Origin of the sequence: uncultured Flavobacterium sp. (assembly GCF_951805225.1) — a bacterium.
Taxonomy (GTDB): Bacteria; Bacteroidota; Bacteroidia; order Flavobacteriales; family Flavobacteriaceae; genus Flavobacterium.
Genome location: NZ_OX638201.1, coordinates 5,248,099 through 5,305,769 on the forward strand (window position 1 = coordinate 5,248,099; position 57,671 = coordinate 5,305,769).

46 protein-coding genes and 1 riboswitch (1 of these 47 running past the window's edge) are annotated in these 57,671 nt (G+C 32.7%); of the genes, 30 read left to right on the forward strand and 16 right to left on the reverse strand.

What is annotated here, in order from left to right; all coding sequences use genetic code 11:
* Positions 1–47 precede the first annotated feature (47 nt).
* Positions 48–1,115, reverse strand: coding sequence for a class II fructose-bisphosphate aldolase (fbaA, locus tag WN975_RS21920; RefSeq protein WP_099710570.1), 1,068 nt, complete (start codon positions 1,113–1,115; stop codon positions 48–50).
* A 60-nt stretch (positions 1,116–1,175) separates the two neighbouring features.
* Positions 1,176–3,749: a BamA/TamA family outer membrane protein gene (locus tag WN975_RS21925; RefSeq protein ID WP_337968349.1), complete on the reverse strand. Its 2,574-nt coding sequence runs from the start codon at positions 3,747–3,749 to the stop codon at positions 1,176–1,178.
* 37 nt (positions 3,750–3,786) lie between these two features.
* Here WN975_RS21925 and WN975_RS21930 point away from each other — a divergent pair, with 37 nt between their 5' ends.
* A complete protein-coding gene (locus tag WN975_RS21930; RefSeq protein ID WP_337968350.1) occupies positions 3,787–4,515 on the forward strand; it encodes an RNA methyltransferase in 729 nt (242 codons plus the stop codon).
* A 9-nt stretch (positions 4,516–4,524) separates the two neighbouring features.
* Here WN975_RS21930 and WN975_RS21935 read toward each other — a convergent pair whose 3' ends face one another.
* The 4 genes from WN975_RS21935 to WN975_RS21950 form a co-directional block, all read right to left on the reverse strand.
* Entirely contained in the window at positions 4,525–5,247 is a 723-nt protein-coding gene (locus WN975_RS21935; protein WP_337968351.1) for a porin family protein, read from the reverse strand.
* Between the two features lies 1 nt (position 5,248).
* Positions 5,249–5,980: a bifunctional demethylmenaquinone methyltransferase/2-methoxy-6-polyprenyl-1,4-benzoquinol methylase UbiE gene (ubiE, locus tag WN975_RS21940; RefSeq protein WP_337968352.1), complete on the reverse strand. Its 732-nt coding sequence runs from the start codon at positions 5,978–5,980 to the stop codon at positions 5,249–5,251.
* Between the two features lie 588 nt (positions 5,981–6,568).
* A complete protein-coding gene (locus WN975_RS21945; RefSeq protein ID WP_099710575.1) occupies positions 6,569–7,051 on the reverse strand; it encodes a dihydrofolate reductase in 483 nt (160 codons plus the stop codon).
* Positions 7,052–7,070: 19 nt separating this feature from the next.
* Positions 7,071–7,409 carry a 2TM domain-containing protein gene (locus WN975_RS21950; protein WP_337968353.1) on the reverse strand — a complete coding sequence of 113 codons (339 nt, stop codon included), beginning with the start codon at positions 7,407–7,409 and terminating at the stop codon, positions 7,071–7,073.
* A gap of 236 nt (positions 7,410–7,645) precedes the next feature.
* On the opposite strand from WN975_RS21950, the gene WN975_RS21955 reads away from it, so the two are divergent.
* Positions 7,646–7,942 carry an isoamylase early set domain-containing protein gene (locus WN975_RS21955; protein WP_099710577.1) on the forward strand — a complete coding sequence of 99 codons (297 nt, stop codon included), beginning with the start codon at positions 7,646–7,648 and terminating at the stop codon, positions 7,940–7,942.
* 38 nt (positions 7,943–7,980) lie between these two features.
* Here the strand turns inward: WN975_RS21955 and WN975_RS21960 are convergent, their stop codons facing one another.
* From WN975_RS21960 to WN975_RS21975, 4 genes are all read right to left on the reverse strand, one after another.
* The gene (locus tag WN975_RS21960) at positions 7,981–8,832 is read right to left on the reverse strand and encodes a thymidylate synthase (protein ID WP_099710578.1); all 852 of its coding nucleotides are present in this window, start codon (positions 8,830–8,832) and stop codon (positions 7,981–7,983) included.
* A gap of 76 nt (positions 8,833–8,908) precedes the next feature.
* Complete coding sequence (locus tag WN975_RS21965; protein ID WP_099710579.1) at positions 8,909–9,532, reverse strand: bifunctional nuclease family protein; 624 nt, start codon at positions 9,530–9,532, stop codon at positions 8,909–8,911.
* Between the two features lie 164 nt (positions 9,533–9,696).
* Positions 9,697–10,665, reverse strand: a complete 969-nt coding sequence (locus tag WN975_RS21970; RefSeq protein WP_337968354.1) for an electron transfer flavoprotein subunit alpha/FixB family protein — start codon at positions 10,663–10,665, stop codon at positions 9,697–9,699.
* A 71-nt stretch (positions 10,666–10,736) separates the two neighbouring features.
* Positions 10,737–11,483, reverse strand: a complete 747-nt coding sequence (locus tag WN975_RS21975) for an electron transfer flavoprotein subunit beta/FixA family protein (RefSeq protein ID WP_041516527.1) — start codon at positions 11,481–11,483, stop codon at positions 10,737–10,739.
* A gap of 492 nt (positions 11,484–11,975) precedes the next feature.
* On the opposite strand from WN975_RS21975, the gene WN975_RS21980 reads away from it, so the two are divergent.
* The 6 genes from WN975_RS21980 (at position 11,976) to WN975_RS22005 (ending at position 20,773) form a co-directional block, all read left to right on the forward strand.
* Complete coding sequence (locus tag WN975_RS21980; protein WP_099710581.1) at positions 11,976–12,953, forward strand: pyruvate dehydrogenase complex E1 component subunit beta; 978 nt, start codon at positions 11,976–11,978, stop codon at positions 12,951–12,953.
* A 67-nt stretch (positions 12,954–13,020) separates the two neighbouring features.
* Complete coding sequence (locus tag WN975_RS21985; protein WP_337969013.1) at positions 13,021–15,522, forward strand: DUF5686 family protein; 2,502 nt, start codon at positions 13,021–13,023, stop codon at positions 15,520–15,522.
* Positions 15,523–15,573: 51 nt separating this feature from the next.
* Positions 15,574–16,626, forward strand: coding sequence for an acyltransferase family protein (locus WN975_RS21990; RefSeq protein WP_337968355.1), 1,053 nt, complete (start codon positions 15,574–15,576; stop codon positions 16,624–16,626).
* Positions 16,627–16,840: 214 nt separating this feature from the next.
* The gene (locus WN975_RS21995; protein WP_337968356.1) at positions 16,841–17,440 is read left to right on the forward strand and encodes a DNA-3-methyladenine glycosylase 2 family protein; all 600 of its coding nucleotides are present in this window, start codon (positions 16,841–16,843) and stop codon (positions 17,438–17,440) included.
* A 132-nt stretch (positions 17,441–17,572) separates the two neighbouring features.
* Entirely contained in the window at positions 17,573–18,103 is a 531-nt protein-coding gene (locus WN975_RS22000) for an inorganic diphosphatase (RefSeq protein ID WP_121327173.1), read from the forward strand.
* Positions 18,104–18,217: 114 nt separating this feature from the next.
* A complete protein-coding gene (locus tag WN975_RS22005; RefSeq protein ID WP_337968357.1) occupies positions 18,218–20,773 on the forward strand; it encodes a sodium-translocating pyrophosphatase in 2,556 nt (851 codons plus the stop codon).
* Between the two features lie 91 nt (positions 20,774–20,864).
* On the opposite strand, the gene WN975_RS22010 is transcribed toward WN975_RS22005, so the two are convergent.
* The 3 genes from WN975_RS22010 to WN975_RS22020 all read right to left on the reverse strand — a co-directional run bounded on the left by WN975_RS22010 (position 20,865) and on the right by WN975_RS22020 (position 22,636).
* Positions 20,865–21,050: a hypothetical protein gene (locus tag WN975_RS22010; protein ID WP_337968358.1), complete on the reverse strand. Its 186-nt coding sequence runs from the start codon at positions 21,048–21,050 to the stop codon at positions 20,865–20,867.
* Positions 21,051–21,206: 156 nt separating this feature from the next.
* Positions 21,207–21,821, reverse strand: a complete 615-nt coding sequence (locus tag WN975_RS22015; protein WP_041516522.1) for a deoxynucleoside kinase — start codon at positions 21,819–21,821, stop codon at positions 21,207–21,209.
* Positions 21,821–22,636 carry a hypothetical protein gene (locus tag WN975_RS22020; RefSeq protein WP_337968359.1) on the reverse strand — a complete coding sequence of 272 codons (816 nt, stop codon included), beginning with the start codon at positions 22,634–22,636 and terminating at the stop codon, positions 21,821–21,823. The genes WN975_RS22015 and WN975_RS22020 overlap by 1 nt, the downstream gene beginning before the upstream one ends.
* A gap of 205 nt (positions 22,637–22,841) precedes the next feature.
* Between WN975_RS22020 and WN975_RS22025 the strand changes: the two genes are divergently transcribed.
* The 3 genes from WN975_RS22025 to WN975_RS22035 all read left to right on the forward strand — a co-directional run bounded on the left by WN975_RS22025 (position 22,842) and on the right by WN975_RS22035 (position 28,774).
* Positions 22,842–23,744, forward strand: coding sequence for a GLPGLI family protein (locus WN975_RS22025; protein ID WP_337968360.1), 903 nt, complete (start codon positions 22,842–22,844; stop codon positions 23,742–23,744).
* 34 nt (positions 23,745–23,778) lie between these two features.
* Positions 23,779–26,466, forward strand: a complete 2,688-nt coding sequence (locus WN975_RS22030; RefSeq protein ID WP_337968361.1) for a carboxypeptidase-like regulatory domain-containing protein — start codon at positions 23,779–23,781, stop codon at positions 26,464–26,466.
* An 88-nt stretch (positions 26,467–26,554) separates the two neighbouring features.
* Complete coding sequence (locus tag WN975_RS22035) at positions 26,555–28,774, forward strand: hypothetical protein (RefSeq protein WP_337968362.1); 2,220 nt, start codon at positions 26,555–26,557, stop codon at positions 28,772–28,774.
* Between the two features lie 61 nt (positions 28,775–28,835).
* Here the strand turns inward: WN975_RS22035 and WN975_RS22040 are convergent, their stop codons facing one another.
* A complete protein-coding gene (locus WN975_RS22040) occupies positions 28,836–30,611 on the reverse strand; it encodes a DUF4153 domain-containing protein (RefSeq protein WP_337968363.1) in 1,776 nt (591 codons plus the stop codon).
* Between the two features lie 176 nt (positions 30,612–30,787).
* Between WN975_RS22040 and WN975_RS22045 the strand changes: the two genes are divergently transcribed.
* Positions 30,788–32,254, forward strand: coding sequence for a M28 family peptidase (locus tag WN975_RS22045; RefSeq protein ID WP_337968364.1), 1,467 nt, complete (start codon positions 30,788–30,790; stop codon positions 32,252–32,254).
* 274 nt (positions 32,255–32,528) lie between these two features.
* On the opposite strand, the gene metK is transcribed toward WN975_RS22045, so the two are convergent.
* Positions 32,529–33,779 (reverse strand): methionine adenosyltransferase, encoded by a 1,251-nt coding sequence (metK, locus tag WN975_RS22050; RefSeq protein ID WP_337968365.1) that lies wholly within the window; start codon positions 33,777–33,779, stop codon positions 32,529–32,531.
* A 534-nt stretch (positions 33,780–34,313) separates the two neighbouring features.
* Between metK and WN975_RS22055 the strand changes: the two genes are divergently transcribed.
* From WN975_RS22055 to WN975_RS22115, 13 genes are all read left to right on the forward strand, one after another.
* Entirely contained in the window at positions 34,314–37,160 is a 2,847-nt protein-coding gene (locus WN975_RS22055; RefSeq protein ID WP_337968366.1) for a TonB-dependent receptor, read from the forward strand.
* A gap of 511 nt (positions 37,161–37,671) precedes the next feature.
* Entirely contained in the window at positions 37,672–37,863 is a 192-nt protein-coding gene (locus WN975_RS22060) for a hypothetical protein (protein ID WP_121327144.1), read from the forward strand.
* Positions 37,864–37,932: 69 nt separating this feature from the next.
* The gene (locus WN975_RS22065; protein WP_337968367.1) at positions 37,933–39,237 is read left to right on the forward strand and encodes an O-acetylhomoserine aminocarboxypropyltransferase/cysteine synthase; all 1,305 of its coding nucleotides are present in this window, start codon (positions 37,933–37,935) and stop codon (positions 39,235–39,237) included.
* A 221-nt stretch (positions 39,238–39,458) separates the two neighbouring features.
* Positions 39,459–40,547, forward strand: coding sequence for an aspartate kinase (locus WN975_RS22070; RefSeq protein ID WP_337968368.1), 1,089 nt, complete (start codon positions 39,459–39,461; stop codon positions 40,545–40,547).
* Positions 40,548–41,160: 613 nt separating this feature from the next.
* Complete coding sequence (locus WN975_RS22075) at positions 41,161–41,352, forward strand: hypothetical protein (RefSeq protein WP_099710595.1); 192 nt, start codon at positions 41,161–41,163, stop codon at positions 41,350–41,352.
* Between the two features lie 189 nt (positions 41,353–41,541).
* Positions 41,542–41,650: riboswitch (SAM riboswitch) on the forward strand.
* 78 nt (positions 41,651–41,728) lie between these two features.
* Entirely contained in the window at positions 41,729–42,712 is a 984-nt protein-coding gene (locus tag WN975_RS22080; protein ID WP_337968369.1) for an alpha/beta fold hydrolase, read from the forward strand.
* A gap of 1 nt (position 42,713) precedes the next feature.
* A complete protein-coding gene (gene thrA / locus WN975_RS22085) occupies positions 42,714–45,128 on the forward strand; it encodes a bifunctional aspartate kinase/homoserine dehydrogenase I (RefSeq protein ID WP_099710597.1) in 2,415 nt (804 codons plus the stop codon).
* A gap of 80 nt (positions 45,129–45,208) precedes the next feature.
* On the forward strand, positions 45,209–46,555 hold the full coding sequence (locus WN975_RS22090; RefSeq protein ID WP_337968370.1) for an ankyrin repeat domain-containing protein: 1,347 nt from the start codon (positions 45,209–45,211) through the stop codon (positions 46,553–46,555).
* A 42-nt stretch (positions 46,556–46,597) separates the two neighbouring features.
* Complete coding sequence (locus WN975_RS22095; protein ID WP_099710598.1) at positions 46,598–47,023, forward strand: OsmC family protein; 426 nt, start codon at positions 46,598–46,600, stop codon at positions 47,021–47,023.
* A 138-nt stretch (positions 47,024–47,161) separates the two neighbouring features.
* Positions 47,162–48,334 carry an aminotransferase class I/II-fold pyridoxal phosphate-dependent enzyme gene (locus WN975_RS22100; RefSeq protein WP_337968371.1) on the forward strand — a complete coding sequence of 391 codons (1,173 nt, stop codon included), beginning with the start codon at positions 47,162–47,164 and terminating at the stop codon, positions 48,332–48,334.
* A 94-nt stretch (positions 48,335–48,428) separates the two neighbouring features.
* A complete protein-coding gene (locus WN975_RS22105; protein WP_337968372.1) occupies positions 48,429–48,689 on the forward strand; it encodes a hypothetical protein in 261 nt (86 codons plus the stop codon).
* Positions 48,690–48,980: 291 nt separating this feature from the next.
* Positions 48,981–49,487 (forward strand): RDD family protein, encoded by a 507-nt coding sequence (locus tag WN975_RS22110; protein WP_337968373.1) that lies wholly within the window; start codon positions 48,981–48,983, stop codon positions 49,485–49,487.
* Between the two features lie 154 nt (positions 49,488–49,641).
* Positions 49,642–50,052 carry an Rrf2 family transcriptional regulator gene (locus tag WN975_RS22115; protein ID WP_099710601.1) on the forward strand — a complete coding sequence of 137 codons (411 nt, stop codon included), beginning with the start codon at positions 49,642–49,644 and terminating at the stop codon, positions 50,050–50,052.
* Positions 50,053–50,149: 97 nt separating this feature from the next.
* On the opposite strand, the gene WN975_RS22120 is transcribed toward WN975_RS22115, so the two are convergent.
* Positions 50,150–50,932: a sulfite exporter TauE/SafE family protein gene (locus WN975_RS22120; protein ID WP_099710602.1), complete on the reverse strand. Its 783-nt coding sequence runs from the start codon at positions 50,930–50,932 to the stop codon at positions 50,150–50,152.
* 314 nt (positions 50,933–51,246) lie between these two features.
* Here WN975_RS22120 and WN975_RS22125 point away from each other — a divergent pair, with 314 nt between their 5' ends.
* From WN975_RS22125 to WN975_RS22145, 5 genes are all read left to right on the forward strand, one after another.
* Complete coding sequence (locus tag WN975_RS22125) at positions 51,247–52,149, forward strand: sulfite exporter TauE/SafE family protein (protein ID WP_337968374.1); 903 nt, start codon at positions 51,247–51,249, stop codon at positions 52,147–52,149.
* 31 nt (positions 52,150–52,180) lie between these two features.
* Positions 52,181–52,891: a phosphoadenylyl-sulfate reductase gene (locus WN975_RS22130; RefSeq protein WP_337968375.1), complete on the forward strand. Its 711-nt coding sequence runs from the start codon at positions 52,181–52,183 to the stop codon at positions 52,889–52,891.
* 325 nt (positions 52,892–53,216) lie between these two features.
* Positions 53,217–54,122, forward strand: a complete 906-nt coding sequence (cysD, locus tag WN975_RS22135; protein ID WP_056244950.1) for a sulfate adenylyltransferase subunit CysD — start codon at positions 53,217–53,219, stop codon at positions 54,120–54,122.
* A gap of 149 nt (positions 54,123–54,271) precedes the next feature.
* A complete protein-coding gene (locus WN975_RS22140) occupies positions 54,272–55,516 on the forward strand; it encodes a GTP-binding protein (RefSeq protein WP_099710605.1) in 1,245 nt (414 codons plus the stop codon).
* A gap of 82 nt (positions 55,517–55,598) precedes the next feature.
* Positions 55,599–57,671, forward strand: partial view of a HEPN domain-containing protein gene (locus WN975_RS22145; RefSeq protein WP_337968376.1) — the 5' portion only. It continues 18 nt past the right edge of the window; the window shows 2,073 of its 2,091 coding nt (coding positions 1–2,073); its start codon is at positions 55,599–55,601; its stop codon lies off the right edge, out of view.

The window sequence follows — 57,671 nt, forward strand, 5'->3', positions numbered from 1 at the left end:
CAAGTTGGAAAACATGAAACTTGAAACCTGAAACTTTCAACTTTTTATTATAATGTATTTACGTTATTCAAGTCTGCAAAAGCTTGCTCAAGTCTTGTGTTGAATGTCACTTCGCTTTCACGTACCCATCTTCTTGGGTCATAATATTTTTTGTTAGGAACATCAGCACCTTCTGGGTTACCAATTTGAGATTTTAAATAGTCAATGTTTTTAACCATATAATCACGAATTCCTTCAGTATATGCAAATTGTAAATCTGTATCAATGTTCATTTTGATAACTCCGTAGCTAATACCTTCTCTGATTTCTTCAAGTGTAGAACCTGAACCTCCGTGGAAAACGAAATCTACCGGGTTATGTCCAGTGTTGAATTTGTTTTGTACGTAATCTTGAGAATTTTTTAAGATTTTTGGAGTTAATTTTACGTTTCCTGGTTTGTAAACACCGTGAACGTTTCCAAAAGCAGCTGCAATTGTAAATTTAGGGCTTATTTTAGATAATTCTTCATAAGCATAAGCTACTTCTTCTGGTTGAGTGTATAATTTTGAGCTATCAACATCAGAGTTGTCAACACCATCTTCTTCACCACCTGTAATACCAAGTTCGATTTCTAATGTCATTCCCATTTTGCTCATTCTAGCCAAATATTCTTTACAGATCTCGATGTTTTCTTCGATTGGCTCCTCAGATAAATCGATCATATGAGAACTGAATAATGGTTTTCCTGTTTCTGCAAAATGTTTTTCAGAAGCATCTAATAAACCATCAATCCAAGGTAATAATTTTTTTGCACAGTGGTCAGTGTGTAGAATTACAGTTGCACCGTAAGCTTCTGCCAAAGTATGAATGTGTTTTGCTCCAGCGATTCCACCAGCGATAGCTGATTTTTCACCTGCATTTGATAATCCTTTTCCAGCGTTAAATTGTGCTCCTCCGTTTGAAAATTGAATAATAACTGGCGCGTTTAGTTTTGCTGCAGTTTCAAGAACTCCATTGATTGTGCTTGACCCAGTAACGTTTACTGCTGGTAAAGCAAAACCTTTTTCTTTCGCATAATTAAAAATCTCCTGAACCTGATCTCCTGTAGCTACTCCTGGTTTAATATTGTGTGCCATTGTAATTTTTTTTATAGTTGTTTTTAGTTTTTAGGTTGCAAAAATAAGAATTAATTAGCATTAGAAAGGATAATTTATTCCAAAATTTAAAACAGAGTGCCCAAAATTGTATTCTTTAAACCAACGATCTCCCTCCGGATGTGCTGGATTATAGGTCTTAAAGCCCAAATCTAATCGAATTACAAAAAAGCTTAAATCGTATCGTAAACCGAATCCTGTTCCCAATGCAATTTCAGCTAAATCGTTTACGCTGTCGAATTTTGCCTTCTCATCAATCACATTATCGAGTACATTCCAGATATTTCCGGCATCTGCAAAGACAGCTCCTTTAACATCACCAAAAATTTTAAATCGAAGTTCAGCACTCATCGCAATTTTCATATTTGCCTCGTTAAAATCATTAACAGCATTCGTACTTCCAGGACCTAATGCATAAGGTTGCCATGCGCGGTTGTCATTTGAACCTCCGGAATAATAACTTCGTGAAAACGGAATATAATTTGAATTTCCAAAAGGAATAGCAATTCCAAAAAAGGTTCGAACCGCTAATACTTTTTCTTTACCAAAATCCCAGTGTTTGATATAATCAAATTCAGTTTTTATGTATTCTGAATATTCTAAGTTGAATATTTCGTAATTACCATTTGCATTTTTAGGCAAGTTTCCAATACTTGAAATAGCCGATAATAAAGTTCCTGCAGATTCTATTTTTGTTTTAAATTGATAGAAAGTATTATCAGCAAGATCTTTTTTGGTGGTTTTAGTAAACGTATAACTTGTTGCCAGAATAAAGTCATTTTCGGTCAAACGAATTCTTCTTTCTTCAATACTTTCAACATCTTTATATTGAGGATCTCCCGGTCTCAATGTGGTTTGATTGGTTAGTACTTCCTTAGTAAAACCAGTAGTTCCTTGAGGAATAGTAAGGTTTTTATTGTCTTGCTCTGCCGGATCTTGCCCCCAGTTTAAAGGATCGGTATTGTAATCTTTACCAATATTATTTAATTCATTATAGGAAGAAGTATAAACATTAAAATAATTACCCGGATTTAAGTTTCGTACAAATTGGGCGTTTAATAATTCCAGTTTTGCGGTATTGTTTCTTTTTGGAGACCAATTGTAGGCTATTCCGCCTGTGAAATTTTCTTTATCCAAACCAATATTTCTCTGTTTAGAAAAACCTGCAGAAACACTTGTGGAAGGAATCATCCTTTTCGGAATAATTTTCTCGGTTCCAAAAGGCATAAGTATTCTAGGGAAATTCAGTTTTAAATCAACACCATATTCCGAAACATTAAAAAAGTTATTATTCGGATTCGCCATATCCTTAGACGAACCGATGTTTAAACGTGTCGAAATTTCCAGTGTTTCAGCTCTGTTAAATACATTTCGAATAGTTTCAGAAATACTCGCTCCAATACCAAAATCCTGAATATTAGAATGTGTTACGTCAAAAGTAGCACCAAAACTATATTTTTTTCTTGGAGTCAAATAAACATTCGCAATTAAGGATTGTGCTGTTGAATCACGTTTGTCGACTTCATATTGAATCGAAGGATAATTAAAGATCTTTAAGTTGTTTAAATATCTTGACGAAAGAGTTGTTCTCGTGTCAGAGAAAGTGCTTCCTTTATTGATAAAAACAGCATCTGTAATAGCACGCGGTTTGTACTTTAATTTTTTATAACTGTATAAATTGAAATTATTATAAGTTGTACTATCTGTGATTTTGGTTTTTGCATTTGCAGGAGAATAATCAGTGTAAATATTGACGTCACTAATTTTGTACAACTTAAACGGTTCTGTTCTGCTTGAATCTCTTTCCTGAATATTGTTGTTGTTGACAATTAAAGTTACATCGGCTTTGTTCTTTTTACCAATAGTATCAATATCAAAAGTAACATAAGTAGGTTGGAAATAATAAGCACCGTGATTTCTAAAATAAGTAGTTATACGATTTTTTTCTTCCTCAAAATCAGAAGTTTTATATTGATTTCCGGATTTTAAGAATGATGGCTCATTGTTAGTTTTGTATAATGAGTCCAATGCAGGAGTCATTATATTAGTTTTGATAGTATCAAGAATGTACGCTGGACCTGTAGTGATATTGTAGTTTATTTTAGCCTTTTTTCGTGCAACACTATCTATAGTATAATCTGTAGCAACATTAAAAAAACCATTGTTGAAATAATAAAATTTCAAACGCAATAAAGACTTTTTTGTCTTTGCAGTATCAATAATAACTGGAGCTTCACCAGTACTTTTCAAGAATTCATGAATACCTTTGTAGAAAAAAGATTGTCCAAGGCGATCTACTTGTTTTGCAGATAATAATTTGGCTTGACGTTCGTAAAGACCCGGATTATTTTTGAATTTGGCTTTATAAGTAGAATCTGGATTTAAGTTGGCTAAATTGTATAAGTTAAGACGTAATTTAAAACCCAGCAAAGTACCATTTGGTTTTTGATACATTTGATTTGCGGCAGTTTCATCATTTGTAGACTTACCATTTACAAGAATATTATTTTTTACAAGAAGGTTTTTTCCATCGGGAACTCTTTTTACGGCATTACAAGCGCAAATAAATATTGCTATTAGGATAAATGCTATTATTTTTGTGGAATTCTTTTTCAAGTGTTCTTAAATATTTAATTCAAAAGTACATTATTTTATGGTTAGTAAAAACCAAATAAAACTTATCTCAAGTTTACATCAAAAAAAGCAACGTTTTGCAAATCAATTATTTTTCGCCGAAGGAGTAAAAGTAATTCAAGAATTGTTGCAATCCAATTTTGAATTAGAGCATTTATATACCACTCTAAACGATTTTGAAGCAGTTCAATCTTCAAAACGTACCCTTATAAATGAGCAAGAACTTAAAAAAATAAGCGCTCTAACAACTCCAAATTCTTGTTTAGCAGTCTTCAAAATTCCTGCCGAAAATAAAATAATTGATTCAGGTTTGATTATAGCTTTAGATGACATTCGTGATCCCGGAAATTTAGGAACGATTTTACGTCTTTGCGATTGGTTTGGGATTAAGCAGATTGTTTGTTCAAAAGAAACAGTTGATATCTATAATCCAAAAGTTGTACAAGCTACAATGGGTTCTATTGCCAGAGTAAACGTAAATTATGTTAATCTAGAAACTTTTATCAATCAGACAAATCTGCCGGTTTTTGGTACATTTATGGACGGAGATAATATTTATCAATCAAATTTACCTCAAAACGGAATTATTGTTATGGGTAATGAAGCCAACGGTATTTCGGCAGAGATTGAAAAAATAGTTACAAGCCGTCTCACAATTCCCAGATTTGGTGAGCTTCAAAAAACCGAAAGTTTAAATGTAGCAACCGCAACGGCAATTATCCTTAGTGAGTTTAAACGAAACAGTTAGGTTTTTGTTTTAGTGAAAAGTAAAATTAATTAAAATTGCTCGCGATTTCATAGAATCAATGTTGCCTGTCCAGCGACTTGGTCCATTTTCAGGATTATCGCGAATTAATTCGTCATTTATACCAAACATTCCTCTAATAGAAGGAGAGAAAATAAAATACTCAGAGAAAAAGTCAATTCCAAAACCAACTTCATAAGCAGAAGTCCATTGTTTAACTCTAAATTTCCCTTCGAAGTTATCGTCTTTTGATTTTGAGTTGCTCGACAAGTTTAATGTAGTCGATAATCCTCCAACTAAATAAGGGCGAATGTTTCCTGTTCTTAAAGAAGAGAATTTTAATAATAAAGGGAAATGTATGTAAGTACTGTTTACCTCTCTAAGATAAAAAGATTCTGTAGCTTCAGCAGTATGCGGATAATATAAATCACGTTTTGTATAATATAAACCTGGTTCAAATCGCAAATTAATATATTCCTGCAATCTTAAGTCGGCAACAACTCCAACATTAAATCCCGTTGTTTTTTTGACCTGAATATCATCCGGAACCGGATTTTTGTAGTCAATTTTAAAATCGAAACTGTTGAATCCTAAATAGTATCCAAAATACAGACGTTGTTTTTGCCAGTTTTCCAGATTAATAATAGGATCTTTGCTAAACATACTTTTAGCAAATTGCGAATATCCTTTTGAGGATAATAAGACTAATAAAATTAAGATTACAGTTTTTTTCATACTATTTTTTAGACGCAGAATAAATGGTTGCAACACCAAAAGTTTGAGGCAAAGCTACAACATCTATAAACCCAATTTTTCTCAAAATATTGTTTAACTTTTCTCCATAAGGAAAAGCAGCAGCAGATTCAGATAAATAACCGTAAGCAGAATTGTCTTTAGAAAACAATTTTCCTATGATTGGAAGTATGTTTTTACTGTAAAAATTATATCCTTGTTTGTATGGTGTTTTGTCCGGTACAGATGTTTCTAAGATTACAAAAACACCATTTGGTTTTAAAACTCTTAATATTTCAGAAAAACCTTTTTCCAGATTTTCAAAATTTCGAACTCCAAAACCAACAGTTATAGCGTCAAAATAATTGTCTTCGAAAGGGATGTTTTCAGAATCTCCCAAAACTAAATCAATAACACTAGAAAGTTTTTTTTCTTCTACCTTCTTTCTTCCAACTTCAAGCATTCCAGCTGAAATATCCAGTCCAATTATTTTTTCGGCATTAGTTTGTGCCATTAAAATAGCTAAGTCACCAGTTCCTGTAGCGATATCAAGAATGATTTTAGGTTTTGTATCCGAAACAATTTTCAATACTTTTTTGCGCCATTTAACATCGATTCCAAAAGAAATTACGCGATTTAAATTGTCGTAGTTCCCAGAAATGTTATCAAACATTTGGGCAACTTGCTCTTTCTTGCCTAAAGAAGAGTCTTTATATGGAGTTATTTTTTCAGACATTTTTTTTATTTAGGCAAATATAAACAATCTAGGTTAACTGTAATTGAGTTTTTTTATTTGTAAATCAAATGTTTTCAGAATGATTATTTGCTGTTAATTATAAGTGTGTTTTTGCATCACTAAAAGTGGGTATTTTGAAAAAATCACTAAAAGTGGGTATTGTGAGACATGTATTTAATGACCAATTTTGCTAAAGTAAAAATGATAAAATTTAATGATTGGTAGTTATAAATGACTCAAATCAAATGGGTACTTTTTTGCACTAGTAGTTCATTTGTTCTTGAAAGTAGTTTTGAAAGTATTGTTCTTGGGGTCAATACTCTTTTAAAAGTGCGAAATACGTTCTTAGGATTAAATTTGTTTTTGGAAATTTTAATTTCTTGCCTTTAATATCTTAGTGGTATTTGTTATTAAAGGCTCTTTTGAGACTTGTTCTCAATGTAACATTTATGTTATTCAGTTGTTTCAGATGTCTTTATGACATTTGTGATTTTTTTTCCAAAACTATTTCTCGAAAGAGGCAGATCTAAAAATCAATCGTTTTAAAAAACATCCTCCAAAAGAGGGTGTTTTTTTTATTTCTTTTTTTTATTTCTTAATATAAGTTTCATAAGTATAATCATAAAGATGTTTTTCATCTTTAAAATTTTCTTCCGTTTCTACAAGTTGCCATTCACTCTCGCTAATTTTAGGAAAAAAAGTATCAGCTTCAAAAGTATGATGCACTTTTGTTATTTCGATAATATCTGCATAAGGCAATCCCAGATTGTAAATTTCACCTCCGCCAATAATGTATGAATCTTCATTTTCAGGACATGCTGCAATTGCTTTTTCAATACTATCGACAACAATACAGCCTTCCGGATTATAATCTGTTTGGCGTGTAATTATTACGTGAACTCGGTTAGGTAATGGTTTTGGAAAACTCTCAAAAGTTTTTCTTCCCATAATAATATGATGATTGGTTGTAAGCGATTTGAATCTTTTAAAATCATTTGGCAAGTGCCAAACCAATTCATTATTTTTTCCAAGGGCATTATTTTCGGCAACAGCCGCTATCATTATAATCATGGTATGCTAAAACTAAATTTTATTTTTCTGTATCCTCATTTATTCTGGATTCTAATTGACTGATTCTTTTTTGCTGTAAAGCAACAAGTCTGTCAATTTGTTCTCTTTCCCATTTTTTATTCATGAAACGGTCCGTAATATAAACTTTTATAAAGTGTAAAATAAAGAGAAAGAACCATATTGTTATAGCCCAAATACACCAATTTTGGTTGGTAGAATCTCCAAAACCAAAAAATCTGTTAGCCACAAATAAAAATAATCCTCCTAGCAGAAAAAGCACAAAATGAAAATAAAGCACTTTTTTTTGCTTGAGTCTTCTCCTGGCATATTCGTATTGTTCGTGTACTTCTTTTTCCATGTGATGTAAATGAGATTATAAAGTTAAAATTTATTTTGAAAACACAATATTTTGAAGTCATAATATTTGTTTTAAAATGAGTTACGAATTCGGAATGCAAAATTTATCATGCCATAAATTATCGATATGATTTAAATAATAGTACGTTTTTGATATTATCGTAAATCGATTGTGTTGATATTAAAAGTTCATTTGATTTGTGTAATTTAGTGTATGAATCTAAAAACTAAATAGTTATGTCTTTGAAAAAACAATTTATCAAAACGAAGCCGGTAGTTAAAGTAACATTTTCTATTGATGCTAAAGATGCAAATTCGGCTGCGGTTGTAGGAGATTTCAACAACTGGAATATTGAAGAAGGAACTTTAAGTAAGTTAAAAAACGGAACTTTTAAAGCTACTTATGACTTAGTAAAAGATGCAATTTACGAGTTTAAGTATATAATTGACGGAAGTTATGTTAATGATCCTGAGGCAGATTCTTATAAATGGAATGATTTTGCGGGAAGCGAAAACAGCGTTTTAGTTGTATAAAAAAATCCGCTTAAATTTTAAGCGGATTTTTTTATAATTTATACAGCAACACTTCCTTTAATGCCGGCATGTGGCTCGTAATCTACAAGAGTGAAGTCATTATAATCAAAATCAAAAATGTTTTTAATCTCTGGGTTCAAAATCATTTTTGGTAATGGTTTTGGCTCACGAGTCAATTGCAATTCTAATTGTTCAAAATGATTGTTGTAAATGTGGGCGTCTCCAAAAGTGTGAATGAATTCTCCATATTCTAAATCGCAAACCTGAGCAATCATCATTGTCAATAAAGCGTAAGAAGCTATATTAAAAGGAACTCCTAAAAAGATATCAGCACTTCGTTGATACAATTGACAAGATAATTTTCCCTTAGTTTCTCCTTTTTCAGTATCAGGACTTGTTACATAAAACTGAAAAAACGCATGACAAGGAGGTAAAGCAGCTTTGTTATTGGCTACGTTTTCCTCAAATGACTTTTTGGTATCCGGCAAAACAGAAGGATTCCATGCTGAAACCAACATTCTGCGGCTGTTTGGATTTGTTTTTAGCTCTGTAATTAATTCAGATATCTGATCAATTTCTTCGCTATTCCAATTACGCCATTGATGTCCGTAAACAGGTCCTAAATCTCCGTTAGAATCTGCCCATGCATCCCAGATTTTCACTCCGTTTTCCTGAAGATATTTAATATTTGTATCGCCTTTTAAGAACCAAAGCAATTCGTAAATGATCGATTTTAAGTGTAATTTTTTGGTTGTAACCATTGGGAAACCTTCACTTAAATCAAAACGCATTTGGTAACCAAAAACACTTTTTGTTCCGGTTCCGGTTCGGTCTCCTTTTTGATTGCCGTTTTCTAAAACGTGTTTTACTAAATCTAAGTATTGCTTCATTTTTTGTTTATTCGGTTATTCGTCTAATTGTTTAATCGATTTAACGAATAAACAAATCAACGATTAAACAATAATTTTATCTTTTCGAGATTTCGTCTCTGATTTTTGCTGCTTTTTCATAATCTTCCTGAGAAACTGCCTGATCTAAAAGTTCATTTAGTTCCTGTAGACTATGTTTTGCATAAAGATCTCCAGATTGATTTGTTTCTTCTTCATGTCCAAAAGTTTCCGGATTAGAAAGTACATCATCAATTTCCTGAGAACCCTGATCTGTTTCGGCAGTATTTGATTTTAGATAAATCCCTGCTTTGTCCAGAATGTTTTTATAAGTGAAAATTGGAGCATTAAAACGTAATGCCAATGCAATTGCATCAGAAGTTCTCGCATCGATAATTTCTTCGATTTTATCTCTTTCGCAGATTAAACTCGAATAAAAAACACCATCAACAAGTTTGTGAATAATCACTTGTTTTACGACAATATCAAATCTTTCGGCGAAGTTTTTGAACAAATCGTGTGTTAACGGACGAGGAGGTTTTATTTCTTTTTCTAAAGCAATAGCGATTGACTGTGCTTCAAAAGCACCAATAACTATAGGTAATTTTCTTTCGCCATCGACTTCATTCAAAATTAAGGCATAAGCGCCATTTTGAGTTTGACTGTATGAAATTCCTTTTATGGATAATTTTACTAGACTCATATATGTGGGTAAAAAAGGGCAATTAATGCCTCATTTTAGTACTTTTTTTGATTGAAAAATAAAGGTGCAATTTTAATCAAAAAATATGGAACAAAAAAGCCACCTAAAACAAAGATACGATTATCTTGTTTTTAGGCAGCTATATTTTTATAGAGATTTTTAAATTAAGAATGTTGAGCTTTAAAAGCTTTTAATTTCTCAATTAACTTAGGTACAATTTCGAATGCATCTCCAACAACTCCATAATCAGCCACTTTAAAGAAAGGAGCTTCTGGGTCATTATTGATAACCACTTTTACTTTTGATGAGTTGATACCAGCAATATGTTGGATCGCTCCAGAGATTCCTATTGCAATATATAAGTTAGTTGCAACTGGTTTTCCTGTTTGTCCAACGTGCTCGCTGTGAGGTCTCCATCCTAAATCAGAAACCGGTTTAGAACATGCAGTTGCAGCACCAAGTACAGCAGCTAAATCTTCTACCAATCCCCAGTTTTCTGGACCTTTCAATCCACGTCCGCCAGAAACTACAACATCAGCATCAGCGATAGAAACTTTTCCTGTTACTTTTTCTACAGATTCTACTTTTACTCCAAAATCATTGTCTCCAATTGTTGGGTTAAAGTCTTCTTCAGTTGCAGATCCTGCACTTTCGAAAATTCCGTAAGAGTTTTTAGCTAAACCAAGAACTTTTACATCTGTACTGATTTCAGTAATGTTGAAAGCTTTGTTTGAGAAAGCATTTCTTTTTACCTGAAAAGGAGAAGTGCTTATTGGTAATCCAACAACGTTAGAAGCAAAACCAGCATTTAAAGCCACTGCAACTAATGATGAAAGATAAATACTGTCTGTAGTCGAAGAAAGTAAAACTACTTTTGTTCCTTCTTTTTCAGCAGCTTGTTTGATAACATCGGCGTAAGCCTTTGCTGTAAAACCTGCTAATTTATCGTTGTTTACTTTTAATACTTTATCAACTCCGTATTTAGATAACTCGCTTACATCACTAATGTTAACTGTTAAAGCGGTTACAGTTGTTCCTAAAGTTTCGGCTACTTTTTTAGCGTAAGAAGCTAATTCAAAAGCAACTTTTTTAAATTTTCCTTCTGCAGATTCTGCATATATTAATATTGACATAATAATTTTAGATTTTAGATTTTAGAATTCAGATTCTTTAAGACTGAACACTTAAAACTGATTACTGAATACTAGATTACTTTCGCTTCGTTGTGTAATAAATTGATTAACTCATCTAAATTATCAGGAGAAACTAATTTTACTGCTGATTTTGGAGCTGGTTTTTCAAATTTCACCGCTTTTGTATTTACTGGAGCGTCAACCGGCTCAAGAATAGTAAGAGCTTTTGTTCTTGCAGTCATAATTCCTCTCATGTTTGGAATACGAAGATCTTTTTCTTCAACAAGACCTTTTTGTCCACCAATAATTAATGGTAAAGTTGTGCTTACAGTTTCTTTTCCACCATCGATTTCACGAACTGCTTTTACATTATTTCCGTCAACAGTTAATGCTGTACAAGAATTTAAAAAGTTAGAACCTAAAATTCCTGCGATCATTCCAGGAACCATTCCACCATTATAGTCAAGAGATTCTTTTCCTGCAATTACAAGATCGTAACCTCCGTTTTTAATTACTTCGGCAAGTTGTTTTGCAACAAAAAAACCATCAGTTGGATTCGCGTTTACACGAATAGCTTCGTTTGCACCAATTGCCAATGCTTTACGCAAAGTTGGCTCAGTATCAGGACCTCCAACATTAACAACAGTTACAGTTGCACCTTGTTGTTCTTGAAACCAAATTGCACGTGTCAGACCAAACTCGTCATTAGGATTAATTACATATTGTACACCATTGGTATCGAATTCTGAATCACCATTGGAGAAGTTGATTTTTGAAGTAGTATCAGGCACGTGGCTGATGCAAACTAATATTTTCATAAGTATATATTTTATATTTATAATATTCTTTTACAAATTTAGAAATTAAAATCGGAATAATATACTATGCATGCATAATATTTTTTAAAAACTATTACGATTTCGCAGATTATGAAATTTTAGTGCAGTTTGGTCGCAATCGAAAAGAGATAATCCAGTCATTGCTATTGATTCTTAGGAATTTTGCAATGTATGAAGCTTTGACAACTGTTAAATTTGACGATAGAATATACTAGCTTTTGAATTATTACGTTTTAAAGGAAGAATTCTAAAAAAATAGAATCCAACAAAAAAAGTAGAGTTTGTCTGAAAACCGTTTTAGGAATGAAAGAGATGCTTTTACATCGATTTCGTAACTATCACAATAAATTTTAAAAAGTTAAAAAGCGAAAGGCGAGAGGAAGTTCGTGTGATTTTAAATCTAATTTATGCTTTTAAGTTATTTAAAATATTTATTTTTGCTCTTCAGAAAATTCAACATACAATATAAATATGAGAACAATACAATTTAGAGAGGCCATTTGTGAAGCGATGAGCGAAGAAATGCGTCACGATGAATCCATATATTTAATGGGCGAAGAAGTTGCAGAATATAATGGAGCTTACAAAGCTTCAAAAGGAATGCTTGCTGAGTTTGGCGAAAAAAGAGTAATCGATACTCCAATTGCTGAGCTTGGTTTTACAGGAATTGCAGTAGGATCAGCTATGAACGGTTGTCGTCCTATTGTTGAGTATATGACATTCAACTTCTGTTTAGTAGGTATTGATCAAATTATAAATAACGCTGCTAAAATGCGTCAAATGACAGGAGGACAATTTAATGTGCCTATCGTTTTTCGTGGACCAACTGCTTCTGCAGGACAATTAGGAGCTACTCACTCACAAGCTTTAGAGAACTGGTTTGCTAATACTCCTGGACTTAAAGTTGTTGTACCTTCAACTCCTTATGATGCAAAAGGACTTTTAAAATCTGCAATTCGTGATAATGATCCTGTAATTTTTATGGAATCTGAGCAAATGTATGGTGATAAAGGTGAAGTGCCAGACGGAGAATATACAATTCCGTTAGGAGTTGCTGATATTAAACGTGAAGGAAAAGATGTAACAATTGTTTCTTTTGGAAAAATCATTAAAGAAGCTTTTATCGCTGCTGATGAATTAGCAAAAGAAGGAATTTCATGTGAAATTATCGATTTAAGAACAGTTCGTCCAATGGATAAAGATACTATTCTTACATCTGTTAAAAAGACAAACCGTTTAGTGATATTAGAAGAAGCTTGGCCATTTGCAAGTGTTTCATCTGAAATTACATATATCGTTCAGGAACAAGCTTTTGATTTCCTTGACGCACCAATTCAACGTATTACTACTGCTGATACACCAGCACCTTACTCTCCTGTTTTACTAAAAGACTGGTTGCCAAACGCAGCTGATGTAGTAAAAGCAGTAAAGAAAGTAATGTACAAATAGTAAATTAAACAATACTCTTAAAACTTCATCAGTCATATTAATTGATGAAGTTTTTTTTTGCCAGATGATAAAAAAAATAATTTTACTCAGCCTATTTTTTGTATTCGCTTTTGTGAATATTGCTACTGCACAAACTAAAGTGAGTGGAATTGTTTTGGATAAAACAAATCAGCCTGTTCCATTTGCTAACGTTGTTTTTAAAGGTTCAAATATTGGAATAGTTTCTAATGAAGATGGTCGTTTTTATTTGGAATCACCAAATACATATACCGCTTTATTAATTACATCAGCAGGATTTTCAGATCGTGAAGTTCCTTTGGAAAAAGCCGTAAATTATGATTTTAAAATTGTTTTAAGCGAAGCCGAAGCATTGAATGAAGTTGTAATTTTTACAGGAAAAACATCCAAAAAGAATAATCCGGCATTGGATATTTTGAGAAAAATTTGGGAACGAAAACGTAAAAACGGTTTGTACCAATTCAATCAATATCAAATGCAAAAGTACGAGAAAGTTGAGTTTGATATGAACACAATTGACAGTGCTTTTATGAAGAATAAACTCTTTAAAGGAATGGAGTTTGTCTTTAATCACGTTGATACTTCGGATGTTACCGGAAAAACATACTTGCCTATTTTTATCAACGAATCAGTATATGATGTTTACGGAGATAATAAATTAAAGAAAACAAAAGAAAATATTACAGGAAGTAAAACCTCTGGATTTAACGGAAATCAACAAATTCTGGCATTTGTAAAAGACCTTTATTCAGATTATAATATTTACGACAATCACCTTAAATTTTTTGATAAAAGTTTTACAAGTCCGCTTTCAAGAACCGGAATCGACGTTTATAACTATGTATTAAAAGACAGTGCTTATATTGACAAAAAATGGTGTTATAATATCGTTTTTTATCCAAGACGAAAAAATGAATTGACCTTTAAAGGAGATTTCTGGGTAAACGATACCACTTTTGCTATCAAGAAAATTAATATGGGCGTGACCAAAAGTGCCAATATTAACTGGGTAAAAGATATTTATATCGAACAAGAGTTTGAAGTAGAAAACGATTCTGTTTTTCTATTAACGCGTGATTACATGATGTCTGATTTTGCTTTGAATAAAAAAGAAAAATCAAAAGGCGTTTACGGAAAACGAACGACTTTATATAGAAATCATAAATTTAATCTTCCTAAACCAGAGAAGTTTTATAAAGAAGAAGTCAATTATATAGACAATGCTGTTTATGATCGACCGCCCGAATTTTGGGATGAAAATCGTTTCGAAAAATTGAATAAAGACGAAGCAGGAATCTACAAAATGTTAGATACTTTGCAAACGGTCAAGAGATTCAAGCAACTTTATAGTTTAGTTTCTATTTTGGGAAGTGGTTATGTCGAGTTCAAAAACTTCGATTACGGACCCATTTTCTCTACATTTGGCTACAACGAAGTCGAAGGATTAAGAGTTAGAGTAGGAGGAAGAACATATTTTGGACCAAACGATCCTTGGCGTTTACAAGCTTACACCGCTTACGGTTTTGACGACAATAAATTCAAATACGGAGTTTCAGGTAAATGGATGGTTGATAAACAAAAACGTGTTATAATTTCTGGAGGAAATAGGCGAGACATCGAGCAAATTGGAGCTAGTTTAACCACTACAAATGATATTTTAGGGCGAAGTTTTGCTTCATCTGCATTATTTACAACTGGAAGTAACGGGAAATTAACCAATATTAATTTGAGCAATGTTTCTGTAGAAATGGAGCCAATTAAAAACTTTGTAGTTTCGGCTGGTGTATCTTATAGAACATTAGAATCAGCATCACCAACCTTTAGTTTAGATTATTACACCACTTTGCCAACGCCCGCAAATCCTGCCGGAGTTATACAAAGTGCAGTAAAACAGTTTGAGGCTAATGTTCAGTTCGAATTAATGCCAAAACGTAAAACGATTGGTTTTGGAGTAGAACGTGATCTTGTTGATAGTCCGTTTACTCATTTCTTTGTGAATTTTAGTTATGGCCTAAAAGGAGTGATGCAAAGTGATTTCGCTTACGAAAAAATACAATTATATTACAAACAGCCTATTATTATAGGGCCATTAGGAAGATCAAATATTATCCTTGAAACCGGAAAAACATTTGGTACAATTCCGTTAGGATTAATGAGTGTAATTCCGGGTAACCAGACTTATTTTACGATCGAAAATACGTTTAGTAACCTAAATTTCTACGAATTCATAACCGATCAGTATACCACTTTACAATGGAATCATGATTTTGGTGGAAGATTATTTGCCAGAATTCCATTTATGAGAAAATTGAATTGGAGAGAATTTGTTGGGGTAAAAGGAGTTTACGGAACTATTTCTAATGCCAATAGAGCAATAAATGCTTCGGACCAACCTTATAATGCACCAGAAAATGTGTATTGGGAATATAACGCCGGAATTGGAAATATCTTTAAAGTTTTCCGAATTGATTTCTCTTGGAGAGGAAGCTATTTAAACACACCAGATGCCAATAAATTTGCAGTAAAAGGATCTTTTGGATTTTATTTCTAACCAACATTTAGATTCTTCGCTTTCATAATTATAATTAACAAATAATATTTTATGAGTGAAAACCAAGTGGGTAATAAAATGAGCTGGACAACTAATCTAAGAGTTGTAGCAACGATTAGTGTAATTCTTGTACATGTAACAGCAGAGATTTTATATCAATATGGTTATGTCTCAAATTTTGTTTGGTGGACTGGAAATGTTTATGATAGTTTTGTGCGTTTTTGCGTGCCTGTTTTTGTGATGCTAACAGGAGTTTTGATGTTAAGCAGAACATACGAATTAGGCGAATTCCTTAAAAAAAGATTTTCCCGAATAGTTTTACCTTTCTTGTTTTGGAGTTTTGTTTATGCAATGTTTGCACTAAATGATAATATTTCGGCAGGTCATGAAATGTCTTTTTCGGAAATTATCGAATGGGTAATTCATCTATTACTAAATGGCAGCTCCTATCATCTCTGGTATATTTATATGATTATCGGAATATATCTATTCGTGCCAATCATAAGTAAATGGATTCAAAATGCTACTGAAAAAGAGATCTTGTATTTTATATTCATATGGATATTCACCCTATTTATTAATCAGCCAGCTTTATGTAGATTCCGAATTAATGTTGATTTAACTTATTTTTCAGGGTTTATAGGATATTTGGTTTTAGGATATTATTTGTCAATCAAATCTTTTTCGTTTCCCAAAAGAATAATTAATGCAGCTGCGCTATTTTTAGTATTTGTTGGAGTGAGTATTACAATATTTGGAACCTATTTTTTATCCCGCGATAACAATAGTTTTGAAGAGTATTTTTATAATTATAATACTCTAAATATTTTAATGGTTTCAGTTGGTCTTTTTCTTTTTTTTAAGAATCTGGAAATTACCAATTCTGTAGTATTAAAAATCAGTAATTTTATCAGTAAATACAGTTACGGAATTTACTTAATACACGTTTTAATTTTACGATTCTTGTGGACAATTAAAATAGATTATGATTTTATAAATCCGGTATTTGCTATTCCTTTAGTAACTTTAATGTGTCTCTTCATTTCTACTTTGATTATATATTCTATAAATAAATTGCCTTATGGTAAATATATATCGGGATAGAATAATTAAAAAATCTGCATGAAAGAAACTTTGCGGTTTCAGGTTTCTACGAGATTATTTTTTTTACTTATTTTTAGAAGCTATTCCCACTATCCGCTTGTATCTTTTCCTGGCTAAAGAAGCCAGAAAAAGGATACCGCTTCAAACGAAGTTCACTGAACTCCGATTAAAATGAAAGTTAAGTGAAGTAATCGGGGCTAAAAAACTCTTAGTTATGCAAGAAGCTATAGATTTTCTATCAACTAAAAATCCAATATTTCAAGAAATTATCGACAAATATGGATTGCCTCCAATCCCAAAACGTCCGCAAGGTTTTGAAACATTGGTTTTGTTAATTCTCGAACAACAAGTTTCTGTAGATTCGGCGAAAGCCACATTTTTAAAAATCAAAGCTTATACAACTTGCAATCCGGAAACGATGTCTATTTTATCAGACGAAGAATTTCGGAACCTTGGCGTAAGTCGGCAAAAAACAAAATATATCAAAATTTTAGCAGAAGCTGTTTTAAACAAAGAATTAGATATAGAAAGTCTCTCCACAAAATCTGCACAAGAAGTACGGGAAGAACTCATTAAACTAAAAGGAATCGGAAATTGGACAATTGATATCTACCTCATGTTTTGTTTGCAAGAACCTGATTTAATTCCGTTGGGAGATATTGCAGTCATAAATACCATCAAAGAATTACTTGATATTCACGACAAACAAGAAATGGAAATCCATGCAAAACAATGGAGTCCGTATCGTTCTTATGCGACATATTTGCTCTGGCATTATTACTTAAATAAGCGAAACAGGAAAATTACCTATTAACTGTCTGTTATATAAATGGAAAAGTATATTAATTAATGAATAAATACAGAGATTAATGTACTTTTTTCATTGTAAAAAAGGATTCTTTAGTTACTTTTGCAATCGAAATTATAGAAAAAATAAAAAACGAAAATGACCGCAGACAAACTAACGACTTTCGATGTATTAATCGAAATACCAAGAGGAAGCAGAAATAAATACGAGTACGATTTTGAAATCAAAAGAATGCGTTTCGACAGAATGTTATTCTCTTCAATGATGTACCCAGCTGATTACGGATTTATTCCAGAAACTTTAGCACTTGATGGAGATCCTCTTGATGTATTAGTTTTAATAAACGAGCCAACTTTTCCTGGTTGTGTTATAGAAGTAAAACCAATTGGTGTTTTCCATATGGCAGATGATAAAGGACCAGACGAAAAAATCATTTGTGTACCAGTTTCAGATCCAATCTGGAATTCATTAAATGACCTTTCAGATATTAACGCACACTTATTGAAAGAAATCGAGCATTTCTTCCAGGTTTACAAAGATCTTGAAAATAAACAAGTAGATGTAGAAGGCTGGGGAGACGTAAACGAAGCATTTGCAATTATTGCTGAATGTACTAAGCGTTTTGATGACATTGAAAATAAACCAGAGGGATTATTTAGTATTAAATAATTTTTTCCTTATTCTATTATAAAAAAAGCAATACTACCGTTAGGAGTATTGCTTTTTTGTTTAAATTCGTTTTACTTAGTTTATTGACTATTAACCAAAAACCATTACTATATTATGAATGCATTTATGATTTACTTGCCAATTGTCATGGCAATTTTAGGATTACTTTTCATGGGAATAAAAAGGACTTGGGTTTTAAAACAAGATGCCGGAGATGGAAAAATGAAAGAAATTTCAGATTACATCTACGAAGGAGCACTGGCCTTCCTGAAAGCAGAATATAAACTATTAACCATCTTTGTAATTATTGCAAGTATAGCCTTGGCAGGAATTACTTTTATTCCGGGTGTAAAAACGCATTTATTAATTGTAGTAGCATTCATCTTTGGAGCACTTTTTTCAGCTTATGCAGGTAATATAGGTATGAAAATAGCAACCAAAACAAACGTAAGAACAACTCAGGCCGCACGTACAAGTTTGCCACAAGCATTAAAAGTTTCTTTTGGCGGAGGAACCGTAATGGGTTTAGGCGTTGCAGGTTTAGCCGTTTTAGGTTTAACAGCTTTCTTTATAATTTTCTTTAATTTATTTTCTGGCGGAGTTTGGAAAGATACAGAAACAATGACCGTTGTTTTGGAGACATTAGCAGGGTTTTCACTTGGTGCAGAATCAATTGCTTTGTTTGCCAGAGTTGGTGGAGGAATCTACACTAAAGCTGCCGATGTAGGTGCAGATTTAGTAGGTAAAGTTGAAGCCGGAATTCCGGAAGATGATCCACGTAATCCTGCTACAATTGCAGATAACGTTGGAGATAATGTTGGAGACGTTGCCGGAATGGGAGCAGATTTATTTGGGTCGTATGTAGCAACCGTTTTAGCAGCAATGGTTCTTGGGAACTATGTTATAAAAGATATGGGCGGAAGCATTCAGGATGCTTTTGGCGGAATTGGACCAATTTTATTACCAATGTCAATTGCAGGTTTCGGAATTATATTTTCTATTATCGGTACATTATTAGTAAAGATTACTGACGATAATGCTAAAGAAGCACAAGTACAAAAAGCATTAAATATAGGAAACTGGGTTTCAATTGCTTTAACAGCAGTTGCTTGTTACTTTTTAGTACAGCACATGTTACCGGAAACAATGCAAATGACATTTTTTGGTGAAGGATCAAAAGCGATTTCATCTATGCGTGTTTTCTATGCCACTTTAGTTGGATTAGTAGTTGGTGGAGCTATTTCATCAGTAACAGAATATTATACAGGATTAGGTACAAAACCAGTTATGGCAATTGTACAAAAATCATCAACAGGAGCAGGAACAAACGTAATTGCAGGTTTGGCAACAGGAATGATTTCTACGTTTCCAACAGTATTATTGTTTGCAGCAGCAATCTGGATTTCATATGCATTAGCAGGTTTTTACGGAGTAGCTTTAGCGGCATCTGCAATGATGGCAACAACAGCTATGCAACTTGCAATTGATGCTTTTGGACCAATTTCAGACAATGCCGGAGGAATTGCCGAAATGAGTGAATTGCCAAAAGAAGTTCGTACAAGAACAGATATTTTGGATTCAGTTGGAAATACAACTGCAGCAACAGGAAAAGGTTTTGCGATTGCATCTGCAGCGTTAACTTCATTAGCATTATTTGCTGCCTATGTAACTTTTACAGGAATTGACGGAATCAATATTTTTAAAGCGCCAGTTTTAGCCATGTTATTTGTGGGTGGAATGATTCCGGTAGTTTTTTCGGCTTTAGCCATGAATTCTGTTGGAAAAGCTGCGATGGATATGGTTTACGAAGTACGTCGTCAGTTTAAGGAAATTCCGGGAATTATGGAAGGAACCGGAAAACCGGAATACGGAAAATGTGTTGAAATTTCGACAAAAGCTGCTTTACGCGAAATGATGTTGCCAGGAATCCTGACTATTGGTTTTCCAATTGCAATTGTATTATTAGGTAAATTAGTTTACGCAGATAACAATCAGTTAATTGCTGAAATGTTAGGTGGATATATGGCAGGAGTTACCGTATCTGGAGTTCTTTGGGCAGTTTTCCAAAACAATGCGGGAGGAGCTTGGGATAATGCAAAAAAATCTTTTGAAGCAGGAGTTATGATCAATGGCGAAATGACGTATAAAGGTTCTGATGCACACAAAGCTGCAGTAACTGGAGATACAGTTGGGGATCCGTTTAAAGATACATCTGGACCATCAATGAATATCCTGATTAAATTAACTTGTTTGATTGGTTTAGTAGTTGCGCCTATTTTAGGTGATGGACACTCGGCTTCAGGTATGGCAGAAAAAGGCTCATGTTGTGCAAAAACTGAAATGCATGCAGGCGGAGTTTCTAAATGCGGAGACTTGTCAGGTATGACTAAAGAAGAATGCATTAAAGCTTGTAAAGAAAAAGGTTGCACTGCCGAAGAAACAGCAAAATGTTTGGCTCATTATGATGCAAACGGAAAATATGTGAACAACCAGAGAACAGATTGTTTCGACACTACTAAATATAGTAAAAACAGACTTGAAGTTAATTTATCTACGGTTAATGGAGTTACAGTTGGAACAGTTACTAAAACAGTCAACGGTAAAACAACCACTGAAGTTTATGAAGGTACAGAAGCTGAAGTAAAAGCAAAAATTGAAGCAGCGAAATAAAGAATAACTTGATAACTTTGTCAAAGTTTTAAACTTTGACAAAGCTTTAGAAATAAAAAAATGCCTCTAAATTTTTAGAGGCATTTTTTATTTAGAGAGTTTCAATTGGATCAGGTTCTGGAATAGGATAATGTATTTGCTCATATTTTTCAATAAGTGTTACTAAAATATCTAATTCGTGAGCTTCAACTGTATTAGACTTGGCGTCAAAAAGAGTATTTACTCTTTCTAAAGCTAAGGCATAATCTTTTTCTGTTTTTATAGGCTTTATTTCCATATTGTAACCTTTTGCTAAATCTATATATGAATAGATTTAGTAAATATAGGAAATAATTTACAAGAATAAGATTTAGCAAAGCTTTAGAAATAAAAAAATGCCTCTAAATTTTTAGAGGCATTTTTTTATTCGTGTAAATCAATGAAATTCGTGTTTTTAAAACAATCCGTTCAATTCAGCATCAATTCTATTAATGATGTTTCCTAAATCTTCAGGATTATCAACGAAATTAATATTATCAACATCGATAATCAATAATTTTCCTTTAGTATAAGTTTGTACCCAAGCTTCGTATCTTTCGTTCAAACGGCTTAAATAATCGATCGAAATAGAGTTTTCGTAATCACGTCCGCGTTTGTGAATTTGACCCACTAAATTAGGAATAGAGCTTCTTAAGTAAATTAATAAATCAGGTGCTTTAACCAACGATTCCATTAATTCAAACAACGAAGTGTAATTTTCAAAATCACGACTTGTCATTAAACCCATCGAATATAAGTTGGGAGCAAAAATATAAGCATCCTCATAAATCGTTCTGTCCTGAATGATTTTCTTTCCGCTTTCGCGAATTTGCAACACCTGACGGAATCTACTATTCAAGAAGTAAATCTGCAAATTAAACGACCAACGCTCCATTTGGTGGTAGAAATCGTCTAAGTAAGGATTATCAACTACATCTTCATAATGAGGTTCCCATTTAAAGTGTTTCGCCAATAATTTGGTTAAAGTTGTTTTTCCTGCGCCTATATTTCCTGCTATTGCTATGTGCATTACGGTGTTACGATTTTATAATTTGTGATTTCTTTAGATGTAAAAATAGATAAAATTTGGTCTTTGTAACAGAATTTATCAAACGATTTTTCTAAAATTTCAATTTGGTAAACGGCATTCGAATTTGACTTGCTAATATCTTTAAAATACAACAAATTAGCTTTGCTGAAAACATATTGTTTAGAAGAAATAACTTCAAGTTTATCAAAATCAGGGACTTTTCCTAATGCACTAACTTTCCCGAAAATATCGCAGGAAAAAAAGTTGTTTTTTTTATCAATCCAGTAGAAAGTATTAAAATCGGTTTGGTAATATTTTATAGTTTCGGTAAATGGAGTAGAAACTGTTTTGTAATCATTATTTAGATAATCAAAAAGTCCAATCTGTTGATTTAAGACATTGTAAATCCATAACTGATTTTGTGTCGACATTCCAATCGCATTAACAACAATTGGAGTATTGTTTAATGTGAAGTTAATTTCAGTCATTTTATTCAGTTGATTGTCTAATAAAACAACAGTATTGAAATCTTCGTAAAACAGCACTATTTTTAGAGGATTTTGTAAATCGACTTTTGTAATTTCTCCCAAGGAAACATTCTTGTATTCAAAAATCTCTTTTCCTTTGATTTTACTGAATACATTATTTTTTATCTGATAATAATATCCAAAAGAATCATAACCTAAAAAAGCATCAGAATCATTGGTAAAATTTGAGATTAATGTAGCTTTTATAGTTTGATTTTGTGCAGAAACAGCAGAATAAAAACAGGCAGTAAAAAGGAGAAATAAAAAATTAAGTGCCGTTTTATTCATGAGAATTTGATTTATGAAAAGCCAAATTACAAAAAACTAAAGTAGATTTCTATATGAAACCTTTTTTAATTGTAATGGTCTAAAGAATAAGCAGTTTTGTCTATCTTCTGAGAGGATTGATATATTTAACTTTCAGTATTTTAAAATTAATAATACATTTGAAATGTAAGCTTTATCTGGTTTGCAAAATTTAAAATCAAATACAATGAAAAATATAATTTTATATATGTCTTTGATGCTTGTTTTTACACAAGTTCAGGCGCAGAAAGATTTTCAGGGAATGGCTGTTTACGAATCAAAAACACAAGCGCCTAAGTTCGAAGGCATGCGCGGAAATCGTGATATTACACCCGAAATGCAAAAGAATATGGAGGAACGAATGAAAAAAATGCTAGAAAAGACTTTTATTTTGAATTTCAATAAAACAGCTTCCATTTATAAAGAAGAAGAAAAACTGGAAGCTCCCGGACAACAAGGTGGCGGAATGCGTATCATGATGAATTCGTTTATGGGCGGTGGCGGAACTTTTTATAAAGATGTAAAAAGCAAATCATATACGGTCGATAAAGAATTTATGGGAAAAGAGTTTTTGGTCGTAGATTCTTTGCCTAAGCTAAACTGGAAACTAGAGCAGGAAACCAAACAAATTGGAGGATATACTTGTTATAAAGCGACGGCGGTAAAAGAGGCTAGCAAAACTGATTTTAGAAATTTTAGACCAAAGAATAACGACGATAAAAAACCCGAAGAAAAGAAAGACGTAGACAAGAAAACGTCTGGTGAAACTAAAACCAATTTCGAAGATAATTTTGAAATGCCAAAAGAAATTACTGTAACAGCTTGGTATTCGCCAGAAATTCCGATAAATCAAGGTCCTGAAAACTATTGGGGTTTGCCAGGTTTGATTTTAGAAGTCAATGACGGAAAAACAACTATTTTGTGTTCAAAAATTGTTTTGAATGCAAAAGATAAAGTCGCAATAAAACCTTCTAATAAAGGTAAAGTGATTTCGCAAAAAGATTACGATGAAACCGTAATTAAAAAAATGCAGGAATTTAGAGAAATGAACCGTGGACGTGTTGGTGGTCCGCCGCCAATGGGAAGATAAAACGTCTGTTTAATTTATTCTAAGCCTCCATTTAATGAACAAAATATATCTTTTCATCGCCTTTTTAATTACTTCTATCTCCTTTTCTCAAAGTGTTCGTTTTGATGGTTTTATTCAGGATGAACAAAAGAATCCGTTAGAAATGGCCAACATCATGGCTATAAATGTTGCTACAAAAGCAATGGATTCTTATGGAATTACAAATGATAAAGGAAGGTTTCAATTGACTTTGAAACCAAATACTTCTTATACGGTTAAGGTGAGTTACCTTGGAATGAAATCAAAAGAAATTGCTATTTCGACCAAGACCGAAAATATCATTCAAAACATTGTTATGGATGATACCGGAATTGAGCTTGAAGGCGTTGAAATTGTTCGCGAAATGCCTGTTTCGATAAGCGGTGATACAATTGTTTACAACGCAGATTCCTTTAAATCCGGAACGGAGAAAAAACTGGAAGACGTCTTAAAAAAGCTTCCTGGTGTTGAAGTAAATGCTGACGGAGAAATTGAAGTCGAAGGAAAAAAAGTCAGCAAATTAATGGTTGAAGGCAAAGATTTTTTTGATGGAGATACCAAGTTGGGCGTTAAAAATATTCCGGCAGATGCGATTGATAAAATTCAGGTTTTAAGAAATTATAACGAAGTTGGCGCTCTAAAAGGTTTGGAAAATGATCAGGATAATGTTGCAATGAATATTAAACTGAAAGAAGGGAAAAAGAATTTTTGGTTTGGAGATGTAACCGCTGGAATTGGCGTTGCAGAATTGGATAGTCGTTATATTATTAATCCGAAGTTGTTTTATTACAGTCCAAAATACAGCATTAATTTAATTACTAATTTTAATAATATTGGTGAATTGCCTTTGACGGCGCAGGATTATTTTAAGTTTACAGGCGGATTTAAAAATATGATGAAAAAGGGCGGAAGCAATTTTAATGTTTCTTCTAATGATTTAGGAATTTCGGTGTTGAGAAATAATCGTGCAAAAGAAATCGAGACTAAATTTGGAGCAACAAACTTCTCCTATTCGCCAACAAAAACTTGGAATATTAGTGGTTTTGGAATTCTGTCTACTTCAAAAACAGATCTTGAAACCAAATCGCAAACAACAATTTTAGATTCTGGAGATCAACAAAAACGTGATGAATTAACGCATCAAAAAAATAATTTGGGACTTTTTAAATTAAGTTCGACTTATAAACCCAACGATAAATTTCAGTTTGATTATGACATCTTAACCAAATTATCGAAACAAGATGAAGACACAGATTTGTTGCGTGAATCTATTGTGAATAGCGCTTCGACTTTGGAAACTATTTTGACGAGTAAAAAACAGGATCCAACTTCTATAAATCAAAATCTGAGTTTGTATTATACACAAAGTGACAAGAATATTTTTGCTTTTGAAATGCAGCATTTATATCAGGACGAAAATCCGTTTTATAATGCCAATTTAAGAACTCAGCCATTTAATTTATCCGGATATGTGCCAGGACAAAACAGAAATGATTTGAATCAGGATCGATTTGTCAAAACCAATAAATTAGATACTAAACTGGATTACTATTATATGGTAACGCCAAAAAGTAACATCAATATCACTTTAGGAAATACGTATTCATATCAGGATTTTAATTCTCATATTTTCCAAATGTTGGATAACGGAGATAAAAATGATCTGAATGATCCACAAAATAACAATCAGGTTAAGTATAATTTTGATGATGTTTTTCTTGGATTTCATTATAAGATATTAACCGGAAAATTTACATTGACGCCAGGAGTAAGTGTACATTCATACGGAATGAAAAACACACAATTAGGAACTGATTATTCTCAGAATTTTGTGAAAGTTCTGCCTGATTTCTTCGCTTTATATCAAATTAAAAAAGCAGAAACTTTGACGTATAATTTCTCCTTAACGAATGATTTTACAGATATTAATCAATTGGCTTCCGGTTATGTTTTGTCTGATTACAGTAGTTTATTTCGTGGAAATCGTACTTTAGAAAATGCAACGTCACAAGTACATTCCCTGCGTTATTTTAAATATAATATGTTCAATTTTGAGAACATTTTTGCGAACGCAACTTATACTAAGAAAGTAGATGCTATAAAAACTGCAGCAGATTTTACGGGAATAAACCAATCATCAGTACCTTATAATTCTAATTTGGCTGATGAAACCTTTTCAGGAATGGGAAATTATGGGCGTTCTTTCCTTAAGAATTACAAAGCTTCTGTTAATGCAACTCTTAACTGGTCGAAATTTAATAATATTCAGAATAATGTTTTGGCAACTACAGAGAGTTTTAGTCAAAGTTATACCGTAAAAGCTTCAACAAACTATAAAAACCTTCCTAATATTGAGTTTGGATACAACGCTTTGATCAACAAATACAGCGGTTCGACGTATTATACAGACAAACCTTTTGCGAGATTAGATTATTATTTTCTGGATAGTTTTTCGTTTGTTTCTGAATATGAGTTTTACCATTATTACAACGGAAATAAAACAGTTGATAATGAATATGACTTCTTAAATACAAGTTTGGTATACCAAAAAAAGGACAGTAAATGGGAGTATAAAGTTGCAGCAACCAATTTGCTAAATACAAAATATCTCAATGATGACAGCTTCTCGCAGTTTTCTACAAGAGTTTCACAATATACAGTTCAGCCTCGTTATATCATCTTTTCGATGAAATATAATTTATAGTATTTTCGTACAAACTTTACGTTTTAATGGTTGTTTTAGTAAAGAAAGAAATATCTTTGTTTTACTATTAACAAACAAAATCCTAAGCATGCGTAATTTTTTATGGAGTTTCCTGATGTTCTTTTGTTTAATATCTGTTTCATTTTCTCAAACAAAAGGCATTGAAAAAGGATCTTATCTTTCTACAAACAAAGGTCAAAAAATCAGATTAAATCTATTAGACGATAATAAATATGAATTAGTTTTTTATTCAGGCGATTATAAAATAAAAGGCGATTCATTAGTATTTACTCAAACTGCAAAATCCGGAGCTGCATTTGATGTTGCTTTTAAGAATGATAAAAATGCAAAAAAGGTTAAAATTACATTTTTAGAACCTTCTTATTATACCTTTTATATTGGTACACAAAATGGAACTGAGCCAGTTCAATATCAAAAAATAACAGACATTAGAAGTAAAGTAGATCCTGATTGGGTAAAAACTGATTTAGAGTTTGAAATCGATCATGTTGATTATTTGTATTTGGTTTATGAAGATTATCAAGGCGAAAGTAAAATCTCAAAATATGCTTTGCCAAAAGACGCTTCCGAAGCTACAATTAAGTACGAATTGGACGCTTTGGGAGATTTAAATATTTCAGGTTATTTTGATAAAAAGACAAATGAACTGATGATTTCTGAGCAAAGCGGAAAAAATCCAATCGCGTTTGTAAATGCTAAAGATGCTCAACCTGATAAAGTTTCAAAAGTAATTCCTCTCGAAAATAAAACGGTTTCTAGTTTTACATATCCGGGAAAAGATGCGCTTGCAGATAATGGTTTTAGTACAGAAGTATCCGTTGATAGCGCTTACGCTGATGCAGTTGCTACTCCTAAAATTGATTTTAAATTTAAAGTAGAAAATGATTTAAAGAAAGCTATTGCCGCAACTGCAGCATCAAAAAGTAAATTTCTGGTAGTTGCTGTTGATGGTAAAAATCCTTCGGCGAAAGCTGAATTTGATACTTTTATAAAAGATCAGGAAACACAAGTTGGGTACAATATGTATGAAGTTTATGATCCGCAATATGATTTGTTCAATTATTATTTGGCTACAGCCAATGATAAAAAATGGCTCAAAACGAACAAAATTCAGGATAATCCAAGTCTTGCTGTATTAAATGGTGATGGCGTAATTTTGGCGACTTCAAAATCTAAATTGACTGAAAAACAATATCAGTTTAATTATTATGACGGTTTCAGTAAAAAATTAAAAAGAGTAAACGCATTTTATGATTTCAATAAAGTGCTTAATAATAAAAAAGCAACAGATGCTAGTTTGATTTTGGCACTTAATAAGATTGCAAGTCTGGAAATTCCTTATGAGTACGAAACAACTGAAAATGATACTGTTGATTTTAAGTTAACAAAAGTCGTGATAGATCAAAAAACAGTTGACCAAACCTGGAAAAAATTAATTGAAGGACATCAAAAAGATACAAAACCAAATATGTATTTGGTAGAAACAATTTTGAAAGAGATTAAAAATCAAGGGTTTTCAAAACAGTTTCTTAGTGAGGACAGAGTTTTGAATGATACCGATTTTCTGGCTATAGATTATTTGATAAAACAATATGATGCTATTGAAAATGAGCGATTAGCATTTAATAGTATAGAAGGAGAAGTGCATGCGATTGGTAGTTTGAACACAGAAATAACAACTACTTTGCAACAAAATAAATATATTGCCGAAGAAAAAGGTTCAGCTGATGGAAATCAAAGTAAGATAATTTCAGTTTATAAAAAGCTAATCGCCGCGAATAAAGCAAATTATGATTGTTACCAAAATTACTTTACGTATTTAAGCGAAGCAGAGGATAAAGACGGTTCTAATACTACTTATTTAAAAGAGTTCAGTTCTTATTTTAACACTCATTTGACATCAGGAAAAGGAAGTGCGATTGAACAATTAGACGCGATGTATTCTGCTTTAGATAATAGTTCAGACTATCAATATGATGGTTGGAGGACTTTTAAAGAATACCATTCAAATTTGGCTAATTCTACGGCTTGGGCAGTAGTTTTGAAACCACAGAATTCGAATTTCTTAAAATCTGCAATTACTTGGTCAGAGTATAGTTTGGTTGTGTCCAAAAATAATCCTTACTATTTAGATACTTTGGCGCAGTTATATTATAAAGATGATCAAAAGCAAAAAGCGATTGAAACACAAGCTTTGGCTGTAAAATATCTAAACGATACTGTAGAAGAAGAAACAGCAACTGAGATTAAAGAAACGTTGACTAAAATGCAAAACGGAACGTATTAAATATTATAATTTATCAAAAAAAAGAACCCGATAAGATTCAAATTCTTATCGGGTTCTTTTTTTATTTTTTTATGGCAACCATTATTTTTATTCGATAATTGTTGGGAGTTTTTTTATGATTTTCAATTGAGCCATGTGCACTTAAATAAGTCAGTAAAATGGTGTATTTTGAATTTTCAATTTTTTGCTCGATTTCTTTATCGGAATTATAATTGTTATTAAAATCAGAATTAGAATTGATGAAATCGTCTATTTTAAGAGGAATAATATCTTTATTAATTTGTAAATCCTGACCGTAATCTGTCGATTTTGTTTTTATAGAATACACTTTATTTTCTATAGTAATGCAGTTATTACATTCAAAAGAATCAGATTGGTTTGTAGTGAATATGAAATCATAGTCATGAATATTTTCTACTACATTGTCGTTATTTTCATAGTAATAATAATTAAAAGAATCGTTTGCATCGTATTTTCGGTCATATTCGGAGCGATATTTAAAACCTAAACTTTCTACAATTTCGCTTGATCGAGGATCTTTATCTTTTTTGTATAATGCATCTAACTTTTTATCAGCATATGGAAGCATAACTTCAAGTCCATAATTTTCCTTTAAAAAAGTAACAATACTACTTAAATCCTGTTCTTGTTCGAAAGTCATTTTTTTGCTATCTGATTTTTGCATATAAGATTCAAATCGAGATAACTGACTGGTTTTTGAAACGAAATTTGCGCTTTGAGGACCAACGATTGAAAACAATCCGGCGAGACACATACTTATAGGAATGAATTTTATTTTTGGATTCTTTTGAATTAAAAAATACGCCACAACAATAGAAAGCCAAACCGATAATAGTAAAACATAATAACGTTCATGCGTAAATCCGTAAAGATTGATTCGGTATAAAATCGCCCAAAAAAGCAATCCAAGTAACGGAATTAGCAGAAAATAAAACCAACGATTGAAAGTTCGCATCCATAGATTTCCGGTTTCTGTCGCAATAGGATGTACCAATAAAAAAGACAGAATTCCGAAGATAGCAAATACCAAAACAAGATAAGAAACCCAACCTACAGGCAAAGAAAGTGTGACTAATATTTTGGCTTCATAACATATTAAAATCACCAAATAAAGGCTTATTAAAGGTAATAATACAAACTGAGTGAAGTTTTTAAGGCCTTTTGGGTAATTTAAAACCAAAGGAACTTGGTCATTATTGGTTTCCGGAACTCCGTTTAGAAAGAATAATGTATTGAAGATTCCTCCAATAATATAAAAGATATGCTGGTAAATATTATTGTAAAAATCTACGTTGAACAATTTATCAACTGCAAGTATTGCCAAGGCCAAACCACTATATAATACAATACTGTACAAAACGGCTGTTAAGATTCGGAGAAAAAGTCGTTTATTGAATTCCCAAAATTCATCCTGATTGTAAGCTTTTGGTAAGAATCCTGCGAATGAAACGAGTAAATGTAAAGCAATATTAAGTACTAAAAATTGTTGTACTTCTACCTGAGTAATATTTTTATGAAAGTTAAAAACAAAGAGCGCAATTAAACTTCCAAGTGCTAAACTTGTTATAAAACGAATAAGATTATTCTTTTTTGAGGCTATGAAAAATAAGCTAACAGACAGAAATAAAACCAAACATAAAGAACAGCTCATAAAGGCTTTTTGGTAGAGTTCTTTATTTGGATTATTGTATTTTATTTCACTTAGAATAATGGCTAAAATAGTTCCGGAAATAGCGGTTATAATTTCTAACGGAAATCTAAGAATTGTTTTTAGTGTTGCATTTAGAACGTTTTGAAACGAAGGAAGTCTACTCATTTTGGTCAGTTATTTTGTATAAAGTAAAGTGAATTGTAAGAGATATCCAAATAAAATAGTAATGAGAAAAAAATACCGTTGTCATTTTATGGATTAAGCATTTCGGTAATGTTTCAAATATAAAGAAGCCTTTTTTAGCTATAAATTACTAAGTTTGGGTAACTAAATCAAAACGTATGAAAAATAAAATGATGCTTGTTTTGATTGCTTATAGTGGAGTAGTTTTTTCGCAGGCAATTAAAAAACCGTTAGTTTCAGCAATTACAGATAAAGACCTTAAAACCGATATGTATCAGATGGCAGGAGATCATTTTAATGGTCGTGAAGCCGGAACTTTAGATGAATTAAAAGTGTCAATGTGGTTGGCAAATAAAGCCAAAGAAGCCGGAATGTTGCCAGCTGGTGATGACGGAACTTATTTTCAGTTTTTTGATTTGTACAGACATCAGGTAACTCCAAATACAAGATTTAAGATAGGACAAAAAGAATATAAATTGTGGAAAGATGTTCTGGTAGCAGAAACCACAAATATTAAAGTTGATGCGTCATTAATATATTTGGGAGCTGCAACAAAAGAAGAAATTGAAAAAGCAGACATCAAAGGAAAAGCAGTTGTTTTATTAGCTTCTAAAGAAGGAATTGCAGATGATATTTCGCTTTTTGATAGACGTTATCCGGGTCTTGTTCGAAATAAATATTATGATCTTGTTGTAAAAAAAGGTGCGACAGCTTTAATAATGGTTGCAGATAAATTAGCTGAAGAAAGCTGGTCTCAGGTAGAACCGCAAATGACAAGAGGTATTTACGGAATTGAAGGTGTTCGTGATAGAATTGGTTCAACAATGCCGGTTTTTTGGGTACACAATGATCAATTAGAATATCTAAAAACTACTAAAGATTTATTGTCTACAGAAGTAATTTCTGAAACGTATAAATATCCGTCAGTAAATGTAGTTGGAATAGTTCCAGGAACTGACGCTAAATTAAAAAATGAATACGTTCTTTTTAGCGGACATCAGGATCACGATGGAGTAAGACAAAAATACGGTCAGGATTCTATTTATAATGGAGCCGATGATAATGCAAGTACTTGTGTAGCAATGTTGGCAATTGCAAGAGCGTATAAAAAACAACCCGGAAAAAGAACTTCTCTATTTGTATTTCACGGAGCAGAAGAACGCGGATTACTTGGTTCAAGATGGTATGCTTCACATCCAACGGTTCCTGAAAAGGACATTATTGCAGTATTAAACGGAGATATGATTGGTAGAAATAATGTAAACCAAGCGGCGCTTTTAGGTTCTAGTTCTCCTCATGAAAACTCATCTGATTTGGTTGCAATTGCTAAAAAAGCGAATGATGAAGGTCCTAAATTCGATTTGGATAAACTTTGGGACAGACCAGAACATCCGGAGTATTTTTACTTCCGTTCAGATCATTTGCCTTATGCAAGAAAAGGAATTCCATCTGTTTTTTATACCAGTGTTTTGCACAGTCAATATCACACGCCAATGGATGAATCTGAAAATATTGATTTCGTAAAATTGCATAAAATGACCGAATGGATTTACCGTACAGGCTGGATTTTATCTAATGATGCTTCTCGTCCTAAAACATTACCAAATGTACAATTAGAAAGATAAAGTATTTTATAGATTTGTTTTATTTGTATTGAAAAATTAGACGCGGATGAAACGGATTTACTTCGTAAAGACGCGGATGAAAACGGATTTTATTTTATGCTTAAAGTAGAAAATAAACAAAGAAAAAATCCGTTTTCATCCGCGTTTTCGCGATAGCGAATCCGTTTCATCCGCGTTCAAATAAACACACAGATTTCAAAATTCACTAAAAATAAAAGAGGCTGTCTAAATAAATAGACAGCCTCTTTATGTATGTAAATGTTTTCAGATTGAATTACAATCCAAATTCAGCTTTTACTTTGTCTACGAAATCAAGTTTTTCCCAAGTAAATAACTCAACAGTAACAGTTTTTACATGTCCTCCCGGAGCAGAAAAAGTTTTAGTTACAACTTCTGGTTTACGTCCCATGTGTCCGTAAGCAGCAGTTTCGCTGTAGATTGGGTTTCTTAATTTCAAACGTTGCTCGATAAAGTAAGGACGCATATCAAAGATAGCTTCTACTTTTTTAGCGATTTCACCGTTAGTTAAGTTTACTTTAGAAGTTCCGTAAGTATCAATGAAGATTCCCATTGGTTCAGCAACTCCAATTGCGTAAGAAACCTGTACTAAGATTTCGTCAGCAACACCTGCAGCAACTAAGTTTTTAGCGATATGACGTGTAGCATAAGCAGCACTTCTATCTACTTTACTTGGATCTTTTCCAGAGAATGCACCACCACCGTGAGCACCTTTTCCACCGTAAGTATCAACAATGATTTTTCTTCCTGTTAAACCAGTATCTCCGTGAGGTCCTCCAATAACGAATTTTCCTGTTGGGTTAATATGGTAATTGATTTTGTCATTGAATAAATGCGCGTGCTCTGGGTTTTTAGCAATGATTCTTGGAATCAAGATTTCGATGATATCTTTTTTGATTTTAGCCAACATTGTAGCTTCTTCATCAAAATCATCGTGTTGAGTCGAGATTACAATCGCATCAATACGAGTTGGTTTGTTATCGTCGCTATATTCTAAAGTTACTTGCGATTTTGCATCAGGACGTAAATAAGTGATTTCACTATTCTCACGTCTTAAAATTGCAAGTTCTTGTAATAATTTATGAGATAAATCAAGTGCCAATGGCATGTAGTTTTCAGTTTCGTTAGTTGCGTAACCAAACATCATTCCTTGGTCTCCAGCACCTTGCTCTTCTGGCTTAGCTCTGTCAACACCTTGATTAATATCAGCAGATTGTTCGTGAATAGCCGAAAGAATTCCACAAGAATTTGCCTCAAACATATATTCGCTTTTAGTGTATCCAATTTTACGGATTACTTCGCGAGCAATTTGCTGCACATCAAGATAGGTATTCGATTTTACTTCACCTGCTAAAATTACCTGACCTGTAGTAACCAGAGTCTCACAAGCTACTTTTGAATCAGCGTCAAATGCCAAAAAGTTATCAATTAATGCATCCGAAATTTGATCTGCAACTTTGTCTGGATGCCCTTCACTAACAGATTCTGACGTAAATAAATAAGCCATAATAATTTATTAAATTAAAATTAAGTGAGGAAAAAAAATTGCTTAAAAAGGGCTAAAGGAGAATTTCTGCTTTAGCATTTTTTACTACTGAAATCAATCTTTCAGTATTCATAACGAACCGTTTCATTATGAAGAGGTTGCAATCAGTTCAAATTTTTCCTCTGTATTCGGGTGCAAAGGTATAAAACCATTTTGATTTGCAAATTAAACTTCTGTTTTTTTTGTTTTTATAAGTAGAAATTTAACATAACATACTATTTTGATAGGGTAATAGAAATTATTTCTGTTTTTGTTTGGTCGATTAAAAAATAGTTTGCAAATTTGCCCCATCAAATTAATCCAACAAATGAAATTAACAATGTGCAATATGTCTTGTAAGATGCCGGAGCCTTCCGCAGAGACGCTGTTGTAGTTTTTTTTCAAAAAAATATATATAGAACCTCTGCTAAACAGCAGGGGTTTTTTTATTTCAAAAAAGAACCAAATTGTAAATCATTTTTAACCCAAAGTAATAATAAATACCAAAAAGAAGTAATGAAAAAAAATCTAGTAATAGCTTTAGGTCTTTTGACATTTTCAGGCATTTATGCACAGGAAAATAAAAAAGAACAAGACAGCTTAAAGAATAATGAATTGTCTGAAGTGACAATAGTTGGGTCAAGAAGTAAAAACAGAGTAAAAACAGATGTGCCGGTTCCGGTTGATGTTTTTAATATTTCTGAAATAACAAAAGGCTCGCCACAAACCAGTGTGACTCAGATTTTAAATTATGTTGCGCCATCGTTTACCAGTAATGCAACTTCTACCGCAGACGCAACAGATCACGTAGATCCGGCGCAATTAAGAGGTTTGGGACCAGATCAGGTTTTGATTTTGGTAAATGGTAAACGCAGACATACAAGTGCATTGGTAAATATTAATGGTTCTCCGGGAAGAGGTTCTGTTGGAACAGATTTAAATGCAATTCCATCATTTTCAATCGAAAGAATCGAAGTTTTGCGTGATGGAGCAGCTGCACAATATGGTTCAGATGCAATTGCGGGAGTTATTAATATTGTATTGAAAAAGAATGCCAATTTTATTTCGGGAGGTATTCAATACGGAACTAATTTATCTTCCGGATCTAATAATTTTAAAGGTGGAGCCGATGGTCAAACCCTTCAAGCAGATTTGAACTACGGAACTTCTTTGGGTAAAGCAGGAAGTTTCCTGAACATTACTGCCAGCGCTGTAACCAGACAAGCCACAAGCAGAGCGGGAATTAGAAGTAATGGAATTTTTAATGCTTACAATGCTGTCGAAAACAGAGCTGCTCAGGATGGAGTTCAAATAAATTCTTTGTTCAGTAATATTAATAATACGGCAAATTCGGCACAAATTCTTAGTTCGTTAAAACAATATGCGCCACAAGTAAGTTATTTTACAACGGCACAACAAACTGCAATTTCTTCGGCTACAACTATTGCTCAAATGCAAACAGCTTTGAATTTTGATGCAACCAATAATGAATTGGCGTACAGAGGTCAGCAAAGAAGTGATTATAATATGAGTGTTGGTCAGTCAGAATTGGCTTCGGGACAAGCTTATTATAATGCAAAATATCCGCTAAGCGATATTACATCTTTATATTCTTTTGGTGGAGTATCTTATAGAAACGGAAAGTCATATGCTTTTAACAGATTGCCAAATGGTTCCGGAACTTTCACGCAAGTGTATTCAAATGGTTTTTTACCGGAAATAGAATCTGATATTCTGGATGCTTCTGCAGCAGTTGGAGTTACAACTCAGTTGTTTGGTTTTGATACAGATTTAAGTACAAACTTAGGAACAAACTCTTTTAAATATGATGTAAACAATACTATTAATGCAACTTTAGGAACAAATTCGCCAACAAGTTTTGATGCTGGTAAAGTTTCATTTTTACAAAGTACAACCAATTTAGACTTCAGTAAAAAATATGATGTTTTAGAAGGATTGAACGTTGCTTTTGGTGGAGAATTCAGATATGAAAATTATCAAATTAAAGCAGGAGAAGAAGCTTCTTATGGATTGTATGATATTAATGGAAATTTAGTTTCGGGAATTTTGCCAAGTAATTCACCATTAATTGTTACAGACTTTTTTGGAAATAAACGTGGAGCCGGAGCACAAGGTTTCTCAGGATTTCAACCATCTGATGCTAAAGAAAAAGACAGAAAAAGTGGTGCGGCTTATATTGATTTAGAATTAAATGCTACAGAAAAATGGCTTTTAAACGGAGCTGCACGTTATGAGAATTATTCTGATTTTGGAAGTACAGTTACCTTTAAATTAGCTTCTCTTTTGAAAATAACAGATAATATCAATTGGAGAATTTCAGGACAAACTGGTTTTAGAGCGCCATCATTACAACAAAAATATTTTGAAAGCAGTTCTACACAATTCATAAACGGTTCGCCTTATCAAGTAGGATATTTTACAAATGATTCACAGGCTGCAAAAAGTATTGGAGTTGAAAACCTGAAACCTGAAAAATCGAAAAGTATAAGTACGGGATTTACATTCAAAATTCCTGAAGCAAATATTACAATTGCAACAGATGCTTATTTTACAAGAATAGACGACAGAGTGGTTTTAACAGGACAATATGCAAGACCAACAACTGCGCAAATAGATGCGGCAACAACGCCGGCACAAAAAGAAGCGTTGACATTGTTTCAACAGGCATTTGATTTAAAAGGTGTAGAAAGAGCTTCGTTCTGGACAAATGGAATCAACTCTGAAACTAAAGGTATTGATGTTGTGATTTCTCAGAAATATGATGTTATTCCTGATTTCGTTATTCGAAATGATCTTGCTTTAAGTTATAATGAAACAAAAAGAGTAGGAGATTTAAATGTTCCTCAATCTATTATTGATGCAGGAGGAGAACCTTATAAATATTCATTTTTTCCGGAATCAAGCAGAATTTATTTAGAAGAAGCAATTCCGAAATTGAAAGCGAACTTAATGACGACTTTCAGTATCAAAAAACTGGATATCTATTTAAGAAACAGTTATTTCGGAAAAGTTACAGATCCTGGAGCAACAGATGTAAACTTAGACGGATCAGCTTCGGTTTACGAACATCCTGTTTATAGCGCAAAAATTGTAACAGATTTATCACTAGGATATCAAATCAATGAAAAATTCAGATTTACAGTTGGGTTTAATAATATAGGAGATGTTTATCCTGATAGAAATAATCCTGCAACTCCTGCATTTACAAATACAACTCCAACACTGTCTCCTGCGCCAAGTGCGGATTTAACAAACGCAAATCAGTTTGCTTATTCAAGAGCAGTATCACAATTTGGATTAAACGGAAGATTTGGTTTTGCGAGACTAAGTTTTAAATTCTAAAAATATAAAATTGGCCACAGATTAAACGGATCGAATAGATGTGCACAGATTTTTTTAATCCTTTATCTGTGGCTAAATTTTTCAAAGAGATTTAAAAGATTTTGTAGAGTATAATGTCAAGCTAAACAAGAAAAATTAAAAATCTGCGCAAATCGGTTTAATCCGCGAGATCCGTTGGCTAAAATTTTTTAAAGAAAAACATCAGTGTTTATAAGGCTTCTGAAAAATTTAATGTTAAATATCAATTTTTGATTTGGTAGTTCTAAAAATAGTTTCTATATTTACTCTATCAAATTAGTCGAGTTTAAAAAAGAGAATTAATTTAAATAAAATGAAAATGAAAACAATAGCGAATAATATGATTATATGTTGTGAGATGATGCAAATGTGCATCCCAATTCGTTGTTGCCAAAAGTGAAAGAGTAAATCTTTGTTATAGTTAGAACTATAAGCCCTTTTGGTAGCCATCCGAAAGGGCTTTTTTTTTTCAACACTTTTAAAATTTCAAATTATGAGAACATTAAATTCAATTGCAGTAGAATATTTATTGAGAAACGATTCTCAAAACAACAATAATAAATCTGAAGATGTATCAAGAGAAGTTATAAGACTAAATGTAGAACAAGACATAAAAAGTCAAAAATCATTATTGCTTCTGATGTATAGTCTGGAAGAAGAAGGAGAAGATTTTTTTATACAATAAGTCAATTTCAAAGAAACAATTTCAATAACAATATATAATAGTATTAACAATACCTAAAAAACTAAGATCATGAGCACACAAAAATTCGCAACAAACGCACTACACGCAGGACACGATGTTACTAAAAATGCAGGAACAAGAGCAGTGCCTATTTATCAGACATCATCATATGTATTTAATAATTCAGATCACGCTGCCAATTTATTTGGTCTTGCCGAAGCCGGATTTATCTACACTAGATTAAATAATCCAACAAACGATGTTTTAGAACAACGTCTTGCAGCGCTTGAAGGCGGAATTGGAGCTGTAGTTACGGCATCTGGAGCATCGGCAATTTCTACAGCATTTTTGACTTTGCTAAAAGCGGGAGATCATATCGTGGCTTCAAATAGTTTGTACGGCGGAACTTATAATTTGCTGAATGTAACTTTGCCACGTTTAGGAATCACAACGACTTTTGTAGATCCGTCTAAACCGGAAAACTTTACAAAAGCGGCTAAAGAAAATACTAGAGCATTCTTTGTAGAATCTTTAGGAAATCCAAAATTAGATGTATTAGATCTGAAAGGAATTTCGGCGGAAGCCAAAAACTTTAAAGTTCCTTTTATTGTAGACAATACGGTTGCTACTCCTTATTTATTGAATCCAATTGAGTACGGAGCAGATATTGTGATTCACTCTTTAACTAAATATATTTCAGGAAACGGAACTTCATTAGGAGGCGCTATTATTGACGCCGGAAAATTTGATTGGTCAAACGGAAAATTTCCTGAATTCACAGAACCTTCTGCAGGATATCACGGATTAGTTTATCACGAAGCCTTGGGAAATGCCGCTTTCATAGCAAAAGCGAGAATCGAAGGATTGCGTGATTTTGGTGCAGCTTTGAGTCCGTTTAATGCTTTTCAAATTATTCAGGGATTAGAAACTTTACCAATCCGAATTAAAAAACATAGCGAAAATGCTTTGGCTTTAGCCTCTTGGTTAGAGAAACAAGATGAGGTAGTTTGGGTAAATTATCCAGGTTTAAAAAACAATAAATATTATGATCTGGCGCAGCAATATTTACCAAAAGGACAAAGTGGAGTAATCACTTTTGGACTTAAAGGTGGTTTTGAAGCCGCTAAAAAAGTAGTTGATGAAACAAAATTGTTTTCGCTTTTGGCCAATATTGGTGATACAAAATCATTAATTATTCATCCGGCAAGTACAACACATCAACAATTGTCAGACGAAGATCAATTAGAAACAGGAGTTTCAAAAGATTTAATCCGACTTTCTGTTGGAATTGAAGATATCGAGGATTTAATAGCTGATTTGCAAACCGTTTTCGCAAGCGTGACAGAATCGCAATACAGCATTAATAAAAATTAGGTTTTTTTGTTTTTTGTTTGAAAAATTGCCTTTAGTAGTGTGAGTTCTACTAGAGGTGATTTTTTATAAAGAATAAATCAATATAAAAGTTTATTCACCATATAAGTGATATAAGTTCATTTTAGTAGGCGCACAGAAATGCGTCTAAATCATAAACGTTGATAATATAAATGAACTTAAATCACTTATATGGTTTAATTAACCCCAATAAATTAAAAATTATGTCAAAGCTTAAAATAAATATCATCCTTTTTGGAATTGGAAATATCGGAAGTACTTTGATCAATCAAATTATAGAAAGTCAGGAGTTTTTTCTCGAAAGTAAAAATGTAGACTTTCATTTTCCGATTATCACAAATTCAACAGTAGCTTTTTTCGAGAAAGAAGGCGTTGGATATGCATGGGAGACCAATTTTCTGGAATTGGCCGTTCCTTTTAAAGTGCAGGATATTATTGCATTTGCCAAAGAAAATGAATTTGAGAATCTAATCGCGGTTGATGCAACTGCAAGTGACGAACTTATTCATCATTATAATACGTTGATCGAAAACGGATTTAATATTGTGGCGGTAAATAAAAAAGCCAATACATTGCCAATCGATTTATACAAAGAGATTAGGGCGAATCTTAAAAAGTATGACAAAGAATTTTTGTATGAAACATCGGTTGATACCGGTTTTCCTGTTTTACAAACCTTAAGAGATTTGTATTATTCGGGAGAGAAAATTACAAAGATTCGCGGTGTTTTTTCGGATAATCTGAGTTATGTCTTTAACCGATTTTCTACAGAAGAAGCTACTTTTTCTTCGCTTTTAAAAGACGCGAGTTTACTCGGATTAATGCGATCGACTTTTAAAGAAGATTTATCCGGAAATGATACAGCCAGAAAACTACTGATTTTGACGAGAGAAATCGGGAAGGATTTTGATTTATCAGATATAAAAATCGATTCTTTGCTTAGAGAAGAACATTTAGAAAAAAATGGCATTCTTAATAAAGAGGCAGTTGATAAATCATTCAAAATTGCAAAAATAACACAAGCGGATAATCATGTATTAAGATATGTAGGAGAATTCGATGTAGAAAAAAATACATTAGAAGTTAAATTAATTTCAGAACCTGTTACGTCAGCAATTGGTCAGCTAAAAGGATCTGATACCATTTTCGAAATTTATACCCAATCTTATGCAGATGTTCCAATCGTAATTCAAAGTGCATCGGCATGCAAACAAGCTATTTCAAGAGGAGTAATTACTGACATTTTGAAAGTGGCTGAAAAAATTAAAAATAAAGAAGCAGTTTGGTTGTAAGTGGCTTTTAATAGTAGTTAGTTGTTCTTTGATATTTTGAAACAGGAAAATTTGTAACGTATTTTTTGTAGGTTTTAACGTTCATTTTAACAAAAGGCAATTTTGTAAGATGTTTTTTAACGTTAAAATGATGTTTTTTAACGTTTTTTAAGATTAATTTGTTGATCCTCACTTGCGTAATTGAAAAAATATTCGCACATTTGTAATACCTCAAAAACACCAAGAAGATAAATTTAGTTTTCTAAATTATAGTAATGTTGATCGAATAAAACCGTTGATAAATTTTATATCTTATTGATTTTGAAGAGAAAAAATAAGTAAAAATAATTCGGCAGTTTCGAGAAGCTTTTAAAGACAAACAAATGCAAGATTTTTTTAAAATAGCAAGTAAATCAAAGATGAATAAATCCCTACAGATGAACAAGATGTTTAACGTCGCACGTATTTGTGTATGCGTCTGTTGATACTAAAAGTATATATAAGTTGTAAAAAACTTAAACCCTTTTGGTATTAAAAATCCAAAAGGGTTTTTTTATTCCATTTGGTTACCATAACAAAGAATTAAATAAATAGTAAAGATTAAAATACGCAAACTAACTTAAACTTAAATATCATGAGCACAATAAACTACTTAAGAAAAAAACTTTTCAGAAGCAAAATCGAAAGAAATAATCCACCGCCGGTAAACGAGTTAATCCACCCAAGTTTTGGAATAACTGAAACAGATAAAAAAGCGGAGACAAAAGCACCAAATTCATTATTGTTTTTGATGTATTCAAAAGAAAATGAAACTCTTTTCATCTAACTTGAAAAGCACTCATAAATTAAGGTAATACCTGCTTAATTTTACTGAGCAAATTGTTCGGTAATTTTTTGCGTATAATAGTTTTTGGTTGAATTATCTTTAAGAAATTGCAGAATCAGTTTCGATAAAATTTGTTAGTTTAAGAAATAAGTAGTTAATTTGCACCTTTAAGTTCAAAAACGTATTGAAATGTTATAAAGAAAGGACGAGGGATTAGACCCGATGAATCCTTAGCAACCCTTCGTTAAATCGAAGAAGGTGCTGCATTCTACCACGCCCAAACGTGGAAAGATAACAACAAGAATTTTCTAGTTTCACTCTAGTACTTTCTTTCTAATATTTCCACATACAAATCAATTAATAAAAAGATTTGAAATTGGAAAATATACCAAGTCCCATTATAATTCAAGATTTCATCACCGAAAGTGGTGCAACATATCTTTCATTACCGTTAAGTTTTACGCTTTCTGGTTTGCCATTGCATAGCGCGCCTATAGTTTTGGTTAATCATGCTTTGACAGGAAACGCTGAGGTAACTGGAGAAAATGGTTGGTGGAATGATTTAATTGGCGAAGAAAAAACAATCGATACCCAAAAATATACCATTCTGGCATTTGATGTTCCGGGAAATGGAAACGATTCGTTTATAATTGAAAATTATCTGGATTTTACCACGAGAGATATTGCCCGAATTTTTATAAAAGGTTTAGAAGCTTTAAATATTAGCCAAGTGAACACCATTATTGGAGGTTCTGTTGGCGGAGGAATCGCCTGGGAAATTCTTGCATTAGAACCTAATATTACTCAAAACCTAATTCCCATTGCGACAGACTGGAAATCTACAGACTGGATGATTGCTAATTGCTATTTGCAAGAGCAGATTCTGAATAATTCTTCAAGACCAATAGAAGACGCCAGAATTCACGCAATGTTATGTTACAGATCTCCTGAATCATTCAAAGAAAAATTTCAGCGTACAATCAATGCCAATCTTTCTGTTTTTAATATAGAAAGCTGGTTGGCACATCACGGTGAAAAACTACAAAAGAGATACCAATTGGCATCGTATAAATTGATGAACCAATTGCTTAAAACCATAGATATTACCAGAAATAGTGACGATTTTGAAACTTTAATGTCAAGAACAAATGCAGCGATTCATATTATTGGAATCAATTCGGATTTGTTTTTTACACCAAAAGAAAATCGGGAAACTTTTCAGGACCTAAAAAAGTTCAAAGACAATGTTTTTTACAGCGAAATAGATTCAGTTCACGGACATGACGCTTTTTTAATCGAGTACAAACAATTAGATCATTTACTTGCCGATATTTTTAAGGCAGAAACAATAGAAAAATAAAATGAAAATATTAAAATTTGGAGGCAAATCGTTATCAAACGGAGAAGGACTTAGTAAGGTAGTTTCAATCATTTTAGATAAAGTAAATCAAGGCGAAAAAATTGCCGTAGTAGTTTCTGCCCGCGGAAATGCAACTGATGAATTAGAAGATATTTTAAGAATAGCTGCTAAAAACGGAAATTACAAACCTTTATTAGAAAGCTTTAAAGCATATCAAACTTCAGATTATCCGCAAGTTGATTTATCAGAAGAGTTTAATATTTTAGATAAACTTTTTGAAGGAGTAAGCCTGATTGGAGATTATAGCAATAAAATTAAAGATCAGATTTTATCTAAAGGCGAATTGCTTTCGGCTAAATTATTAACTTCAATTTTGGTTGAAAAAGGGATTCCTGCAAATTTTGTTGATACAAGAGAATTGCTAAAAACCGATTCGAAATTTGGTGATGCGCAGCCTTTAGAACAACTTTCAAAGAAAAATGTAATCAACTATTTCAAATTACATAACGGAGAAACAGTTAATATCGTTACAGGTTTTATTGGTTCAAATAACAACAACGACACAACAACATTAGGAAGAAATGGAAGTAATTATACCGCTTCGTTAATTGCTAATTATTTAGATGCCGAAGAACTTCAAAACTTTACACACGTTGACGGAATTTATACCGCAAATCCTGATTTGGTTGCCGATGCTAAAAAAATCGAATACTTATCATTTAATGAAGCGAATGAATTAGCCAATTTTGGAGCAACAATTCTGCACGCTAAAACGATAATTCCATTATTAGAAAAAAATATTCCGCTTCGTATTTTAAATACTTTCAATCATGAAAACCGCGGAACTTTAATTACCTCAGATTCTGCTAAAGAAGGAATTAAAACACTTTCTGTTTTGGAAAATGTTTCTTTGGTAAATCTTGAAGGTCGTGGATTACTTGGAAAATCAGGAGTTGATGCTCGTATTTTTAAAGTTATGGGCGATCATAATATCAGTGTAAGTATCATTTCTCAAGGTTCTTCAGAAAGAGGAATCGGATTGGTTGTGGCTAAAGATAAAGCAACTCTTGCAATGGTAGAATTAGAGAAAGAGTTTGAAAACGACTTTTATTCTAAAGATGTAAACCAAATTACAGTAACAGATAATGTTTCGGTAATTTCAATCATTGGTCAGGATTTAAGTACTTTCCACAAGCCTTACACAGCCTTAATTAAAAACAAAATAGTTCCAATATTATTCAACAATACAGTTACGGGTAAAAACGTGAGTTTGGTTGTTAAAAAGGAAGAACTGAACAAAGCTTTAAATGTAATTCACGGAGAGATTTTTGGAGTTTCTAAAAAAATCAACATTGCTATTTTCGGTCACGGATTAGTTGGAGGAACTTTGATTAATCAAATTTTAGAATCGGCTGCAGCAATTGAGAAACGTAAAGATGTGAAATTGAACGTTTTTGCAATTGCGAATTCTAAAAAGTTACTTTTAAATAGAAATGGCGTAACTTCAAACTGGAAAAATGATATTGCAAGCAAAGGAGAAGCTTACACAATCAAAGATATTATCGCTTATGCAAATGAGTATCATTTAGAGAACTTAATTGCGATTGATAATACAGCAAGCGCAAGTTTTGTTGAGAATTATATTCCGCTTATCGAAAGCAGTTTCGATTTAATTTCATCAAATAAAGTAGCCAATACATTAAGCTATGGTTTTTATAAAGAATTGAGAAAATCGTTAACAGATAATCAGAAGAATTATTTATACGAGACTAATGTTGGTGCAGGATTACCGCTAATTGATACGATAAAATTATTGCATCTTTCTGGTGAAAACATCACAAAAATAAAAGGAGTTTTCTCAGGAACATTAAGTTATTTATTTAATAATTTCTCTGCGAAAGATGCTCCGTTTAGCGAAATTTTGCAAGAAGCAATTGACAACGGATATACAGAACCAGACCCGCGTGAGGATTTATGCGGAAATGATGTGGGAAGAAAATTATTGATTTTGGCAAGAGAATTAGATTTGCAAAATGAGTTTGAAGAAATCTCAATTCAAAACTTAATTCCGGAACATTTACGTGAAGGAAATGTTTCTGATTTCTTGACAAAACTAAAAGAATTCGATCCAATTTATGAGAAAATAAAAGCCGATCAAAAGCCAAATCACGTATTAAGATACATTGGTGAATTGTCTGGAGATTTGCAAAATGACAAAGGAATTCTGGAAGTAAAATTAGTTTCAGTTCCATCAGATACAGCTTTAGGCGGATTAAAAGGTTCGGATTCTTTCTTCGAAATTTATACTGAATCTTACGGAGATCGTCCAATCGTTATTCAAGGAGCCGGTGCAGGTTCTGCAGTAACAGCAAGAGGTGTATTTGGAGATATTTTGAGATTATCTGATAAAGGGTAATTTGATTTTAATTCCCGAGACTTTAAGATTAGGTTTTAGAATATTGAGATAAACAGTTATAAGAGACAAGTAATATTTGTATGAATTATTTAAGGAAAAGCATAATATTGATAATTTCATGTATTGGTCTTATTGTATCTTGTAAGAAAGAAAAAGCAGAAGTAGTTGTACCAGAAGTAAAATTTGTTTATTCCTCTAAAGAGATTATTGCAGCAATTGATAAAGGTGATCTAAAAAAGTTAAAGGAATGTATTGAAAAAGGAGAAGATCCTAATGGTCGATGCAAAGGTTATACCAGAGGCGGTAGAGAAGAAGGCCAGGAAAATATATCAGATAGAGACTGGACGCTTTTAATGTATGCTGTTTTTCATAATGAAGCAGATATCGTAAAATTTCTTATAGCAAAAAAGGCAGATATAAATGCAGTAAATGCGGTTGGACATAGTGCTTTATTCCTGGCTTGTGCTAATAACGAAGAGAAGATGGGTTTGCTGTTGATAGAAAATGGGGCAGATGTAAATATTGGGAAAGATGATGATGGAATGAATGCTTTGCAATGGGCATTATCTTACGAATTGAATGACTTATCATCAAAATTAATCGAAAAGGGCGCTGATGTAAATGCATTCTCTACAGAAACAGGGAGATCTGTTTTGATGGAAGCTTTTTTTTCGGACACCATAAAACCTGCAATTGCACATCGGATTATTGATTTGGGAGCAGAGGTTCATTTTATAGACCCAAGGAATAAAGAAACACCATTGATGCTGGCATGTATGAGAAACGATAGTATCTCAGTAAAAAAATTAATTAACAAGGGAGCATATGTAAATCTTGAATCAAAAGCAGGTTATACCGCTTTGACATATGCAGCCGGAAATGATTTTCAAGATGCTTCATTGCTTCGTTATTTGGTCAGTAAAGGAGCTAAAATTAACGATCAAAATGTACCTTTGATAGACGCAGCACAAAGCGGAAGTTTAAAAAAAGTAAAGTTTTTGGTCGAAAACGGAGCAGATGTTAATAAAAGAAGACCTATAAATGGACTCTCTGCATTATTTGAAGCTGGATTTTCTGCCTATTTAGATATAGCAACCTATTTAATTGATAATGGAGCTAATGTTAATATTGAGAATTTTGATGGCGAAAGTGTACTGTATCGATCAATAGGAAGTGAAAAAGGGAGTTTTAAAATGGTCCAATTATTAATTGATAATGGGGCTAATGTTAATCACATAGATAAATCTGATAAAAGTACCGCTCTGATGAAAGCTGCTGAATATAATTTACCTGATATTGTGGCGCTTCTAATAGAAAAAGGAGCAAGTAAAGAAGGTGTGGATACTTACGGAAAAACAGCAAAAATGTATGCAGAAGAATCAGCAACCAGAACTGGAGATGATAAAATATTGACCTTTTTTGAATAAAAACAAAACAGCTTAGGAAAACAAAAATAAAACAACAACACAATGAAAGTAACTTTAAACAGAGTAAACGACGCGTTTCATTTTAAACTCAAAAATGAAAGAGGTCATGTAGTTGACGTTGACAGCAGAGCCGAATTTGGCGGAAGCGATTTAGGTGCAAGCCCAATGGAACTTGTATTAATGGGAGTTGCAGGATGCAGCGCAATTGATATGATTTCGATTTTGAAGAAACAACGTCAGGAAATAACTTCATTCAACGCTGAAGTTGAAGGAGAACGTGTAAAAGTTGGAGAAGCAACACCTTTTAAAGAAATCAACGTGGTTTTTTACTTAGAAGGAGATATTAATCCCGAAAAAGCACAAAAAGCAGCACAACTTTCTTTCGAGAAATATTGTTCAGTTTCTAAAACAATCGAACCAACAGCTACAATAAACTACAAAGTTGTATTAAACAACGAAGCATTATAAATTAGAAAATTAGTCAATTTGAGAATTAGATAATTTTTTGGTTGACTTAAAACTCACTATAGTTTTAGTTTTAAATTCTGGTTTTTATCTATAGAAAAAACTTGGAACTTAAAACTCGAAACTAGAAAAACTAAAAAAATGAACGAAGAAGAATTAGGTTTTGAAACCTTAGCCATACGCACACATTTAGAAAAATCACAATTTCAGGAACATTCAACTCCTTTGTATTTATCATCAAGTTTTGTATTTGAAGACGCAGAGGATATGAGAGCTTCTTTTACAGAAGAAAAAGTACGTAATATTTATTCCCGTTTTAGCAATCCAAATACAACAGAGTTTGTTGATAAAGTTTGTGCTATGGAAGGTGCTGAAGCAGGTTATGCTTTTGCAACCGGAATGGCAGCTATATATTCTACTTTTGCAGCATTGTTGGATTCAGGAGATCATATCGTTTCTGCGGGAAGCGTTTTTGGATCGACTCACGCGTTGTTCATGACTTATTTTCCAAAATGGAATATTGAAACAACTTATTTTGACATCAATAAACCGGAAACAATCGAAAGCTTTATTAAGCCTAATACTAAAATTCTTTATGCTGAAACACCAACAAATCCGGGTGTAGACGTAGTTGATTTGGAATTGTTAGGACAAATTGCGAAAAAGCATAATTTGATTTTAATAATTGATAACTGTTTTGCTACGCCATATATTCAGCAGCCTATAAAATATGGAGCACATTTAGTGGTTCATTCTGCTACAAAATTAATTGACGGACAAGGACGTGTTTTAGGTGGAGTTGCTGTTGGAGATGCCGAGTTAATTCGTAAAATATACTTGTTTTCAAGAAATACAGGACCGGCAATGTCGCCATTTAATGCGTGGGTTTTGTCAAAAAGTTTAGAGACTTTGGCCGTACGCGTTGACAAACATTGCGAAAATGCATTAAAAGTGGCAGAGTTTTTAGAAAGTCACCCAAATGTAAATAGCGTGAAATATCCGTTTCTAAAATCACATCCAAAATATGAAATTGCCAAAAAACAAATGCTTTTAGGAGGTAATATAATCGCAATTGAAATTAAAGGCGGACTTGAAGCAGGAAGAAAATTTTTGGATAAGATTAAATTATGTTCACTTTCTGCAAATATTGGAGACGTAAAAACTATTGTAACGCATCCGGCATCAACAACACATAGTAAATTATCTGTTGAAGAAAAATTATCTGTTGGAATTACAGAAGGTTTAGTGCGTGTTTCTGTAGGTTTGGAAAGCGTAAAAGATATTATTGCTGATTTAGATCAGGCACTTTCTTAAATAATTTATTTAATATAGTTGTCAGACTGAACGAATTCGAAGTTAAATATTTAGCTTCATTCTCGTGCAGTCTGACATTTTTATTTAAGGCTCTATGAAACCAAGATTACTTATTTTATCAGATTTATATGGAGGAGATAATCCGGAATGGATTCAGCAATACATAGATTTGCTGGAGTTTAAATTTGAGATTCAGTATTATGATACGCTTAAACTTGCAAGTATTGATTCGGTTAATCTTTCAGAAAGTGATATTCATGCTCAGTTTCTTAACGGAGGAATTGATAAAGCGGTTGAAACTTTGCTCAACTTAGAAAAAGGAAAAGTATTAGTTTTAGGATTTAGTATTGGTTGAACAATAGCGTGGAAAGCTACTTTGAAAAATCTTGAGGTTTCAAATTTATTTGCTGTTTCTTCAACTCGATTGCGATATGAAACGGAATCTCCAAATTGTGAACTGAAATTATATTTTGGAGAAAAGGATCCGAACAAACCTGACTCACAATGGTATTTGGATTTGAATTTAGAATATGAAATTATCAAAGACAGTAATCATCAATTATATTTGAGGGAAAATAATGTGTCTTTAATTTGCAGTGATATTTTGAAATCATTGTTATAAAGCATACATCAAACCAATTAAAAAATGAGTAATTCTGTTTATATCGTAGAAAAGAAATTATTTACTTCTGATCGTGATCGTTTTTTAAATTGCATCATTGATTTCTTCTTTATCTTCTTTTCAATATTTATTGTTACAATATTTGTTATAATTACTGGTAACATCTTTCAATGGGATATATATAACAGTTGGGTAGAAATAATGATTGAACTTGGAATGTTAGGGGCTTATCTTTCTTTTGCAATGGTTTATTATTTGGTTTTCGAGGGGCTTTTCGGTAGAACTATGGGTAAAATCATTACTGGCAGTATTGTAGTAAACGAAAATGGTTTAAAACCCAGTTTTGGTATTATTTGTATAAGAACTTTATGCCGTTTGATTCCTTTTGATGCGCTTTCGTTTCTTGGGAAATCTGAAAGAATATGGCATGATTCAATTTCTAAGACTTATGTTGTAGAAAAAAAAGACTTAGAAAAGGATATGGAAATGTTTTATAATTTGAATTTAATTGGCATTGAAGATACAAATTGATTTAAACTATACTAATTTAGTAGAATATAGATTGAATCTGTTATATTCTCATTTAAAAAGATTATTTTTGTTGAAGAAAATATGCGTATTGTTTGTTTTAGTTCTTTTGATAACCTTAGAACTAGAATTTATAATTACGATCTAAAATATAAAAATGCTTTCAAAGAAAACAAAATACGGAATTAAAGCCTTAACATATTTAGCCAGACGAGAAAATAATGATCCTGTACAAATTGCAGAAATTGCAAAAAGCGAACATATTTCAATTAAGTTCTTAGAAAGTATTTTATTACTACTTAGAAATTCAGGTTTTCTAGGAGCGAAAAAAGGAAAAGGTGGAGGTTATTATCTGATAAAAGATCCAAAAGATATCAGTATGGCCAAAGTATATCGTATTCTCGAAGGTCCAATCGCATTACTTCCGTGCGCAAGTCATAACTTTTATGAAAAATGTGACGATTGTGATGATGAAACTACTTGTGCGGCCAGACGTTTAATGACTGAAGTGAGAGATAATACACTTAAAATTCTGGAAAGTAATTCATTGGCAGATATTGCATTTTAATTTAAACCATGTAAGTTATATAAGTTCATTTTAGACTTTGTTGCGACATAGCTTAATTAAATGAACTTATATAACTTATATGGTGAAAAAATCCGTTTTAAAAAATCAATTTGTATCCGGCTAAGAAAAGCATTACTGCAATAGCATTTCTAAGAAATAGATCAGGAATTTTTCCGCTTAACATGCTTCCAATAAAGATTCCCGGAAGCGATCCCATTAATAATTGACCTAGTAAAAGCAAATCTAAATTTCCCATAGAAGCGTGTCCTATTCCAGCAACAAGCGTTAAAGGAACGGCGTGCGCAATCTCGGTTCCTACCAAACGAGGCGTTGGCAAAAGCGGATAAAGAAAGAATAAAGTAACCGTACCCAAAGCGCCAGCGCCAATCGACGTTAGTGTTACAGTTGCTCCAAGTAACACACCAATTCCAATGGTTAGCATGTTTTGAGTATGACTTTCGCTATGAAATTTATCTCCCGCGTGTTTTTGAGAATACTTTAATAATCTCTTTTTAAATAAAATTGCGATTGAAGTAAAAAGTAATGCCCAGCCTAAACTATATTTAATTACAGCATTAATAGTCGAAATATCTGTTTTGATACTATTTAAGATCCATAAGGTCAATAATGCTGCGGGAACACTTCCTAAAGTAAGCCAGCCCGTAATTTTCCAATTGATGTTTCCTTTTTTATGGTGTACAAATACGCCTCCCATTTTGGTAAAAGCGGCATATAATAAATCAGTGCCAACAGCTGTAGTTGGTGGAATTCCGAAGTATAATAATATGGGAGTCATTAAGGAACCTCCTCCAACGCCCGTTAATCCTACTACAAAACCTACTACCAAACCAGCAATTACAAGACCTATTTGAAAATCCATGAATAAATATTTGCAGTAAAAATAATAACAATTTTATAATTATCCTATGGATATGGTAGACTTTAAAATGTTATATTTGCAAATAGATATCATTTATAGTTTATTTGGTTGTATTACAGCTTGATATGATTTTTAACTTAAGAAGCTAATTTGTTATATTCTTGAAAGTTACGATTTAGTTGATCTAAAGAAAATTAGAGTTGTAAAAAAATTAAATAATACTTTGATATTTAGAAATAAGTATTAATTTTGCATAGTAATCTATTAACCCTATAGGGTAATAGATTTTGCAAACCAAAACCAACCATGATAGTATGGAAAAAGAATTAAAAATAAATAGTTATGATGTTAGAACAGATGCATCAATAAAAGAAAAGTTGTGGGTAATTGTACCTGTTATTTTATTAGTAGGTTTATTATCTACATTAATTTTTAATCACTACGCTGAGTTTTCATGGAGTGGGTTTGTTGGAGGTTTCAATCAGGAGTTCTTAGTATTTTTTGGGATTGGTGTTTTTGCTCAATTGGTTGATGGAACATTAGGAATGGGTTACGGAGCAACTTCAACGTCATTTTTATTGGCTTATGGAGTTCCGCCGGTTGTTAGCAGTACTGCGGTTCACGTTTCAGAAATGTTTACAACAGGAGCTTCGGCACTTTCTCATCATAAGTTTGGGAACATCAATAAAAAATTGACAAAACACTTATTAATTCCGGGTGTTTTAGGTTCGATTACAGGAGCTTATTTATTATCGGATGTAATTAACGGAGATATTATTAAGCCATTTATTGCAGTTTACATGATTATTTTGGCAGCTGTTATTATCAAAAAAGCGTTGTCTAAAACAGTTGTAAAAAAGAAAACCACAAAACTAGGATATTTAGCAACTTTTGGTGGTTTTATGGATTCGGTTGGCGGCGGTGGCTGGGGACCAATTGTAACTTCTACATTATTAGGAAGAGGCAGGAATCCAAGATATACAATAGGTTCTGTAAATGCAGCGGAGTTTGCAATTTCATTTGCAAGCGGAATCACATTCATGCTTTTTGGAGGAATCCACGGCTGGCAGGTTATTTTTGGGTTGATTATAGGAGGCGTAATTTCGGCACCTTTAGCGGCTTATTTGGTTAACAAAATCAAAAGAAAACCAATGATGGTTGCAGTTGGAATTTTAATTATATTATTGAGTTTAAAAACATTATCTAAATTATTGTAATAAGTTTTTTAGAAAGGGAAAGAAAGAGATTATGAGTGCGACGATTATACAATCATTATTAGATAAAACAAAAGATTTTTCACTGGAGGAAACATTGGCTTTTTTAGCAAATGAATATCCTGGAAAAGTAATTTTTTCAACTTCTTTTGGTCAGGAAGATCAGGTGATTACAGATTTTATTGCAAAAAGTAATCAGGATATCACCATTTTTACATTAGATACCGGAAGATTATTTCAGGAAACATACGATGTTTTTCATAAGACATTAAAAAAGTATAACAAACCAATTGAGGTTTATTTTCCGGAAGCGACAGCAGTCGAAAATTTATTGAAGCACAAAGGACCAAACAGCTTTTATGATTCGGTAGAAAATAGAAAGGAATGTTGTTTTATTCGAAAAGTAGTTCCGTTGAGAAAAGCTTTGGCAGGAAATTCAGTTTGGATTACAGGTTTAAGAGCTGAACAATCTGAGAATAGAAACGATTTACAATTGTTTGAATACGATGGAGGTTTCGAAATTATAAAGTTCAATCCGCTATTAAAGTGGACTTTAGAAGAAGTTGAAACTTATTTATCAGAAAATAATGTTCCTCAAAATGCTTTGCACAAACAAGGTTTCGTAAGTATAGGTTGCGCGCCATGTACAAGAGCGATTTTCCCAGGTGAAGATATCAGAGCCGGAAGATGGTGGTGGGAATCAAGTCATAAAGAGTGTGGCTTGCATAGCGCGAAGAAAGACTAGAATAGGCAAGAAGCTAGATACAAGAGAATAGAATAAAGAAGCAAGAATATAGATTCAAGACAATTAGATTAAAGTTCCGGAGGAACGATTTATATTGTAGCGTCGGGTTTTAACCCGATGGACGAGGTGGAACGATTTATATTGTAGCGCCGGATTTTAAACCGGGGGAAATGAAGATTCGTATTGTAGCGTCTCGAAACAACGAATTGAAATTCGTTGAAAAAACAAAAACAAAAAACACAGAATAACGATAGTTTATAGGTTTTAGATTAAACTCACAGCAATCTAAAATTGAAAAACTATCAAGCATTAAACAAAATATCAAATGAGTTCAAGTTCAGTATTAAAAACAAACGCTTTAGAGAGTGAAGCGATATACATTTTCAGAGAAGTAATTTCACAATTTGACAAACCTGTTTTACTTTTTTCTGGAGGAAAAGATTCTATAACATTAGTGCGTTTGGCACAGAAAGCATTTTTTCCTGCTAAGATTCCGTTTCCTCTATTGCACGTTGATACAGGACACAATTTCCCTGAAACAATTGCTTTCAGAGACAAATTGGTAGAAGAATTAGGCTTGGAATTAATCGTTCGTAATGTTCAGGATGCTATTGATGAAGGAAAAGTAGTTGAAGAAACCGGAAAATATTCTAGTAGAAACAGCTTACAGACAATCACACTTTTAGATGCAATCGAAGAATTTAAGTTCGATGCTTGTATTGGTGGAGCGCGTCGTGATGAAGAGAAAGCAAGAGCTAAGGAACGTATTTTTTCAGTTCGTGATGATTTTGGTCAATGGGACGAGAAAAATCAAAGACCTGAGTTATTTGATATTTTGAATGGAAAAATAGAAAATGGACAAAACGTTCGTGTTTTCCCAATTTCAAACTGGACAGAATTAGATGTTTGGAGTTATATCGAAAAAGAACACATAGAAATTCCGTCTATTTATTTTTCACATAAAAGAAAAGTTTTTTTGAGAGACGGTTTAATCTGGTCGCATTCTCCTTTTGTGTATCAGGAAGAAGACGAACAAATCGAAGAAAGAATTGTTCGTTTTAGAACCGTTGGAGATATGAGTTGTACAGCCGCTGTTGAATCTTATGCAGCAACAATCCAGGAAGTAGTTGGAGAAATTAGAGAATCTACTATTTCAGAAAGAGGAGCCAGAATTGATGACAAACGTTCTGAAGCCGCAATGGAAAAGAGAAAACAACAAGGATATTTTTAATTATTAATTGTGAATTATAAATTATTAATTAAAAATACTGGAGAGTAAAATTCAAAAAAACATACAGATTTAAATTTTAGTTCAAAGGCAAGCAACTTGAAACGTGAAACCTGGAACAAAAAAATTAGACCTGAAACAAATATTACAGAATGGAAGTTTTAAAAATAGCAACAGCAGGAAGTGTAGATGACGGAAAAAGTACTTTGATCGGGAGATTATTGTACGATACAAAATCATTGACTACAGATAAAATCGAGGCAATCGAAAAAAGCAGTAAACAAAAAGGATATGATTATCTGGATTTCTCATTAGCAACAGATGGTTTGGTTGCCGAAAGAGAGCAAGGAATCACGATTGATGTTGCGCACATTTATTTTTCGACTGCAAAGAAAAGTTACATTATTGCCGATACTCCGGGTCACGTAGAATACACTAGAAACATGGTTACAGGAGCTTCGACTTCTCAGGTTTCTATTATTTTAATTGATGCAAGAAAAGGAGTAATTGAGCAAACATACCGTCACTTTTTTATCAATAATTTATTGAGAGTAAAAGAGGTAATTGTTGCGATTAACAAAATGGATTTAGTTGATTATTCTGAAGAAGTTTTCAATAAAATCAAAGCCGATTTTCAGGCATTAAACGCAAAAAGTACATTCAAGGAACAAAACGTAAGTTACATTCCGTTAAGTGCAATTAATGGCGGAAATGTAGTAGATCAATCAAAAGATATGCCTTGGTATACTGGTCAAACCGTTTTGGAACATTTAGAAGGATTGCATTCTCATGATGTTTTTGAAACAGGAAAAGCACGTTTTCCGGTTCAAACCGTAATTCGTCCAAAGACAGAAGAATATCATGATTTTAGAGGATACGCAGGGAAATTATACGGAAACTCTATTAAAGTTGGAGATGCTGTCACGGTTCTTCCTTCTTTAACGGAATCAAAAGTATCTAAAATTCACTTTTTCGATAAACAATATGATGAAGCCGTTGCAGGATCTTCGATTACAATCGAATTAGAAAACGACATCAATGTTACAAGAGGAGATATGATTGTAAAATCATCAGAACTTCCAAAAATTGAAAAAGAAATAAACACAACAGTTTGTTGGATGGACAGTAAAAAGCTGGTTCCAGGAACAAAATATATCGTTCAGCACAATACAAACTCCGTTTTAGCAAAAGTAGAAAGTATCAAAAATACAATCTCAACTGACTATTCAGGAACAAAAGAAGCGTCACAATTAGCGATAAACGAAATTGGAGAAGTAAGCATTAAATTAAGTAAACCATTATATTTTGATGCCTACAACGATAATAAATCAAACGGCGCTTTTATCTTAATTGATACAGCAACGAACACAACAGCAGGAGTAGGATTCATTCGCTAGTTGATAGTTTATGGTTTTTAGTTGATAGTTATTCAGCTAATAAACCAACAACGAACAACTGACAACCAACAACTAAAGAGAAATGGAAAGTTTTAGAACAGAAATAGAAAATCCGATTGTTCAGAAAGAGATCATCGATTTAGAAAAAAAGATTCATTTATTCCGTGGAGGGAAAATTGATGATGAGCGTTTTCGTAGTCTTCGTTTAGCGCGTGGAATTTACGGGCAACGTCAGGAAGGCGTTCAAATGATTCGTATCAAATTGCCTTACGGTAAAGTTACGAGTGAACAATTAGTGCGTATTACTAAGGTTTCTGATGAATATTCTACAGGACGTTTGCACATTACAACACGTCAGGATATCCAGATTCACTACGTAAGTTTAGACAGAACTCCGGAACTTTGGGCAAATTTGGCTAAAGACGATATTACATTGCGTGAAGCGTGCGGAAATACTGTTAGAAATATTACCGGAAGCGAATTGGCTGGTGTCGATGTAAACGAACCTTTTGATGTTTCGCCTTATGCACACGGACTTTTTCAATATTTGTTAAGAAACCCAATTTGTCAGGAAATGGGACGTAAATTCAAAATTTCGTTCTCTTCTTCAGACGAAGATACAGCTTTGAGTTATTTACACGATTTAGGATTTATTCCGAAAATTAAAGACGGACAAAAAGGTTTTAAAATCATGTTTGGAGGAGGTTTAGGATCTCAACCAGCACATGCAGAATTGCTTTCGGAATTTGTTCCGGTTAACGAAATCATTCCAACAGCAGAAGGAATCATCCGTATTTTTGACCGATATGGTGAACGTGCAAAAAGAATGAAAGCGCGTATGAAATTCTTAATCAAAGAAATGGGAAGAGATGTTTTCCTTGATTTGGTTGAAAAAGAGAAAAAAGCAATCGCTTTTGAAACTTATGAAATTGATACAACTGCTTTTGAAGGTCCAATTCCGGAACCATTATTAGAAGTGCCACAAGTTACAATCGAAGATTCAAAAGCTTATGAAGCATGGAAAAAATCGAATGTAATTGCACAAAAGCAAGAAGGTTATTATGCTATTGGAATCAAAGTTTTATTAGGAGATTTTTATACCGATAAAGCTAGATTATTAGCAGATTTAATTAAAAATTACGCAGCAAATGAATTACGTTTTTCATTGCGTCAAAATATTGTAATACGTCACGTAAAAGAAGCTAATTTGCCTTTCTTTTATCAGGAATTGGCCAAACTTAACTTTGTTGATTTAGGGTATAATTCTACTGCAGATATTACAGCATGTCCGGGTACTGATACTTGTAATTTGGGGATTGCAAGTAGTACCGGAATTGCAGAAGAACTTGAAAAAGTTTTAAATGCAGAATATCCTCAATATTTAAACAATCAAGAAATTGAGATTAAAATTTCAGGTTGTATGAATGCTTGCGGACAACACAATATGTCGGCAATTGGATTTCAGGGAATGTCGATCAATTCAGGAAAATTAGTAGCTCCGGCTTTACAAGTTTTATTAGGCGGAGGAAGATTAGGAAACGGATCAGGACGTTTTGCTGATAAAGTAATTAAAATTCCAAGTCGTAGAGGACCAGATGCTTTGCGTACGATCTTAAATGATTTTAATGCGAATGCAAACGGAGAAAAATTCCTAAACTATTACGATCTGAAAGGAGAGAAATATTTCTATGAAATTTTAAAACCTTTCGCAGATGTAACCAATTTAACCGAAGCTGATTTCGTAGACTGGGGTAACGCAGATAACTACGTAAAAGCAGTTGGAGTTGGAGAATGTGCCGGAGTTGTGATCGATTTAGTAGCTACTTTATTATTAGAAGCAAAAGATAAATTGACTTTCGCTCAGGAATCATTCGACGAAGGAAAATGGTCAGATGCAATTTATCATGCTTATGCCGGATTTGTAAATGGAGCAAAAGCATTATTGCTTGCAGAAAATGAAAAAACTAATAATCACGCTGGAATTGTAGACTTATTTGATACTGTTTTTGTAACAACTTCTAAAATAGAATTGGCAACAACCTTTAGAGAATTAGTATATCAAATCAATCAAAATGAACCTTCAGAAGCATTTGCAAAAGCATATATTCAACAAGGAATTTCATTTTTTGATACAATAGAAAAATACAGAGCTCAA

Excerpts from the sequence above, each read along its gene's own strand:
- WN975_RS21960 (WP_099710578.1), bottom strand. The coding sequence starts at position 8,832 with ATGAAGCAATACTTAGATTTAGTAAAACACGTTTTAGAAAACGGCAAT.
- metK (WP_337968365.1), bottom strand. The coding sequence starts at position 33,779 with ATGGCTTATTTATTTACGTCAGAATCTGTTAGTGAAGGGCATCCAGAC.
- WN975_RS22075 (WP_099710595.1), top strand. The coding sequence starts at position 41,161 with ATGAGCACAATAAACTACTTAAGAAAAAAACTTTTCAGAAGCAAAATC.
- WN975_RS22000 (WP_121327173.1), top strand. The coding sequence starts at position 17,573 with ATGACCGCAGACAAACTAACGACTTTCGATGTATTAATCGAAATACCA.
- WN975_RS22040 (WP_337968363.1), bottom strand. The coding sequence starts at position 30,611 with ATGAGTAGACTTCCTTCGTTTCAAAACGTTCTAAATGCAACACTAAAA.
- WN975_RS22065 (WP_337968367.1), top strand. The coding sequence starts at position 37,933 with ATGAGCACACAAAAATTCGCAACAAACGCACTACACGCAGGACACGAT.
- WN975_RS22060 (WP_121327144.1), top strand. The coding sequence starts at position 37,672 with ATGAGAACATTAAATTCAATTGCAGTAGAATATTTATTGAGAAACGAT.
- WN975_RS21975 (WP_041516527.1), bottom strand. The coding sequence starts at position 11,483 with ATGAAAATATTAGTTTGCATCAGCCACGTGCCTGATACTACTTCAAAA.
- WN975_RS22120 (WP_099710602.1), bottom strand. The coding sequence starts at position 50,932 with ATGGATTTTCAAATAGGTCTTGTAATTGCTGGTTTGGTAGTAGGTTTT.
- WN975_RS21980 (WP_099710581.1), top strand. The coding sequence starts at position 11,976 with ATGAGAACAATACAATTTAGAGAGGCCATTTGTGAAGCGATGAGCGAA.
- WN975_RS22015 (WP_041516522.1), bottom strand. The coding sequence starts at position 21,821 with ATGCACATAGCAATAGCAGGAAATATAGGCGCAGGAAAAACAACTTTA.
- WN975_RS22110 (WP_337968373.1), top strand. The coding sequence starts at position 48,981 with ATGAGTAATTCTGTTTATATCGTAGAAAAGAAATTATTTACTTCTGAT.
- WN975_RS21970 (WP_337968354.1), bottom strand. The coding sequence starts at position 10,665 with ATGTCAATATTAATATATGCAGAATCTGCAGAAGGAAAATTTAAAAAA.
- WN975_RS22115 (WP_099710601.1), top strand. The coding sequence starts at position 49,642 with ATGCTTTCAAAGAAAACAAAATACGGAATTAAAGCCTTAACATATTTA.
- WN975_RS22070 (WP_337968368.1), top strand. The coding sequence starts at position 39,459 with ATGTCAAAGCTTAAAATAAATATCATCCTTTTTGGAATTGGAAATATC.
- WN975_RS22140 (WP_099710605.1), top strand. The coding sequence starts at position 54,272 with ATGGAAGTTTTAAAAATAGCAACAGCAGGAAGTGTAGATGACGGAAAA.
- WN975_RS22105 (WP_337968372.1), top strand. The coding sequence starts at position 48,429 with ATGAAACCAAGATTACTTATTTTATCAGATTTATATGGAGGAGATAAT.
- WN975_RS22010 (WP_337968358.1), bottom strand. The coding sequence starts at position 21,050 with ATGGAAATAAAGCCTATAAAAACAGAAAAAGATTATGCCTTAGCTTTA.
- thrA (WP_099710597.1), top strand. The coding sequence starts at position 42,714 with ATGAAAATATTAAAATTTGGAGGCAAATCGTTATCAAACGGAGAAGGA.
- WN975_RS21950 (WP_337968353.1), bottom strand. The coding sequence starts at position 7,409 with ATGGAAAAAGAAGTACACGAACAATACGAATATGCCAGGAGAAGACTC.
- WN975_RS21935 (WP_337968351.1), bottom strand. The coding sequence starts at position 5,247 with ATGAAAAAAACTGTAATCTTAATTTTATTAGTCTTATTATCCTCAAAA.
- WN975_RS22005 (WP_337968357.1), top strand. The coding sequence starts at position 18,218 with ATGAATGCATTTATGATTTACTTGCCAATTGTCATGGCAATTTTAGGA.
- WN975_RS22020 (WP_337968359.1), bottom strand. The coding sequence starts at position 22,636 with ATGAATAAAACGGCACTTAATTTTTTATTTCTCCTTTTTACTGCCTGT.
- cysD (WP_056244950.1), top strand. The coding sequence starts at position 53,217 with ATGAGTTCAAGTTCAGTATTAAAAACAAACGCTTTAGAGAGTGAAGCG.
- WN975_RS22035 (WP_337968362.1), top strand. The coding sequence starts at position 26,555 with ATGCGTAATTTTTTATGGAGTTTCCTGATGTTCTTTTGTTTAATATCT.
- WN975_RS21945 (WP_099710575.1), bottom strand. The coding sequence starts at position 7,051 with ATGATTATAATGATAGCGGCTGTTGCCGAAAATAATGCCCTTGGAAAA.
- WN975_RS22025 (WP_337968360.1), top strand. The coding sequence starts at position 22,842 with ATGAAAAATATAATTTTATATATGTCTTTGATGCTTGTTTTTACACAA.
- WN975_RS21955 (WP_099710577.1), top strand. The coding sequence starts at position 7,646 with ATGTCTTTGAAAAAACAATTTATCAAAACGAAGCCGGTAGTTAAAGTA.
- WN975_RS22095 (WP_099710598.1), top strand. The coding sequence starts at position 46,598 with ATGAAAGTAACTTTAAACAGAGTAAACGACGCGTTTCATTTTAAACTC.
- WN975_RS22030 (WP_337968361.1), top strand. The coding sequence starts at position 23,779 with ATGAACAAAATATATCTTTTCATCGCCTTTTTAATTACTTCTATCTCC.
- WN975_RS22090 (WP_337968370.1), top strand. The coding sequence starts at position 45,209 with ATGAATTATTTAAGGAAAAGCATAATATTGATAATTTCATGTATTGGT.
- WN975_RS21965 (WP_099710579.1), bottom strand. The coding sequence starts at position 9,532 with ATGAGTCTAGTAAAATTATCCATAAAAGGAATTTCATACAGTCAAACT.
- WN975_RS22045 (WP_337968364.1), top strand. The coding sequence starts at position 30,788 with ATGAAAAATAAAATGATGCTTGTTTTGATTGCTTATAGTGGAGTAGTT.
- fbaA (WP_099710570.1), bottom strand. The coding sequence starts at position 1,115 with ATGGCACACAATATTAAACCAGGAGTAGCTACAGGAGATCAGGTTCAG.
- WN975_RS21995 (WP_337968356.1), top strand. The coding sequence starts at position 16,841 with ATGCAAGAAGCTATAGATTTTCTATCAACTAAAAATCCAATATTTCAA.
- WN975_RS22100 (WP_337968371.1), top strand. The coding sequence starts at position 47,162 with ATGAACGAAGAAGAATTAGGTTTTGAAACCTTAGCCATACGCACACAT.
- WN975_RS22125 (WP_337968374.1), top strand. The coding sequence starts at position 51,247 with ATGGAAAAAGAATTAAAAATAAATAGTTATGATGTTAGAACAGATGCA.
- WN975_RS21990 (WP_337968355.1), top strand. The coding sequence starts at position 15,574 with ATGAGTGAAAACCAAGTGGGTAATAAAATGAGCTGGACAACTAATCTA.
- WN975_RS22130 (WP_337968375.1), top strand. The coding sequence starts at position 52,181 with ATGAGTGCGACGATTATACAATCATTATTAGATAAAACAAAAGATTTT.
- WN975_RS22055 (WP_337968366.1), top strand. The coding sequence starts at position 34,314 with ATGAAAAAAAATCTAGTAATAGCTTTAGGTCTTTTGACATTTTCAGGC.
- ubiE (WP_337968352.1), bottom strand. The coding sequence starts at position 5,980 with ATGTCTGAAAAAATAACTCCATATAAAGACTCTTCTTTAGGCAAGAAA.
- WN975_RS21930 (WP_337968350.1), top strand. The coding sequence starts at position 3,787 with ATGGTTAGTAAAAACCAAATAAAACTTATCTCAAGTTTACATCAAAAA.